The organism is Bradyrhizobium sp. KZN70725 (assembly GCF_055264925.1).
Genome location: NZ_JBUYWT010000037.1, coordinates 1 through 56,516 on the forward strand (window position 1 = coordinate 1; position 56,516 = coordinate 56,516).

A 56,516-nucleotide genomic window follows, 5' to 3' on the forward strand; every position below is an offset into this window, starting at 1 on the left:
CTGGTTCCTCTCCCTCGGCGATCCATCTCGGCCTCCTCGACCACGTTGAATCTCCCTTAATATGCGATTCTCAACCCTCCAGATCGCGGCTTTCTGACTCAGTAAGACTAGCGTCCCGTGAACTGAGCCTTGCGTTTCTCGACGAAGGCCTGGCGGCCTTCCTTCGCGTCGGCGCTCTCGCGGATCACCTGCTGGAGCTCGATCTCGCGGCGAAACTGATCGGCGTAGCTGGCGTGCTCGCTCTCCTCGAGCAGCTGTCGCGTCGCGACCAGCGCGCGCGTCGGTCCGTCCGCGAGACGACCGGCGAGCGCCTTCGCCTCGTCGAGCAGTTTGGCATCGTCGACCACGTCGCGCACCAATCCCCACTCCTTGGCCCGCTCGGCCGGCAGCGGCTCGTTCAGCAGCATCAGGTCGAGCGCGCGTTGGCGGCCGATCAGGCGCGGCAACAGCCAGGTCGAGCCGAGATCGGGCACCAGGCCGATCCGGCTGAACACCTGGATGAAGCTCGCCGAGCGCGCCGCCAGGATGATGTCGCCGGACATCGCGAGGCTGAAGCCGCCGCCGGCCGCGACGCCGTTGACCGCGACCACCACCGGCACGCGGCATTCGCGCAAGGCCTGCATCGCCGGCCAATAATGCCTCATCACGCCGGTGTAGATATTGTCGCCGAGCGACTGGAACGCCTTGAGGTTCTGCCCGGAGCAGAAGCCGCGTCCCTCCCCGGTCAGGACCAGCGCGCGGATGTCCGGATCGAGGCTCATCTCGCCGACGGCGCGCGCGAGATCGCCGAGCAGTTCCGGCGTCATGGCGTTCAGGCTCGCGGGATCGTTGAGCGTCAGGATGCCGACCTTGCCGTCCCGTTCACGCTTCACACCAGTCATTTTCCGCTCCCTGAAATTGGTTCTTGTTGTTGCACTGACAGTGCCATGCTTGGCATGCTACGCCAACGTGTCCCACCCGCAACAAGAACAGCGAAAGCAACGCCATGTCCGACCAGTTCTCCAACTCGCAAGTGATCCGCAAGCCGGCCGTCAGCGCCAAGGGTGGCATCGTCGCCGCACAGTCGCGCCGGGCGGCCGAGGTCGGCGCGGAGGTATTGGCTGATGGCGGCGATTGCGTCGACGCCGTGATCGCAACCACCTTCGCGCTTGGCGTCGTGGAGCCCTGGATGAGCGGCGCCGGCGGCGGCGGCGCGATGGTGCTCTATCGCGCCAAGGAGAACCGCGTCGAGGTGATCGACTACGGCATGCGCGCACCCGACGGCCTGCGCATCGAGGATTATCCGCTGACTGGCGGTGCGGCCTCCGACCTGTTCCCCTGGGCGCGGGTCAAGGACGACCGCAACCTGCACGGCCCCGGCTCGATCGCTGTGCCCGGCGTCGTTGCCGGCATGGAGGAAGCGCATCGCCGCCACGCCAAAATGGCGTGGAAGGATCTGCTGGCGCCGAGCGTCAAGCTCGCCGGCGACGGCCTTTTGGTCGATTGGTGGACCACCGCGATGATCGCAAGCTCCGCGGCCGATCTGCGGCGCTATCCCGCCAGCGCGGCGGCGTATCTGCAAGATGGCCTGCCGCCGAATGCGCAATGGGGCATCAGGTCGGTGGTCCGCATGCCGCAGGACAGGCTGAAGGCCACGATGGCGCAGCTCGCCGCGGCCGGCCCGCGCGATTTCTACGAGGGCGATCTGGCGCGCAGCATCGCCGACGACATCCAGGCCGCCGGCGGCGCGCTGTCGGTGCGCGACCTCGCCGCCTTCCGCGCCCATCTGCGCGAGCCGTTGAAAATTCCGTATCGCGGCGGCACGGTCTATGCGACGCCGGAGCTGACCGCGGGTCCGACCATGGCGCGCACGCTCGGCCTTTTGCAAAAGGCGCTGGCGCCCGCGCAGGGCGGTCCGGATGCGGCGGCCTACGCAGCCTATGCCGAGGCGCTGCAAGCCGCCTATCGCGAGCGCCTGAAGGACATGGGCGACGTCGATGGCCGGCGCGCGCTCGGCGCCGAAGCAATCGCGCCAAGCTGCACCACGCATTTCTCCGCGGTCGACCGCGACGGCAACATGGCCGCGGTGACGCAGACGCTGCTGTCGACCTTCGGCTCCAAATTCGTGACGCCGAACACCGGGCTGACCATGAACAACGGCATCATGTGGTTCGATCCGACGCAAGGCAATCCGAACTCGCTCGCGCCCGGCAAGCGCTGCCTGACCAACTACACGCCGGTCGTGGCGCAGGCCGCCGACGGCCGCACGCTTGCCGCCGGCGCATCGGGCGGCCGCCGCATCCTGCCGGCCGTGTCGCAACTGCTCTCCTTCGTGATGGATTTCGGCATGGATCTCGACGCCGCGATCCACCAGCCCCGGATCGACGCCAGCGAAGGCGCCGTGGTGATCGGCGACAAGCGCCTGCCCGCGAGCGTGCGCGAGGCGCTGCGCGGCCGCTTCGACTTCGAGGAAGCCCGCATCCAGACCCTGCCGATGAAGTTCGCCTGCCCGAGCGTCGTGCTGCGCGACGGCGCCACCAACAGCGGCGTCACCGAGCCGTTCCAGCCCTGGGGCGATGCGGTCGCGGAGGGGTGACGGCAAGTCGCGCGGTTCATTGAGGTCGTCGTCCCTGCTCCCGTGCGCAATTGCGCACTAGGCAGGGACGACACCGAGTTTATTGCATGAGCCAGACGGGCTGATACTTTTGGACCGACAACAATTGCGGTGACCGGCTTGAGTGAAGCAAGCGCAGACGTGCCGCCCGGCGCGCAACTTCTTGGGCGCGAGTGGCTTGGCTTCGACGGTGAAATCGCCACAGTCCGTTTCGAGGCGCAACCCTTGTTCACCAACCGCCATGGAACGATCCAGGGCGGTTTCCTTGCCGCGATGCTGGATTCAGCCACCGGTCTCGGCGCCCTCGCAGCGCTGCCCGCAACGCGGACCGTCGTGACGAGGACCCTCACCACGCGGTTTCTCAAACCGGCGCGCGTCGGCCCGATCACGGCCAAGGCGAAGGTCATCTCGCAGACCGACCGCGACATGATCGTCGAAGCCGATCTGATCGACGCCAGCGATGTGACGGTCGCCAGCGCCACGGCCGAGTTGCGGATTCTGGACAAGCGATAGTCCGCAGCCCGATCAGCAATCCCTACATCGCGCCAGCAGGGTGACTTCGTTCAGTCCGTAGCCGTCGACGGTCTCGACGGTGCAGCCAAGCTCGCGTTCGCAATAATCGATCCACGCCTCGGGGCTGGTGCAATAGAGCTGCACCGGCGACGCATCGGCGGCCGCCGTGCCTTCCGTCCCGCCGGTAACGAAGTTGACGCTGAAGCCGCGCAGGCTGGCGCGGCGCAGGTCGGCCAGCATCCCGGCGACAAATGCCTCCCAGGATCGGCGGCAGCCGCCGACATCGACATTCATGACGCCGCTCGCGACCGAATAGGTCGCGCGACGCAGGCCGCCCTTGCCGACCTTGAAGCGGCGCCCCGGCGCCGAGAAACGGCGGCGCGCGCGGCTGACCATGGCGAGCGACAGGTCGATCCCGAGATAGTCGATCTCCGCTTGCGGATGGCGCCTTGCGACATAGGCGCACAGCGCGCCGTATCCGCAGCCGATGTCGTTCAGGCTGAACGGTGCGGAGAAGTCGCAGAGCTTCAGCAACTGGACGAAGCGCAGGTCCTGGGTGGCCTGGCAGGACCAGTCCACTCCGCGCGGGGTGGCGCCGTATTTGGCGACCCGCGCGCTGTAGTAGGATTCGACATCGGCATAGAGGTCGGAGAACCGCGCCCGGTCGCCTTCGGCGCCGACACCTGCGGTCTCCGCTGCGATGCTCACGTCTTGCTCATTTCTTGGCTTTGGCCCGCCGCTGCTTCGCCATCGCAGCAAGCTCCTTGCGGGCGACCTGGCTTGGCTTGGTCGGGATCGACAGAACCCGATACGACTGGGTCGAGTAGATCAGCGGCGTATGGCCATCGGCTGCAAACGTCACCTTCGGATTTTCCTTCATGGCGTGAACGCTAACCAGCACCGGCAGATACGGACCCTGCGTGAGCGCCTGTCGGAACGCCTGGACCACCCGCTTGTATCCACTCACATTGGGCTGATCGGAAGGATAGTCCTTCAGCGTGCCGAGGAAAGTATACCAGCGCTTCCGCTCGACCCGGTCGGCCGGCTCGATCCCGATCAGCCGGAACGACTGTTCGAGGGGATGATTGGGAGAGAAGATGTCGAACTCCTTTTGCAGCTCCACCATCTCCATGATCCCGCTGGGACCAAACCGCTTGTTCAGCAGATCAAGGACATCGCGCGTCGTATCGTCTTGAATCATCCGTCCCATTAAAACCCCCTCAGTACCTTGTTTCCAGAAATGAAAAATCGTCGCGTCTAGCGTCGCTCAAGATGCAATCGAAGCTGATCGAGTTGTGGTGTGAAATAGACTGCCCCCGAGACATCGAGCAGATTCTGAGCGCCGCCGACAATCTCGTCAAGCTCCTCATGTGACGTGCTGCCCAAGGCGCAAATGATCAGGCCGCGCAGCACGGTCGCGTGCAACTCGGCGACGCGATCGGTCCTTCGCCGCGCGACCATTAGCGCCTCGTCCACCGCTTGCAGGGCCGCATGGTGGTCGGCGGCGCGATAGAGCGCCTCGGCCAGATCCGCCAGCATGCGCGCCTCGAATTCGAGGCCGGCTCGCGCAGAGCGCGCAAAGTCGATCGCTTCCTGAAGCTGGGCGGCGGCAACCTTGAAATCGCCCGCGGCGCCGCTGGCGAGGCCGGCGCTGGCGAGCGCCGCGACCCGCAGATAGGGCGTGCCGGACTGCTCGGCCAGTTCGGCGATCCTCGCCGCATGCGGCTTGGCCAGTTCCGGCCGGCCGCGGCTCCAGCCCATCTCCACCATCGCAAAATGCGGAATGAACTGCACGACGGCGGCGAAGCGCTCCGGCTCGGCCCGCAGCACCTCGGCGATCCGCCGTTCGGCTTCGTCGAACCGGCCGAGCCGCACCAGAATTCTGGTGCCGAGACACCTGATCCAGTGCTCGACGTCGAAGCCGAGAATCTGGTTCGGGTTGAGGCCGAGTGTGACGTTGTTGTGAAAACCGCCCTGCTCGGCAATCGCGGCAACCGCCACCTGCCCGGCGTCGAGCGCCTCGGCAAGACGACCCGACAGGAAGAACGCCTGGCTCAGCATCGCATTGACCGTCGCAAACCGTCCGACGTCCCCGGTGCCGGAAGTGAGCTTCAAGGCGTCCTGCACGAGATTGACATAATCGTCGGCGGCCGCGGTCGCGGCCAGGATCCTGCCGTAGGCGCCGAGCAGGATCGGCTCGTGCACCGGGTCCGCCGCGCGTGCGTATTTGATAGCCTCTTCGGCGTAGGGCTTGACCTCTTCGGCGGACATCCCCTCACGCCAGCCGAAGTTGAGGATCTGGCCGCTCGACATCGCTCGCAACCGATCGACATATTCGGACGGGGGCTGGTCCTGCAGCAGGGCGCGAACCTTTTTCCAGCTTTTCATTGCCTCGGCGGAGTTGGTCTTGCCGATCCAGCGCGCCGCACGCTGCAAATGGGTGACCGCCTCCAGCGGCTGGCCCGCGGCCTCGTAGTGATAGGCGAGCAGCCCGGCAAACTCGTCGAGCTTGCCCCAGTCGAAGCCCTCGATGGCCTTGGCGACAGTCGCATGCAGCGTGGTCAGCCGCGACCGCAACTGGGTTGCGTAGGCGACCTCCTGGATCAATGGATGGCGAAACGCCAGCAGTCCCTTGTCGTAGGGCGGCAGGTCGTACAGCAGTTCAGCCTGGCGCAGCTGCGCGATGGCGTTCTGCAAATCGTCGTTCGGCAACGCCGCGACCGGACGCAGCACCGACATCGCGACCAGCCGGCCGATCACGGCCGCCGTCTCCAGCACCTGCTTGGCGATATCCTCGAGGTGATCGATGCGGGCGGCCACGACGGCCTGCACCGTCGCGGGCAGCGGCACCGCATCGACGCCATGCTTGAGCCGGTAGTTGCCGCGTTCGCCCTCGACATTGCCGCGCTCCACGACGGTGTTGGCAAGCTCCTCGATGAAGAACGGATTGCCCTGCGCGCGTTCGATGACGTTGCTGCTCAGCGAGGCGAGCGAGGGATGCCTGCCGAAATGCTCGCGGAGCAGCTCGTTCGAATCGGACCACGGCAGCGGCGGGATTGCGATCTGACGGTAGTGCGACCGCTGCATGAAAGGTGCCGTGAAGCCCGGCCTGAAATTGACCACCAGCAACGTCGCGGTGCCGACGATGGCATCGACCAGCGTCTCGACGAACTCTTCGCTCGCGGCGTCGATCCAGTGCAGGTCCTCGATCATGACGACCGCCGGCGTGTCGCCGGGGCGCGCATGCACCAAGGTTCGAACGAGATCGAGCAGTTGCAGCCGCAGCGCGCGCGGATCGAGCTTCGGTGCCGGATACGCCGGATCGGCAAGCCCGAGGAATTCGAGCAGCACCAGCAATTCCTGCTCCGACGCGGCCATCTCGGCAAAACGGTCGATGACGCGACGCCGGGATGTCTCGATCGGCTCCTTGGCGCGGATGCCGAAGATGTCGCGCAACAGCTCGAGCACGGGCTGGAACGGTGTTGCGCGGCCATGCGCCAGCACGCGGGCCTCGTAGACGCGAATGCCCTTGCGGCGGCAGTTTTCGGCGAACTCGAAGCAGAGCCGGCTCTTGCCGATGCCGGCGTCGCCGACCATGCCGACGACCCGGCCGTCGCCGCCAACTGCACGCGACAGCTCATGCTCCAACGCCGCCATCTGCTCGGTCCGGTTGACCATCGAGGTCAGGCGGCGGCCGCTGCGAAAAACGTCGCTGGCGGGCGCGCTGAGCAGCCCGGTCAGCCGAAAGACCTCCACCGGCATGGAGATGCCGCGAATGGTCTGCATGCCGAGCGGCATGACCTCGACGAATTGCCTGGCGCCGAGATAGGTGTCCCGCGTGATGAGGATCGCCCCCTCATCGGCCATCTGCTCCATCCGGTTGGCGATATGGACGTTGGCGCCGGCGGCGTCGTAGGTCTGATAGATTGTGTTTTCCACCGTTTGAACGACGACTTCGCCGGTGTGCAGCCCGACCCGGATCTGCATGCCGGGATCGGCGAGCCTGGCCACCGAATCCTGCATGGCGAGCGCGGCGAGACAGCCGCGGACCGCATGATCTTCATGCGGGCGCGGCGGCGCGCCGAACAGCGCCATGACGCCGTCACCCTGGATCTTGTTGACGATGCCGTCGTAGCGGTGGACGGCTTCCTTCATCAGGTCGAGCACCGGCTCCAGCCGCCGCATTCCGAGTTCGGGATCGCCGAGGCTGTCGATCAGATTGGTCGAGTTGCGGATATCGGCAAACAGCAGAGTGAGGTTCTTGCGTTCGCCGCCCTTGGTGCTCAGCGAACGCAGCAGCCGCTGCGAGGGCGCGTCGGGACGGACGCTGCCCGCGGCGAGCGCGGTGCCGCAGCGGCCGCAGAAGCGGCTGGAGGGCCCGTTCACATGCTGACAGGAGTCACATTTGAGGCCTAATGGCGCACCGCAATCTTCACAATAATCGTTGCCAGCCCGGTTTGCGCGGCCGCATCGCTCGCACTGCATGAACAGCCTTTCAGTAAAGACTGCGAATATATCCGACGCGCGAGATTAGCCCAGCACATTCTGTAATTGTGTTAAATGCCTCACACACCAAGGCGGTCCCGCACCCGGCCGGTCAGCACGGCCGTGATGACGCCGACCCGCCAGAAGGCGTGCATCGGGATCGGCTTGATGCCGGTCACGGGCATGTCGATCTCGGCCTTGGGGCCGCCGATCAGCCGGCGCGCCAGCTGTGCGCCCATCGCGGTCGAGAGCGCGACGCCGCGGCCGTTGCAGCCGAGCGAGATCAGCAAATTCTCCGCGGGCTCATGGACATGCGGGTAGTGATCGGCAGTGATGGCAAGACGGCTGTTCCAGCCGTGGGTCCAGCTGACGCCCTTGAGCTGCGGCCATAGCCGCTCGGCGTAACGGATCAGATAGGCGACGTCGGTCGGCTTGCTGATCCAGCGCATCGGGCCGCGGCCGCCCATCAAGAGCCGATTGTGCTGGTCGATGCGGTAATAGACCGTGATGTGACCGCTTTCGTAGAGCACCGGCCGGGTCGGCATGATCGCGCGCGCGATCGCCTCGGACAGCGGCGCGGTCGCCGCGATCGACGAGAACACCGGCACGATGCTGCGGCGAAGCGCCGGCCAGAGATCATCGGTAAAGCCGTTGGTCGCGAGCAGCACCTTGTCGGCGAGCACGACCGCGCGCGGCGTCTCGATCCGCCAGCGGCCGCCGTCGCGGCGCAGCCGCAGCGCCGGGGTCTCGCCATGGACGGCGACGCCGGCCCCGATCGCGGCGCGCGCAAGCCCGCGGGCATAGCTCAGCGGATGCAGGTCGCCGCCGCGCGCATCCAGCATGGCGCAGAGGTAACGGTCGCTGCCGGTCATCTGGCGCATCTCGGCGGCGTCGAGCAGCTTCACCGGCATGCCACGCCGGATGCACTGCTTCGCCGTGGTCGCGATCGCCGCTGCGCTGGCCTCGTTGTAGGCGGCGCGCAGCGTGCCGTTCTGCCTGGCCTCGCAGGGGATCTGGTAGCGGCGGATCAAGTCATGCGTGAAGTTGGTGGTGCCGTAGGAGAATTCGATCATGCGGCGGCCGAGATCGGCGCCGAAATCCCGTTCGATCTGATCCGGGTCGTGCTTCAGTCCCGGATTGGTCTGCCCGCCATTGTTGCCGGAGGCGCCCCAGCCCGGCTCCTGCGCTTCGAGCACGGTCGCCAGCACGCCCTGCTCGGCGAGGTGCAGCGCGGTCGACAGGCCGGTGAAGCCGCCGCCGATGATCGCGACCGACACGCTCTTGTCCGACGTCAGCGGAGGCGTCGGCGTCGCCTGCACCGCGGCGTCGGCATAGAGGCTCGGTGGCAGCGGCAGGCGGATTGGCGCGTTCATTTCAAGTGACCTGATCACAGCGGATGCAGCACGCGGCGCAGGAAATCCTGGGTGCGCGGGTGCTGGGGTTGGTTGAGGACGGATTTGGCGGCGCCCTGCTCGACGATGACGCCGCCGTCGATGAACAGCACGCGGTCGGCGACGTCGCGGGCAAAACCCATCTCGTGGGTGACGACGACCATGGTCATGCCGTCGTCGGCGAGCTTGCGCATCACCGACAGCACCTCGCCGACCAGCTCCGGATCGAGCGCGGAGGTCGGCTCGTCGAACAGGATCGCCTTCGGCTGCATCGCCAGCGCCCGCGCAATCGCGACGCGCTGCTGCTGTCCGCCGGAGAGTTTTGGCGGGTGCACCTCGGCCTTGTCGGCGAGCCCGACCTGCGCGAGCAGCGCGCGGCCGCGGGCAATCGCCTGCTCGTGCGGCTCCTTCTTCACATAAAGCGGTCCCTCGATGACGTTCTCGAGGGCGGTGCGATGCGGGAACAGGTTGAAGCGCTGGAACACCATCGAAACCTGGGTGCGGATCGCCACGATCGAGCGGTCATTGCTGTCGACGCGCGCACCCTCGACGCTGATCTCGCCGCGATCGTAGCTCTCGAGCCCGTTGATGCAGCGCAGGATGGTCGACTTGCCGGAGCCGGACGGGCCGATGATGCAGACCACCTCGCTCCTGGCGACGGAGGCGGTGATGCCCTTCAGCACCTCGACCTTGCCAAAGCTCTTGTGGACGTCGCGGAGCTCGATCATTTGCGGTTCGCCTTGTTCTCGAAGTGCCGAACCAGCAGGATGAGCGGGATGCTCATGGTGAGGTACATCAGCGCCACCAGCGTGAACACGCTGGTGTTCTTGAAGGTCGAGGAGGCGATCAGCTTGCCCTGCAGCGCCAGCTCGGCCACCGTGATGGTGGACGCCTGCGAGGAATCCTTCAGCATCATGATCATGATATTGCCGTAGGGCGGCAGGATGATCCTGACCGCCTGCGGCAGCACCACGCGGCGCATGGTGAGCCACCAGCCCATCCCGATGGTCTGCGCCGCCTCGATCTGCCCCTTGTCGATCGCCTCGATGCCGGCGCGGAAATTTTCCGCCTGATAGGCCGAATAGGCGATACCGAGCCCGATGATCGCGGCCTGCAACGCCGACAGCGCGATGCCGAAATCTGGCATCACGAAGTAGATGTAGAACAGCAGCACGATGATCGGGATGCCGCGGATCACGTTGATCAACGAGGCGCTGAGCCCGACCAGGACGCCGATGCCGGACACCCGCATCAAGGCCCACACCAGCCCGAGCACGGTCGAAAGGACGAGCGAGCCGACGGTGACGACGATGGTCAGCCAGACACCCTGCAGCAGGATCGGCACGAACTCGACGGCGTCATGAAAGAATTTTTGCATCGGCTAAATTTATCCCGTCCCGACACACGCTCGAATATTGTTCCCGAGGAGCGCGTCTCGAAGGGTCGACGGCCACCAGCCGGGCCGTGCATCCTTCGAGACGCGGCGAAGACGCCGCTCCTCAGGATGACGGGTCACCTAAAGGCCCCTCGACGCAATGGCTTTCACGACCCGCCGGCCTTCTGGCCCCACTTTTCCAGGGTCTTTGCGATCGTGCCGTTCGCCTTCAGCTTGGCGAGCGAGGCATTGATCTTCGCGAGCAGCTCCGTGTCGCTCTTGCGGACACCGATCGCGACGGTGCCGACGGTGACCGGCTTGTAGCCGTCGACCAAACGGACGTCGGCGAAATTGCCCTGCTGCAGATTGTAGGCGAGGATCGGATAGTCGGCGAAGCCGGCCTTGAGGCGGCCGGCATTTACGTCGCGCAGGATGTCGGGAATGGTATCGTAGACCTTGACCTCGCTGAACAGCCCGGTCTTCTTCAGCGCGTCGACAAAGGCAGTACCGACCTGGGCGCCGACCACGGTGCCCTTCAGATCCTCCTGCGAGGCATAGGCCTTGGTGTCGGCCTTCGGCACCACCAAACCTTCACCGTAGGTGTAGACCGGCTCGGAGAAGTCGATCACCTCCTTGCGCGCGGCGGTGGCGAACATCGCGGCCGCAATGATGTCGATCTTGTTCGCGGTCAGCGAGGGAATCAGCGCCGAGAACTGCATCGGCTCGATCTGCACGGTAAAGCCGGCGTCCTTGCCGATCTCGGTGGCGAGATCGACCATGATGCCCTGGATCGAGTTGGACTTGGTGTCGAGGAAGGTGAAGGGAATGCCGGTCGGGGTCGAGCCGACCTTCAGCACCTGCTGCGCCCCTGACGGCGCGATCAAGGCAAGGGCAAGCGCCGCCACCGCGGCCTGGACGAGACGCTGAAACGACATCGCAACACCTCCCGAAGCTGGCCTTGGCGCCGCATCGCCCGCGCGGTTTCGGGCTTTTGGTTGCGGTCGACGCCGTTCCGGCCTATTTTCACCAATATGAAATTGTGGTCACGAAACCGCGGCCAATGCAAGCGGTTTTCATGCACATGAAGGAAGCGAACTGACGTGAGCGGCGGCAACAGAATGCGTAAAGGCGCGGCAGCAGGGCCCGCGACGGCACGCCGCGCGGCCAAGAAACCGGCCAGGAAACCGGTGAAGAAACCGGCCGGCAAGCCGGCGGAGCCGGCGATGGATCTCGCGGTCGGACGCCGCATCCGCGACGTGCGCCGCAGCAAGGAAATGTCGCTGGAGGTGGTCGCCGCGCGCACCGATTTGTCGATCGGCTTCATCAGCCAGATCGAGCGCGGCCTGTCGTCGCCCTCGCTGCGCGTGCTGGCGACATTGGCCGACGTACTCGGCGTCGGCATCGCCGCGCTGTTCGGCGCGACGCCGAAGGATGACAGCGCCGGCGGCGTCGTGACCCGCGAGGTCCAGCGCGCCGAGCTGAAGCTGTGGCGCACCGGAATTTCAAAGCAGCTGCTGAGCCCGGCCGGCAGCGAGAGCCGGCTCAACTTGTTCCTGGTGCATCTCGAGCCCGGCGGCAACACCGGCGACGAGTTCTATACCCATGACGGCGAAGAGGCCGGCCTCGTGCTCCAGGGCGAGATGACGCTGACGGTGGACACGGAGACCTGGACGCTAAAGCAGGGCGACAGCTTCAGATTCGCGAGCCGAAGGCCGCACCGGTTCTCCAATCCCGCGCGCGATGCGAAGGCCGTGGTGCTGTGGGTGAATTGCGTGACGGCGGCGGGGTGACGGCCCATCTCCCTCCGCCGTCGTCCCGGCGAAAACCATCCAGCGTCGTCGCGGCCTAGTGCGCAATTGCGCACGGGGGCCGGGACCCATTACCACCAATCTTGATTGTCGAAGGGGAAGCGGCCCCAGCGTCCTGCCATAACTCACATTCGTGGTAATGGGTCCCGGCTTTCGCCGGGACGACACCTGTTATTATGGAGCCCTCACGTCGAGCCGCATCACCTCAACCCCATCGCCACTTCCTCGATCTTGATCGGGAAATTCCGCACGCGGATGCCGGTGGCGTGGAAGACGGCGTTGGCAACGGCGCCGGCGCTGCCGGTGATGCCGATCTCGCCGACGCCCTTGATGCCGAGCGGGTTCACATGGGGATCGTGCTCGTCGACCGTGATCACCTCCATCGGCGGCACGTCGGCATTCACGGGCACATGATACTCGGCAAGGTTCGCATTCAGGATGCGGCCGGACCTCTTGTCCATCACCGCCTCCTCGTGCAGCGCGAACGAGAGGCCCCAGATCATGCCGCCGCGCAGCTGGCTCTGCACCATCAACGGATTGATGATGCGCCCTGCGGCGAACGCGCCGACCAGCCGCGTGGCGCGGATCTGGCCGAGCTCCGGATCGACCTTCACCTCAGCAAAGACAGCGCCATGCGCGTGCATCGCATATTGCGATTGCGCCGCCGGATCGGCCGCACCCGTGCCGGAGGCCTCGACCTCGGCAACGCCAGCGCGCGCCAAGATCTCGGCGTAGCTTTCGCTGCGCGCGTCATCGTCGCGGCGATGGAGCCGCCCGGCCCGCGCCACCACGCCGGCATTGCCGGCGCCGAACAGCGGCGAGCGCTCATCGGAGGTCGCAAGCTCGGCGAGTTTTGCGATCACCGCCGCACCGGCATTGTGGATCGCGGCACCGACCGTTGCGGTGTGCGCGGAGCCGCCGGCGATGCCGGCATCCGGCAGGTCCGACGTGCCCGACAGGAACGAGATCTGCCCGAGATCGAGCGCGAGCGCATCGGCCGAGATTTGCGTGAGCGCGGTCCAGGCGCCCTGCCCCATGTCATGCGCGCCGCTCTCCATCACGCCGCGTCCGTCGGCGCGGATCACGGCCCGGGCATTGCCCTGGAACATCAGCGCCGGGAAGGTCGCGGTGCCCATGCCCCAGCCGACCAGAAAGCCGTTCTCGTCGCGCATCTGCCGCGGCTGCAGCGGACGCCGCGCCCAGCCGAAACGGTCGGCGGCCTTGGCGTAGCACTGCCGCAGCGCCTTGGAGGAAAACGGCTTGCCGGTGGTCGGCTCGACCTCGGCATAATTCTTCAGCCGGAATTCCAGGGGATCGATGCCGCAGGCGAACGCCGCCTCGTCGATCGCGCTTTCCAGCGCGATCGATCCGGTAGCCTCGCCCGGCGCGCGCATGAACAGCGGCGTGCCGGTGTCGACGCGCACCGCCTCATGCGCGGTGCGGATCGCCGGGCTGGCATAGAGCGTGTGCGAGGCGTCCGCCGCCGGCTCGTAGAAATCGTCGAAGCTCGACGTCGTGACGCGCGCCTCGTGATCGAGCGCGGTCAGCAGGCCGTCGTCACCGGTGCCGATCCGGATGCGCTGGCGGGTCTGCGGACGATGGCCGACCGGGCCGTACATCTGGCTCCGCCGCAGCACCAGCTTAACCGGACGCCCGACAAGCTTCGCCGCCATGATGCCAAGCACCTGCGGCCCGGAGACCAGGCCCTTGGAGCCGAAGCCGCCGCCCAGGAACGGGCTGTTGATGTGGATGTTGCCGGGCGGAACGCCGAACAGGCCGCCGATCCGCATCTGCGCCATCGCCATGCCCTGGCTCGGCGTGTCGAGGAACAGGCGGTCGCCGTCCCACACCGCGACGATCGCGTGCGGCTCCATCGCGTTGTGGTACTGCGCGGGCGTCTCGTAAGTTGCGTCGATCCGCTTCGACGCAGCGGCAAGGCCAGCATCGATATCGCCGTGCCGGACTTCGGCGGGATTACCGATGCCGACCACCGGCGGCGCGTAGGCTTCGCCGGCGTCGAGACCGACACGCGCGATCTCGACCTGATAGCGCGGCGACAGCAGCGCGGCGCCTTCGGTGGCGGCCTCCAGCGTCTCGGCGATCACGACCGCGATCGCCTGGTTGGCGTAGCGCACCTCGTCGCTCTGCAAGAGCTCCATGCGGAAGGCGAACGGATTGCCCTTGGCGTCGGGGTCTTCGGCGAGCTCCGGCTTGTGCGCCGGCGTCATCACGTCGATGACGCCGGGGTGGCGCTTGGCGGCGGCGACGTCGAGCGCGGTGACGCGGCCGCGCGCGATGCAGCTGGTCGCGATCACGGCATAGACCATGCCGGGCGGATGATTGTCGGCGGCATAGCGGGCCTTGCCGGTCACCTTCAGCGTGCCGTCGGTGCGGGTCAGCGGCTGGCCGATATTCGAGCCGTGCCTGAGATGGGCGGGGTCGCGGGTCAGATTGAGTTCAGCCGTCATGCGTTACGCTCCTGCAACGGATGAGAAGGGAGAGCCCGGCAGCGCGGGAATGCGATCCGGCGTGCCTGCAGCAGCAAGGGTGAGCGCGCGCACGACGATGCGCTGCGCGAGCTCGATCTTGAAGGCGTTGTCGCCGGACGGTTTTGCGCCCGCGAGCGCGGCGCGCGCCGCCTCGCGATAGGTCGCCGCATCCGGCGCGGCGCCCGCGAGCACCTGCTCGGCCTCGCGCGCTCGCCACGGCTTTGCCGCGACGCCGCCGAGCGCCAGCCGCGCCTCGCGGATCTTTCCATCCTCGATGCGCAAGCCGGCCGCGGCCGAGACCACCGCGAACGCGTAGGACGTGCGCTCGCGCACCTTGATGTAGCGGGCATGCCCGGAGAAGCCTTGCGCTTCGGCCGGTAGCCGCAGCGCGACGATCAGGTCGCCGCGCTCCAGCGCGGTCTCGCGCTCCGGCGTCTCGCCCGGCAGACGGTGCAGCGCCTCGAGCGGCAGCTCGCGCCGGCCGGTCTTGCCCTCGATCTCGACGACGGCGTCGAACGCGACCAGCGGCACGCAGAAATCCGACGGATGGGTTGCGATGCAGCCCTCGCTCCAGCCGAGCACCGCGTGCAGGCGGTTCTCGCCCTTCAGCGCGTCGCAGCCGGCGCCCGGCCAGCGCCGGTTGCAGGCGCTGCCGGCGTCGTAGAAATAGGCGCAGCGCGTTCGCTGCATCAGGTTGCCGCCGACGGTCGCGGCATTGCGCAGCTGGGCCGACGCGCCCGACAGCAACGCCTCGGCGACCGCCGGATGGTCGCGCGCAAACTCCGCGTCATGCGCGAGATCGGCATTGCGCACTAGCGCGCCGATCCGCAAGCCGCCGTCGGCCAGATGCTCGATGCGGTCGAGCCCCGGCAGACGCGTGACGTCGACGAGAAGGCTCGGCCGGCTGACGCCGCCCTTCATCAGGTCGAGCAGATTGGTGCCGGAGGCGAAATAGCTCGCGCCCTTCTCGGATGCCGCCGCGATCGCGTCCGCGACGCTGGCCGGCCTGACATAATCGAAGTTCATCATGCGGAGCGCCTCTGCTTGGTCGCGTTGATGTCGGCCTGCGCCTCGAGCACGGCCTCGGTGATTCCTTGATAGGCCCCGCAGCGGCACAGATTGCCGCTCATGCATTCGCGCACGCGCTCCGGATCGTCGCCAGCCTGGCCTTCCTGGATCAGGCCGATGCCGCTCATGATCTGGCCCGGCGTGCAGAAGCCGCACTGGAAGCCGTCATGGGCGATGAAGGCGGCCTGCACCGGATGCAGCTGGTCGCCGCGCGCGACGCCTTCGATGGTTGTGATCTCGGCGCCGTCATGGCTGACGGCAAGCGCGAGGCAGGAATTGATGCGGCGGCCGTCGACCAGGACGGTGCACGCGCCGCACTGGCCGCGGTCGCATCCCTTCTTGGTACCGGTGAGGTCGAGCCGCTCGCGCAACAGGTCGAGCAGGGTTACGCGGGGGTCGTCGAGGGCAATTTCCCGGCGGACACCGTTGATAGTGAGGCTGAGTGGGAGATTCATGCAGGGCTCCGATCCGTGTATGGTCGGTTTGAATCGAGGCAACGGAAGCCCGTGGCCGCCGATGCAGGATCGGCGCGCCTTGTCAGGCCCGTTGCTGGTCGCCATATACGGAGGCATCCTCCGTTTACAAGGGAGGGTGAAAAGAAAAAGCGATGGCCGCTCGATCACCAGAAATTGCACGCAAGCCCCGCGCCGACGCCGTGCGCAATCGCGAGCGCGTGCTGGAAGCGGCCAAGGCCGTGTTCTCGGCCGGCGGCAGCGAGGCGAGTCTCGAGGCGGTGGCGCGCCATGCCGGCGTCGGCATCGGCACGCTCTATCGCCACTTCCCGACGCGCGAAGCGCTCTATGAGGCGGTCTACCGCCGCGAGGTCGAGCAGCTCGGCGATCTGGCCGAGCAACTGCAATGCGCGCCCGAGCCGGTCGAGGCGCTGCGGCGCTGGCTGCGCGCTAACGTGGAATTCGTCGCCACCAAGAAGGGCATGGTCGCAGCACTGGCGCTGGTCGCTCACGGCTCGACCGAGCTGCACGCCTATTCGTTCGACCGCCTGACCAAGGCGATCGGCACCCTGCTCGCGCGCGCGGTCGCGGCCGGTGCGATCCGTGGCGACATCAGCGCCGAGGACGTGCTGCGGGCGCTGATCGGCATGTGCTACATGCACGACCAGCCCGGCTGGCAGACCACTGCGCTCCGGCTGTTGGACGTATTCGTGGACGGCTTGCGGGTGCAGCCGGTCGGCACAACGGCAAAGCCTGCGAAGAAAGCCAACCCAAAGCCGTCGCGCTGACCTTACCCATCGTAGCCCGCATGCGCGCAGCGACATGCGGGACCGACTGCCCCGGATGTCGCGGAGCCTGTCATCGGCGGGCCATCACGCGACCCGTTGGCTCAACGGGCTATGCTTGTTCAGGCCTCCATGTTGAAGAGGATGCCGAGCGGCAGCCGGGGTCCTGCCGGATTGACATGAAGCACCGCATCGATGGTGCGCGCGGCGGGGGATGACGGCTTCATCCAGTCAAGATGACCGGCGAGCCAGGATCGCGGTTCCGCAGCCAGCACGATCGCCGCCCCCCAGTCATCCAGCGGATTGTCGCGGGCCAGCGCCTGCTCGCGGCCGGGAATGGTTGTGCCGGCGGCGCCCATCAGATGATGCAGCACCGCCTTGGCAAGCAGGTCGTCGAAACGTCCGTCATCGACCCGTTCGCTCCCGACCGCATCGATTGCGAACAGCGCGTCGGCTTCGGCGCGACTGACCGAATGTCCGGCGCGACCGGCGGCACAGAGGATGCGCGCACATAGCGCGGCGTCGGCGGCGTCGATCGTTCGCGAGAAATGCGCCCGGCCGGCCACCGTGGGTCCCTCGCCCGCGATGATGTCGCAATACACCAGCGCGAGCGCCGCGGCGCTGCGGGCCGCAGCGTCGGACGTTGACCTCGCGATTTCGGCAACAAGATCCTCCGCGCCGCGAGGCGCATGCGGGGGCAGCTCAAACTCATGGGCACGCATCGATCGCTCTGCTGTTGATTGCCGCCCGCCCCACGATGGCGGCGGCCACCGCTCAAGGACGTCCGGTGCGTGGCCGCAGCCACCGCATGATGATTTCATGCGGTGTTCGACGGCTGCTGCGCGGCAGGTCGTGCCGCTGCAGCGACGCCGTTGCAAAGGCGGCCGCCTGCTCGCTGGATTGCCGTTTCTCGCGCGCCAGCAACATCCATTCGCGGATCACGGCGCGTCGCACCTTGGACATGGTGATTTCCCCTCGCGATAAGCCGCGTTCAGCGCGTCAGGCCGCAAGCTGCAGCGGATGGGCTTGCGACCTCCGTGCCGACAGCGCGCAGCCGTACTGATGCACGATGCCCTGCTCGACGACGAAGCCGCGCCGCTCCAGCGACGCCCGCAGGCTTTGGTTGGCCGAGGGCTTCTGGGCATCGACCCACACCACCAGCACCGCACGGGCGCTAAGGACATTCGTCAACCAGTCCAGCGCCGGCTCGAGCGAGAGAAGCGTGCGCCGCCGCCAATCGACCAGCGCAACGTCGTACTGACCGGCGGGGCGGCCGCAATTGCCCGACGCCGCCGCGCGCGCGTAGCCGCGCCGCTGCAGCTCGAACATCAATTCCATGCTCCTCGTGCCGGCCACGACGATGCGCTGTTGCGTCGTGCAGCCGGCAAGCGCGATCATCGGCTCGATGATCCGGTCGCCGATAGCAATCTGAAGCGAAGACATGACATCACCTTTCGGTTCGCTGCCGCGCTCGCGGCCGAACCTCAACGGTCTGGCCTGCACGCGAGAGCGTCTGCGTCGGGCTCAATATCTTCAGGGCGGGATATGAATTCGAGAGCGCCGCGGGCTCTACGGCATATGAGCCGCATAAGCCCGCGCCGGATGCGATGGCTGCGGTCGCTGAGCACGGTGGCCGCGCAAGTGTGCTAAAGTGCACAGACGATCAGGTTGGCATTCGGTTAGATCGTCGCATTGCCAAGCCTGGTACATACATATCTGTTCATATTCGCGATCCAGCCCGGCCATCGCGCCGGGCTCTTTCGTCGCCGAACGCGACCGTAATGAAAAACCCCGCGCTGAGGCGAGGCTTTCGCGATCATCGCGGATTGGTCCGCGTTCCGCTGTTGTTGCCGGGAAGGTTTGAGGTCCCGGTCCCGGTCGCGGAATTGTTGTTTGGGTCGGTCCAGTAGTTCGGCGTCGAGGTGCCTGGGTTGTTCATGTTCCCGGTCGTGCTGCCGGGCGGATTGCTCATTCCCGAGCCGGTTCCCATCCCGGTGGTGCCGCCGGTGCCGGTTCCTGTGCCGGAGCTTCCGGTCCCCGCGCCTGCACTCGCACCGCCGGCCGATCCGCCACCGGCGCCGCCCCCACCGCCGCCGCCACCCTGCGCGAAGGCGAGCGATGTCGACAGCATCACGGCCGCAGCCAATCCGATCGTTGCCAGTTTCTTCATGTGAGGTCCTTTCCTGGTTCGACCGGAAGCAACGTGGACCGCAAGGCGCACGTTCCTGCACGGCGGGACACACATCCGGCGCGGGCTCGCGAGGAACATGATGCTGGCTGTCCTGTTGAGCGGAATAGCGTTCCCGGAGGTGCGCGATGAAGACGCTTCAAATGCAGCACGAGATCACGGCCGAGCTGGAAAGACGATCCGGTGTCACTGGCCTGAAGCTGATCCGGCTCAAGGGCTATACGCCGAGCTGGGATCTCGGCGGCACCCGCGAGACCGCCCTGGACGAGGCGAAGGAAAAGGAACTTCGCGACATCGTGACCAGGATGCAGGACGAGTTCGACATCGCCTAGGACCGCTGCACGAGCAAGTTGCATTGGACAAGCCGCGGCTGAACAATCATAACGCCCCCTCGTGGCGTCGAGCCAACCGCGCGCGCAATAATATGTCGTCCCACGACATATTCTGCGCCAGCGACATTTTTGACGCTTCCCAAACGGCGATAACGGCACGCGAATTCCGGCCATTGAACGAACGTCGAATGTGCGATCCGACGTTTCCATTCGCGCGGCATGCCCCGGAATGATTATGCTGGCAAAAAACAGGTAGACGCGGAGGCAGCTCCGCGATCTGCCGATTGGCCATGGCGAGGAAAACGCGCGTTCGCGCTCGAGCTTTCGAGGACGACTCCCGACCTTCGGGAAAAGATGCGCCTGCCGTTCATTTGGATCGCAGAAATGAACGAGAGCATCTCATCTCGGTTTATCCGCTACCCGATCGGCACCTCGCTGCTGATGGCCGGCATTCTGTTCGTCGGAATGGTCGCCTATCCCCTGTTGCCGGTCGCGCCGCTGCCGCAAGTCGACTTTCCGACGATCCAGATCTCCGCAAGTCTGCCCGGCGCCAGCCCGGAGACCATGGCCTCCTCGGTTGCGCAGCCGCTGGAGCGGCAATTCGCGCAGATTCCGGGCATTGCCCAGATGACCTCGACGAGTTCGCTCGGGTCGACCGCAGTCACCATTCAGTTCGATCTGAACCGCAGCATCGACGGCGCCGCCAATGACATCCAGGCGGCGATGAATGCCGCAGGTGGCCAGTTGCCCAAGAACCTGCCGACGCCGCCGACCTATCGCAAGGTCAACCCGGCGGACTCGCCGATCCTGCTGCTGTCGGCGACCTCGGACACCCTGCCCCTCATCACCGTGAGCGACGCGGTCGACGCCCAGCTCGGGCAGCAGATCAGTCAGATCTCGGGCGTCGCCCAGGTGTTCATCGGCGGGCAGCAGAAGCCTTCGATCCGCGTGCAGATCGATCCCGCCAAGCTGGTCGCCAAGGGGCGCTCGCTGGAAGATATCCGCGGCCAGGTCGCGATCACGACGGTCGACAGTCCGAAGGGCAACATCGACGGCACGAGCCGTGCCTACACGATCTACGCCAACGATCAGTTGCTGGATGCCAAGGACTGGAATGGCGTGATCATCGCCTACCGCAACGGCGGCCCGTTGCGGATTCGCGACATCGGCCAGGCCGTCGCCGGGTCGGAGGACATGAAGCGGGTCGCCTGGGCGGACGGCAAACGCGGCGTGTTCCTCGTCATCTTCAAGCAACCCGGCGCCAACGTCATCGGAACGGTCGACAGGATCAAGGAGCAGCTTCCAAGGCTCGTCGCCGCGATTCCGCCCGCCATCAAGATCAAGATCATCAGCGACCGGACATTGACGATCCGCGCCGCGGTCGAGGACGTGCAGATCACGCTGCTCATCACCATCGTTCTGGTCGTCATGGTAATCTTCCTGTTCCTGCGCAGCTTCTGGGCGACGGTGATTCCCGCCGTGACCGTGCCGCTCGCGCTGCTCGGCGCCTGCGCGCTGATGTGGGTGTTCGGCTACACGCTCGACAACCTTTCGCTGATGGCACTGACGATCGCCGTCGGCTTCGTGGTCGACGATGCCATCGTGATGCTGGAAAACATCACGCGATACGTCGAGCAGGGCGCGCTGCCGCTCGCCGCGGCATTGCAGGGCGCCGGCGAGATCGGGTTTACCATCCTGTCCATCAGTATCTCGTTGATCGCGGTGCTGATCCCGCTGCTGCTGATGGGTGGCGTGATCGGCCGACTGTTCCGCGAATTCGCGGTGACCCTGGCGATGGCGATCTTCGTCTCCCTGGTGGTGTCGCTGACGCTGACGCCGATGATGGCATCGCGCTTCCTGCGCGCGCATGGCGAAACCAGGCACGGCCGGCTCTACCAATGGAGCGAGGCGGCATTCGACAGGATGCTGCATGCCTATGAGCGAGGGCTTGATCGGGCGCTGAGCTGGAGCCGGACCACGCTCTGCATCTTCTTCGCGACGGTCGCACTGTCGGTCTATCTGTTCCTGATCATTCCGAAGGGATTCTTCCCGCAACAGGACAATGGCTTCCTGAACGCGGTGTCGGAGATGGCCCAGGATATCTCTTTCGCCGACATGGAGCAGCACCAGGAAGAACTCAGCAGGATCGTTCGGGCCGATCCCGCGGTGGAGAGCATGGCCGAGTTCATCGGCGGCGGCGGCACCGCGCTGAATTCGGGTCGCATGTACATCACGCTGAAGCCGCGCGAGGAGCGCGACGCGAATGCGCAGCAGATCATCGCGCGGCTGCGGCCGAAGCTCGAGGCGGTCGAGGGAGCACGTCTCTACATGCAGGCGTCCCAGGACGTCCGGCTGGGCGGCCGCGCCACGCGGACGCAGTTCGAATACACGCTGCAGGATGCAAAGCTCGACGAGCTGAACGAATGGGCGCCGAAGATTCTGGCCAGGATGAAGACGCTACCGGAACTGCGCGACGTCGCCACCGACCAGCAGACCGAGGGAACGACGCTGACGCTGACCATCGATCGCGACACCGCGTCGCGCTTCGGTATCCAGCCGCAATTGATCGACGACACGCTGTACGACGCGTTCGGCCAGCGCCAGGTGACCCAATACTTCACCCAGCTCAACAGCTATCACGTCATCCTGGAGATCCTCCCCGAATTGCAGGGCAAGCTCGACACGCTCAACAAGCTCTACATCAAGTCGCCGACCACGGGGGACGAGGTGCCGCTCTCCGTGTTCTGCAAGTGGACCACTATTCCGGTGCGCCCGCTCGCGATCGCGCACCAGGGACAGTTTCCTGCGACCACGATCAGGTTCAACCTCGCGCAAGGGGTGGCGCTCGGCCAGGCCACCGATGCGATCCAGAACGCCGTCGCCGATCTCGGTGCTCCAGCCACGCTCAGCTCGAGTTTCCAGGGCACCGCGCAGGCCTTCCAGCAGTCACTGAGCTCGGTGCCGCTGCTGATCCTGGCCGCGCTGGTCGTGGTCTACCTGATCCTCGGCGTGCTCTATGAGAGCTACATCCATCCGCTCACGATCCTGTCCACGCTGCCATCGGCCGGGGGTCGGCGCGCTGGCGATCCTGATGGCGTTCGGGTTCGATTTCAGCCTGATCGCGCTGATCGGCATCATCCTCCTGATCGGGATCGTGAAGAAGAACGGCATCATGATGGTCGACTTCGCGATCGCCGCCGAACGCGAGGAGCATCGGTCGCCGCGTGAATCGATCCGGAAAGCGGCCCTGCTGCGCTTCCGCCCGATCGTGATGACGACGATGGCGGCGCTGCTCGGCGGCGTCCCGCTGATGCTGGGCACCGGAACGGGATCGCAAATCCGTCAGCCGCTCGGCTATGCGATGGTCGGCGGCCTGATCGTGAGCCAGGCGCTCACGCTGTTCACGACGCCGGTCGTGTATCTCTATCTCGACCGATTCTCGAATGCGCTGTCGAGCTGGACGGCAACGAAGCGCGACGACGATGTCGAACCGTCCGTGACCAGGAACGCCGCCGAATAGTGACTCGCGTGCGGCAATGGGGCTTACCCGAACCTGACATCGTAGCGCTTGATCGACAGCTCCTTGGTGTCGATCTCGGGCTTCTTCCCCGAGAGCATGTCCGCCAGCACCCGGCCCGAGCCGCAGGCCATGGTCCAGCCGAGCGTGCCATGACCGGTGTTGAGGTGCAGATTGGCAAAGCGCGTGGCGCCGATCACCGGCGGGCCGTCCGGCGTCATCGGGCGCAGCCCGCACCAGAAGGTGGCCCTGGGAAGGTCGCCGCCGCGCGGAAACAGGTCGGTCAGCGAATGATCCAGCGTCGCGCGCCGCGCGGCGTAGAGCTTGGTCGAATAGCCCGAGATCTCGGCGGTGCCGCCGACCCGGATGCGATCGCCGAGCCGGGTGATCGCGACCTTGTAGCTCTCGTCCATCACGGTCGATTCAGGCGCGCCGGACGCGTCCCTGATCGGCACGGTGATCGAGTAGCCCTTGACCGGATAGACCGGCAGCGAGATGCCGAGCGGCCGCAGCAGGATCGGCGAATAGCTGCCGAGCGCCAGCACATAGGCGTCCGCCGTCATCATCCCGGCGCTGGTCGCGACGCCGGTGATCCGGGTCGCGTCCGCATTCAGTCCGTCGATGCCGACATTGAAGTTGAAGCGAACGCCGAGCTTCTCGGCTTCCAGCACCAGGGCCTGCGTGAACATGTGGCAGTCGCCGGTCTCATCACGCGGCAGCCGCAGCCCGCCGGCGAACTTTTCCTTCACGCCGGCCAGCGCGGGCTCGGCGGCGATGCAGCCCTCGCGGCCGAGCACCTCGAACGGCACGCCGTACTGCTTCAGCACCGCGATGTCGTCGCCGGTGTGATCGAGCTGGGCCTGCTCGCGAAACAGCTGCAGCGTGCCGCGCGCACGCTCGTCATAGCGGATGCCGATCTCGGTGCGCAGCGCCTGCAGGCAGTCGCGGCTGTATTCCGCGATCGGGATCATCCGGCTCTTGTTCACCGCGTAGCGCGCAGTCGTGCAGTTGCGCAGCATCTTCAAGAGCCAGAGCCACATCACAGGATCGAGCTTGGGGCGGATCACCAGCGGGCCGTGCTTCATCAACAGCCACTTCACCGCCTTGACCGGCACGCCGGGGCCGGCCCACGGCGATGAGTATCCGGGCGACACTTCGCCGGCATTGGCAAAGGAGGTTTCCAGCGCGGGCTTCGGCTGACGGTCGATCACCGTCACCTCGTGGCCTGCGCGTGCAAGGTAATAGGCAGAGGTGACGCCGATCACGCCACTGCCGAGAACAAGGACCTTCACTTTTCCTCACATCCTGCAGCGAAAACGCAATCGCCGCTGCGAAACCAGTCTGCTTCGCAACGGCGACAGCAATTTGTGGAGCTAGCTAATATCTAGCTAGCAATTATCAGGCCACGCGCTTGATGGAGTCGCCGAGGATCGAGACGATGTCGTCGATGTGCGACTTCTCAACGATCAAAGGCGGCGACAACGCCAGCGAGTCGCCGCTCATGCGGAAGTAGAGGCCGCGGTTGAAGCAATCGACCATGATGTCGTAGCCGCGCGCGCCGACGACACCATCGCGCGGCGCGACTTCGACCGCACCCATCAGGCCCTGGTTGCGGATGTCGACCACGTTCGGCAGGCCCTTCAGCGAATGCAGGGCATCGCGCCAGTAGTCGGCGAGCGAGGCGCCGCGGGTCAGCAGAGCTTCGTCCTTGTAGATGTCGAGCGTGGCAAGACCCGCCGCGCAGGCCACCGGATGCGCCGAATAGGTGTAGCCGTGGAACAGCTCCATGGCGTTGTCCGGGCCGACCATCAGCCCGTCGTGGATCTGACGGCTGGTGAACACCGCGCCGCACGGCACGGTGCCGTTGGTGATACCCTTCGCGGTCGTCATCATGTCGGGCGTCACGCCGTAGAAGTTGGCGGCGAACGGGGTGCCGAGGCGGCCGAAGCCGGTGATGACCTCGTCGAAGATCAGCAGGATGCCGTGCTTGGTGCAGAGCTCGCGCAGGCGCTGCAGATAGCCCTTCGGCGCCGGCAGCACCGCGGTCGAACCCGGCACCGGCTCGACGATCACCGCCGCGATGGTGTCGGCGCCATGCAGCGCCACCATCCGCTCGACATCGTCGGCGAGTTCGGCGCCGTGCTCCGGCTGATCCTTGGCGAAGGCGTTGCGGGCGAGATCGTGGGTATGACGGATGTGGTCGACGCCGGGCAGATGGGTCGCGAACTGGCGGCGGTTGGCGACCATGCCGCCGACCGACATGCCGCCGAAGCCGACGCCGTGATAGCCGCGCTCGCGGCCGATCAAGCGGGTGCGGCTCGGCTGGCCGGCGGCACGATGATAGGCCAGCGCGATCTTCAGCGCGGTATCGACCGATTCAGAGCCCGAATTGGTGAAGAAGACGCGATCCAGCCCCTTCGGGGCGATCTCGGCGAGCCGCTCGGCGAAATCGAACGCCAGCGGGTGGCCCATGTTGAACGAGGGCGCGAAGTCCAGGGTCGACAGCTGCCGCTCGACCGCGGCCGCGATCTGCGGGCGGCCGTGACCGGCGTTGACGCACCACAGACCGGCGGAGCCGTCGATCACCTGCCGGCCGTCGACCGAGGTGTAGTACATGCCCTTGGCGGAGGAGAACAGCCGCGGCGCCTTCTTGAACTGCCGGTTGGCCGTGAACGGCATCCAAAACGAGTCGGTCTTGATGGTGTTCGGAATCTGATGAACGGTCACGGCGGCGCTCCATTGCTGACTGATGCTAGTCGGACCACTCTTCCAGGCACTCAACAAGTCCTTTTCTGCCGCACCGCAAGCCATTGATCTTGTTGAGGCGGTCTGCCAAGATTTGTTCGATCCGCAACACCTGCAACAGGGATTTGCCAAGGGGACTGCCATGAGCGTCGACATCGGCGGTCGGCTTCGATTCATCCGCGCGCGCCACAAGCTGTCGCAGCGCGAGCTCGCCAAACGCTCCGGCGTGACCAATTCGACGATTTCGCTGATCGAATCCAACCAGATGAACCCGTCGGTCGGCGCCCTCAAGCGCATCCTCGACGGGATCCCGATGGGGCTCGCCGAATTCTTCGCGATCGAGCCGGAGCGGCCGCGCAAGGCGTTCTATCGCGCCGACGAACTGACCGAGATCGGCAAGAAGCCGATCTCCTATCTGCAAATCGGCGACAGTCTGTTCGGCCGGGCGTTGCAGATCCTGAAGGAGCGCTACGAGCCCGGCAGCGACACCGGCCGCGTGCCGCTGGTGCATGAGGGCGAGGAAGGCGGCATCGTGGTCTCGGGCCGGCTCGAGGTCACGGTCGACGACGAGCGGCGGGTGCTCAACGCCGGCGACGCCTATTACTTCGAAAGCCGCCGCCCGCACCGCTTCCGCTGCATCGGCGCCAAGCCGTGCGAAGTGATCTCGGCCTGCACGCCGCCGACATTTTGAACCCGGCGCGCGCGGCGGGCGACCCAAGCCGCAGGGGCCGCATGGCGCGGCCGTGCGGGTGACGTCGATGCCTTGCTCTCCACGGTTTGCGGCCGCCGTCGCGGCATCGCGGTCCTTGCATCCGGCCCGTCCGTTGCGTTGGACGATGATCTGCGGGCATCAAGCAGCGGGCCGACCGCGATCAGGCTGTGCGGCGATAGCGGCGACAGCACGATCAAGACCGCGGACTGCAGGAAGGCCGGCACCGACAGGCTGGTGACGCAGATCGACAGGGCGTTCGACGTGGCGCTCGGCAAGATCCCGGCGAACGTCAAGCCGCTCTTGAAGCGCGACCAGGCCTGGTTCAACGAGATGATCATCGACGCCGCCGAGGTGCTGGCCGATAGCGACGCGGACGAATTGAAGGAGAGCTTTGCGGAAGCCCTGCGGCGCCGCGCCGCCGCACTTGAGCGAATGGCATCCGGCCGTTCCGGCATCGCCGGCAACTGGGTCAATGCTTTCGGCAACATCACGCTGACGCCTGCCGACGGCGGCGCCTATCGCCTCGCCGCCGATCTGCGCGGCGACTATGGCGGCGACCGCAGGCGAAGCTGCAAGCTCACCGCCGACCTGAAGCCTGCGGGGAGTGGCTGGCTCGCCGGCACCGTGGTGATCAATACGGACACGGCGGCCGACAAGCCGAAAGCCGACGCTGCGGCCGCTCCCGCCAGGCCGCCGTCACTCAAACTCCGCCGCCAGGGCGAGACCTTGCGGATCGTCGGCAGCATCGACGACGAGGAGTGGGACGGCTTCGCCGACTGCTCGTCGATGTGGCAGGTCACCGGCAGCTATTTTGCCGCCGGCAAGGATACGGCATCCGACCGGGCGGACACCGCCTTCGTCGTCCCGACCTTCGACTGCACCAGGCCGGAGACGGCGACCGACGAGGAAATCTGCGCCGACCCTGATCTGGCCGACAACGACCGGCGGCTGAACCGCGCCTGGAAGGCATTGCAGCCGCACCTCGACGAGGCGACGCGGCGCGCGCTGATCGACGATCAGCGCAGCTGGGTGAAGAGCCAGACGCAGCAATATCCCGAATTCCTGCACCCGGCCTGGAACAAGCAGAGCTCCCAGGTTCACTTCACCGTCGATGGGCGCGACCACGTCGACGAATTGCAGCGCGAACGCCTTGCGCTGCTCGAAGGCTTTGACGACAAGCGCAGCGGGCTTGCCGGCATCTGGCTCGCTCATAACGCCATCATCAAGATCACCACCGAGAGCAACGGTACCTTGAAGGCGACCGGATGGAAGTGGGACCAGGGCGACTGGAAGGCCGGCTGCGACTACGAGATGACGGGCAAGATCGTCGGCGGCACGTTCCGCTCCGACGAGCAGCGCAAGAACCCCGACACGCTCGAGCGCGACCACGCCATGCTGATCGTCAACCGGCAGGACGATCTGTTCGCGAAGAAGCGCTACTCGAACAAGGACGGCACCGAGAGCAAGGACGCCGACGAAGCGAAATGCAAGCGCCGGCTCGACAACTCCTCGACCGCGCGGCTGTTTCCCGCCCGCCCCTCGCCGGACATCGATAATTTCAAGGGCTCGATCAGATAGAGCGTCTTCAGGCGAAGTGGATACCGGTTCGCGTGACGAAAACGCGTCAAGACAACGATCCAGAGAGCCATTCCGATTCAATCGGACCGGAATGGCTCTGATCACACGACAGTATCACAGATCGCGCGTCTGCCGGTCGCCCCACGCAATGACGGCGGCAATGGTGGCGAACATCGCTGTGACCGCGATCATGACGAGGATGGTGTCGAGAGGCATGGGTCGTCTCCTGCATGTGATGGAGAGACCTAGCGCGCCTGCGCGCGCATCGCCTTGTGCTGGATCAAAAAGCCGACGCCGAAGCGTCAACTCGCGCCGCTCAGCTTAAGCCGTTCGAGGTCGAGCAGCCGCACGCCATCGGGCACGATCAACACCACCTTCTCGCGCGCAAGGCGGGTCAGCGTGCGGCTCACCGTCTCGATGGTGAGACCGAGATAGTCGGCGATGTCCTGCCGGCTCATCGGCAGCGGCACGGTAACGGACACGCTTCCGATCCGGGCGTATCGCGTCTGCATGTGGAGCAAGAATGCAGCGATCTTTTCCTCGGCACTGCGCCGTCCGAGCAGCAACATCTGGTCCTGCGCCAGGCTCAACTCGTGCCCCGCGAACTCATGCAGGCGGCGCAACAGATGCGGCTTGCCGTCGACATAGGCGAGGAACGCCGATCGCACGAAACGGCAAACCGCGACGTCGTTGACCGCCTCCGCGGTGACGCCGTAGCGGTCCTGAAGCGCAAGTCCGAGGAAGTCGCCCGGCAGCGCGAAACCCACGATCTGGCGGCGGCCGTCGGGCAATGATTTGTAGAGCCGCACGACCCCGTCGGTGACATTGAACACGCTGCCCGCCAGCGCACTCTGCTCGAACAGCGTCGTTCGTGCCGGAACCTGCTTTGCCTGGCTGATCCGGTCGAGCTCCTCGAGTTCGGACGGCTCCAGCGCAGCGCAGACGCTGAACAGCCTGACCTTGCAGTCCTCGCAACCATTCGTGGCGCGGCCGTGCCTGCAGTCGGAACGCGTCGCGCCTGCACAGGAATCCTGCAGTGGCTCGGCAATGCTCATGGCTTCGGGTGTCCGCTTGGTTGGGTGCGTGGCACTATCAACCCCGATTTGATCTGGATCAACCGCCGGCGGCATTGATGCAGATCAATGCTGCGCCGCGCTTTCCCCAGCAGTTTCGCCATCATCGGGGAATCCGGCGATGAACGAGCAATTCCAGGCACTTCCGATCGACCATCAGCATGCGATCGTGGCCTATCCGCTGGTGTTCATGCATGATGCCAGTATTACCACGGATCAGTGGCTGCGGTTCGTGCGCCGGCGCTGCCGCGGCAGCTCGCCCGAGACCGGGCTGATCGCGATTCGCGATCGCCGCGGCGTGATCCATGCCCTGTTCAGTTACCGCATCGACAACGACCTGCGCGTCCGCAAGCGGCTCAGCATCGGCGACCTGATCGTCGCGCATCTGCCCGGCTCGCGCATCGACGACGCGGTGTCGAACGTCATCGCCGAGGTTTCGGCGCAATACGGTTGCCAGATCGTCACCATCGAGCAGCCATTCGCAACGCGTCATGCGCGGCACGCCGGATGCCCGACTGCCGAGGCGCTGCGGCACCATCGGCGCGTCAACTGACATCGCGCTGCGTGGCCGTTCGGAGCCAGCCGCCGAATGCGCCTGCTCCGTTGCCGCCGTGGTCGTGCGGGAGTAGCCTTGCGGCGGCTGGAAGGTCGACTGTCGACGGTGCCACCGCATGCGCATCATCCTGATGTTCGTCGCTATTCTGCTCGGCTCGCTCGCTCCCGCAGCGGCCGACGACGTCGGCGCCGCGCAGGCCGTGATCCGCGCGCAGGAGCAGGCGTTCGGCCGCGACGACGCCGCGGCGGCCTATTCGCATGCCGCGCCGGCGATCCGGCAGATCTTTCCGCAAGCCGACATCTTCATGTCGATGGTGCAGAACCAATACGCGCCGGTCTATCGGCACAGGAGCTTCGAGTTCGGCGAGGCGCGCAGCGACGGCGACCGGATCGCGCAGCGCGTCCATATCGTCGACGCCAATGGCGAGGCGTGGGAGGCGCTCTACACGCTGGAGCGGCAGGCCGACGGCAGCCTGAAGATCACCGGCTGCTCATTGCTCAGGGCCGGCCAGTCGGTGTGATCGAGAATTACGCAGCGCCACCCGCTGCCGCGAGCGCATCATGAGCAGCAGGATGATGCTGACATTGAGCAGGTTCCAGGCGAGGCCGTTGGCGAAGGCGGCGGCATAAGAGCCGGTGGCGTCGAAGATCACGCCCGAAATCCAGCCGCCAAAGGACATACCGAACACCGAGGCGAAGATCACGATGCCGATCCGCGTCGCGGCCTCCGACGCCGGCATCGCCTCGCGCACGATGATCGCGTAGCTCGGCACGATGCCGCCCTGGAACAGGCCGAACATCGCCGAGATGATGTAGAGCGAGGTCAGGCTGTCGAAGAACAGATAGAACAACAGCGCCGCGCCTTGCGCGATCGAGCCGATCAGCAGGGTGCGGATGCCGCCGATCCGGTCGGCGAGGAAGCCGGAGCCGATCCGGCTGATGATGCCGAAGCCGAGCATCAGCGACAGCATCTCGGCGCCGCGCGCCACGCCGTAGCCGAGATCGCCGCAATAGGCGACGATATGGACCTGCGGCATCGACATCGCCACGCAGCAGGAAATCGACGCGAGCGACAGTATCGCGGTCAGCGCGTTGGTGGAAAGCTTGAGGTCGACCCGGGGTGGCGCCGCGTTGCCATGGCTGCGCCTGGTCGCCGCGCCCATCAACACGCGCAGCACCATGAGTGCCAGCAACATCGCGATCGCGGTGAAGATGCCGATTGCAATATGGGTGGTGCGCCAGCCCACACTCTGCATGCCGAAATTGACCAGCGGCGGCCACACCGTACCGCCGACGTAATTGCCGCTCGCGGCGATCGCGACCGCGAGGCCGCGGTAGCGCTCGAACCAGTGCGACGCCTCCGCCATCAACGGGCCGAAGGTCGCCGCCGACGACAGGCCGATGGCAAAATGCAGCAGGATGAAGGCCCAGATCGACGGCGCGTAGCCGGCGCCGACATAGCCGAGGCCGAGGATGCCGATCCCGGCGCCGATCGCCGCGACGATGCCGTAGCGGTCGCTGATCTTGCCGGTCACGACCTGGCCGAGGCCGAAGCCGAGCATCACCATGGTGAAGGCGAGCGAGGCCGTTCCGCGGGTCGCGCCGAAGTCGGTCTGCACCACCGGCAACGCCACCACGACCGACCACATGCCGACGCTGCCGAGCGAGCCGATCACCACGGCCACGACAAGGCGCAGCCATGCCCGGCGCGAGTCGGGAATGAACGTAGCGACTTCAGGGGAAAATTCAGAAGAAATTACCACGGCAGGCGGAACTTCGTCGGCATTTGCCTCCGGGTCAAGCCACATTGCCGAGAGATTAGGCATGCGCCAGCAAGGGGACGCCGCCCCTTGAAACGGCACGCTCCGCGGCGGATTCGCGCGCGGCTAGCGTCGCATCAATTCCCGAAGTTCGGGTCCTGCGACTGGAACGGGCCGCATTTGGCGCGTTTCGCAAACCGCTGATCGAAATCGACCGTGCCTCCGCCCACCGGAATCTGTGTCGGCGGCAGTCCCCTTGTGTACTGGTCGACGGTCACCGTCTTCTTGTCCGCGCTCATCGTGACGCGAACCGGCTCAAGCGGCTTGCCCTTGTTGGCCTCGGTCAGGTCGAGCGCGTAGTAGCCGATCACCGTCTGGCCGGCGCGCAGGCCTTGGCCTGCCAATGCAACCGATAGCGGTAGATAGACCTCCATCCTGACGCCTTCGCCGTCGCACGCCAGCATGCGCATCATGGCGGCGTCCTGGCCCGGAGGCTTTGCGGCAGCGCCCGTCGCGACGGAAAGGGTGACAGCCGCGACAGCCCCGAAACCACCAATCCAGGGTTTGCCGGTCGTTGCCGCCGCACGGTCTCCTTGGCTTGTCATGGATCCCCCGACACGAAGCGACTTGCTCGGTATTTCGTCTGACGTCGAGGCTTGGACGTTCAAATCCCGGTCCGTCCTCCCTCCCCGATCGGCGCCTCCGTGCGCCGCCGCGGCGATGTTTGGGCGATCGGGCGTCAGCGCTTCCTGTACCGCCGGACCGGTTGCTGCTATGATCCCGGCCTACTTGAACTGATCCGGTTTTTTTGAAGCGGAAAGCATTCTGAAGCGCCTGCATTGATCACCGACAGTCATATGGAGGTTTGCCATGGCTTCTGACTGGCGTCTCGAAGGCGAATGGATCAAGAACTGCAATTGTGCATTTGGCTGCCCCTGCGATTTCAATGCGCTGCCGACGCATGGTTCCTGCAAAGGCATGGTCGGCATGCGGATCACCAAGGGGCATTTCGGCAGCACCAAGCTCGACGGCCTGGTGTTCGCGGCAACCGTCGACTTTCCCGGCGCGCTTCACGAGGGCAACGGGCAGATGCAGCCGATCGTCGACGAGCGCGCCACGGCGGAACAGCGCGAAGCGCTGTTCAACATCCTGTCCGGCAAGAATTCGGCCGAAGGCACGCTGTTCCAGATCTTCAGCCTGATCGTGACCAAGATCCATGATCCGGTGTTCGTGCCGATCGAGTTCTCCTTCGACAAGAACGGGCGCGTCGCCAAGCTCGTCGCCAAGGGCGTGCTGGAGACCGAGGTCGAGCCGATCAAGAATCCTGTCACCGGCACGCCGCATCGCATCCAGGTCGTGATGCCGGAGGGGTTCGAGCATAGGGGGGCCGAGGTGGCCTCCTCCAACATCCGCTCGACGGGGGCGATCAAGTACGAGACCAAGGGCTCGCACAGTTCGCTCGCCAACGTCGTGCAGACGCCGGACGGCGTCGCGGCCTGACACAGCCGGGCGCGGATCGGCCGTTTGGCTGCTGGGATCCCAACATGAGCGAGACATCGGCGCTCGAAAACGTCCTGCGGCATGACCGCCTGATCTTTGCAGGCGGCATCGCCGCGGTGATGGCGCTGGCCTGGGCCTATCTCCTGGCCGGCGCCGGCATCGACATGAGCATGGCTGATATGCCGATGGATCCGACGCCATGGACGCCTTCCTATGCCGTGCTGGTGTTCGTCATGTGGTTGACGATGATGGTCGCCATGATGATCTCGAGCGTCGCGCCGATGGTGCTGCTGTTCGCCGCCCTGAAGCGCAAGCAATCGGCAACGCCCTCTCCCTTCGCTGAGGCCTGGATCTTCCTGTGCGGCTATCTCGTGATCTGGGCCGGCTTTAGCCTCGCCGCGACGCTGGCGCAATGGCAACTCGACCTCGCCGGCCTCTTGTCGATGGCGATGGCTGCTACCAGCGCGACGCTCGCCAGCGGCGTCTTGCTGCTGGCCGGGCTCTACCAGTTCACGCCGCTCAAGCGCGCCTGCCTGCGCTACTGCCAGAGCCCGGTGCTGTTCCTGAGCCGGCACTGGCGACCGGGCACGGCCGGTGCGCTGCGCATGGGGCTGCGGCACGGCCTTTATTGCCTCGGCTGCTGCTGGTTCCTGATGGCATTGCTGTTCGTCGGCGGCGTGATGAACCTGCTCTGGATCGTCGGCATCACCGTCTACGTCGCCTGCGAGAAGCTGCTCCCGGTCGGCCACCGCCTCAGCTATGCCGCCGGCGCCGCGTTGATTGTGGCGGGACTGATCGTGCTCGTGCATACGACTTGAGAAAGTGTCCGGACGTGTAGGAATATCGATCGCGCGACGGCGATCATCCTGTCGAAGAAGATCGAAAGCAGTGCGAGCTGGTTCACACTTGCCAATCGTCATCCGTGCCAAGATCGTTCGGACGGTGGATTGTGCGTCGCAGGCCGGCAGCGCTGCTTGTGACGGAACTGACGAGCGACAGACGCTCGCGTGCTGGCGTCAAGCCAGATGCCCCACGCCCCCGGCCGTCGCACCGAGAGAACCGCATGCATTTCATCGGAGGTACATCATGCATACCTTGCCCGCAGAATGGCTACCCGTTTCAACTGCGCCAGCAGACCGGGATCTCGAAGTCTGTGTCCTGGACTATGATGGAATGGTCCATGCGCTCGTGTTCCCCTGCCACAAGGACGGCGCCGACTGGGTCGTTGGTTCAAATGACCACGTCCATGTTCAACCGACGCATTGGCGCAGTTGGACTGAGCCCGCCTAAAGCGGGCCTCTGCACCGCCGGGCGGACCCGGCGCAGGGCCGCCGGGGACGCTCCATGGCGCCCGGACGAGTTACCGCCATCGCGCCGCACGGGCACGAGCCCCGGTGCGGCGTCAATCTCGCGCCAGCCCATGAAATCGGCTAGACTTGTCGCGTGAGGTTCAAGGGTGGGCCAGGAGGCTCGTCATGGAATCACACGTGATCCCCTTTGAAAATCGCTGGACCAACGGCAAGCATGCCTGGGAGTGGCACTGCGAGCTCGAGCGGCTGGGCGTGCCGACGGTCCGGACGATGTACTGCGAGCATGAAACGCACCGTCGCAACAAGTCGGCGGTGGTGTTCGACATCCCCGCGGGCTTTGTCCACGACTGGCTGGCCTTTCATGACCGGCGCGCCGCCCGGCAGCAGTTCTTGTGGCGCGCCAGTGTCATCACGCTCGGCATCATCGCCGCATCGGGCGTCGTGCTCGGTGCGCTCAGATAGAGGCCGCAAGGCCTGCGGCCTCATCCGTGGCCATCCTTCGAGACGCCCGCCTTTGGCGGGCTCCTCATCAGGATGACGCGTTGTTGCGGGGCAAAATCCTGGTCTGGACCGGTGAGGGCGGCGCATCTTGACCACGAGGCCCTCTCACCCCTACTTCCGGCCGCGAATCCCCCTGCCGGCGCCTGCGACGACCCGTGCGGTCGCGCGAAAGCCCTTATTAACCCTTTGCTAACCATACACCCGGCAAGAATTGCCGAGTGAAGTCGAGTGTCGTCGAACGCGTCTAACGGGCGGAGATCCCCGTGAACGCCAGCGCGGTGCCTCACTTTCGGAACGGCGGCCCTGCGGCCGTCGCGCAGACGCTTGGCGGCCGCAGCCGCCAGTCGCGGGGGAGAGCGGCTACCATGGTCGACGTCACGGCGGGTCAGGGCACGGCAGGCAAGAGCGGATTGCCGAGCCTCGGCGAGATCGGCGACATCCTGAAGCGCGGCGATATCGCGCTGGCGATCGGCGTCCTCACCATCCTGGTGGTGCTGATCCTGCCGCTGCCCTCGATCGTGCTCGACCTTTTCCTGGCGGTCTCGATCACGGTCTCGATCCTGATCCTGATGACCTCGCTGTTCATCCAGGCGCCGCTGGAATTCTCGTCGTTTCCGACCATCCTGCTGATCTCGACCATGCTGCGGCTGTCGCTGAACATGGCCTCGACCCGGCTGATCCTGAGCCACGGCCATGAGGGCACGGCGGCCGCCGGCCACGTCATCGAGGCGTTCGGCAACTTCGTGATGGGCGGCAACTTCGTGATCGGCATCATCGTGTTCGCGATCCTGGTGATCGTGAACTTCGTGGTCATCACCAAAGGTTCGGGCCGCATCGCCGAAGTCGCCGCACGCTTCCAGCTGGACTCGATGCCCGGCAAGCAGATGGCGATCGACGCCGACCTCTCCGCCGGCCTGATCGACGAGAAGGCCGCCAAGGAGCGCCGCAAGGCGCTGGAAGACGAGAGCGGTTTCTTCGGCGCCATGGACGGTGCCTCGAAATTCGTCCGCGGCGATGCCATCGCCGGTCTTTTGATCGTCGGCATCAACATCGTCGGCGGCATCATCATCGGCGTCGCCCAGCAGGGCCTCTCCTTCAGCGAAGCCGCCCGCACCTACACCGTGCTGACGGTCGGCGACGGCCTCGTCACCCAGGTGCCCGCGCTGATCGTGTCGACCGCCGCCGGCCTCCTGGTCTCCAAGGCCGGCATCACCGGCGCCGCCGACAAGGCGCTGATGCGCCAGCTCTCCGGCTATCCGCAGGCGCTCGGCATGTCGGCCGGCGTGATGCTGGTGCTGGCGCTGCTGCCGGGCATTCCGACGCTGCCGTTCCTGGCGCTGGGCTCCGGCGCCGCGGTGCTAGCCTGGAACGCACGCAAGCAGAAGCGGGCTGCGAAGGCGGCCGAAACGGCAGCCGCCGCCGCCCCTGCTGCAGCCGCGGCCGCCGCCGCTGCGGCCGCGGAGGAGCCGATCGCCGCCGCGCTCAAGATCGACGACCTCAAGATCGAGCTCGGCTACGCGCTGCTGCCGCTGGTCAACGGCCCCGACGGCACCGACCGCCTGACCGAGCAGATCAAGGCGCTGCGCCGCTCACTGGCCATCGAGATGGGTTTCGTGATGCCGGCGGTGCGCATCCTCGACAACGTCCAGCTCGAAGCCAACAGCTACGTCATCAAGATCAAGGAAGTCGACGCCGGCACCGGCAAGATCTGGCCGAGCCAGTTCATGGTCATGGACCCGGCCGGCAACCAGGTGCAACTGCCCGGCATCCACACCATCGAGCCGACCTTCGGCCTGCCGGCGACCTGGGTCGACGCCGGCCTGAAGGAAGAGGCCGCGCTGAAGGGCTACACCGTGGTCGACGCCGCCACGGTGCTGTCGACGCATCTGACCGAGCTGCTCAAGACCAACATGGCGGACCTGTTGTCCTACGGCGAGGTGCAGAAGCTCTTGAAGGACCTGCCGAAGGAGCAAGGCGAGCTGATCAAGGACATCGTGCCGGGCCAGGTCACGGTGTCGGGCATCCAGCGCGTACTGCAATTGCTGCTCGCCGAGCGCATCTCGATCCGCGATCTCTCGACCATCCTCGAAGGCATCGCCGATGCGCTGGCGTTCTCGCGCAATCCGGCCACCATGGTCGAGCACGTCCGTGCCCGGCTGGCCCGCCAGATCTGCGCGCAAAACACCTCGCCGAACGGCTATTTGCCGCTGATCGCGCTGTCGGCGCGCTGGGAGCAGGCGTTTGCGGAGTCGATCGTAGGCACCGGCGACGACCGCAACCTGGCGATGCAGCCCTCGAAACTGTCGGAGTTCATGACCGCCGTGCGCAACGCCTTCGAGCAGGCGGCGCGCGAGGGCGAGGCGCCGGTCCTGGTGACGTCGGCCGCGATCCGGCCGTTCGTTCGCTCACTGGTGGAACGGTTCCGCTCGCAGACCACCGTCCTGTCGCAAGCCGAGATCCATCCCAGGGCCCGGCTGAAGACGGTCGGCAGCGTCTAGAGCCTGTTGTTCCGGAGCGTTTTCTGCACGCGGGACGGGCGTCCAGCTCGCGCGAAAACGCGCTAGCGGCCGCAAATCACTTGGGTTTTCGTCTGTGCTTTCTCGCCACAGGCAACTGATTTATGCAGACAGGTCCGGAACGGCCCTATCTGGGATGCAGCATCCCAGCACAATCCCAAGACACTGATATTAAATCGCTTTAATGCGCTTTGGATTACCAAAGGGTCATTTTTGATCGCGCACGATCACGTCTCATCACGGCCTTGTGATGGCCTCTAGGGAACGGAATCGGCAAATCCTACGTTAGCGGGGCACGAGACGTTGAACCGGACAACAGACCGAACCGACAGATTTACTGAGAGCAGGAAGGCGGCAGGAGACTTCCATGAACCACTCGATCTACAGCGCCGATCGTATGACGCACCTGAAGATTGTGGTCGTGGCGTTGTTCGCCGGTATCTTGGTCGCGGGTTTCGGCATCGCGGCACATAATTCGTCGGATGAGGGATACACGCAGACGGCGCGGGTCATGAAGGCCGGCAAGCCCGTCGCGATCACCAGCTCCAGCAACTCGCTGGTCCGCTAACAGGAGAGTTTCACGAATTCACGTAGTGTTCTTTACAGCCCCCCAAAGTCGCTGCGTGGATATTTAAGACCCCCAACTACCCCCAAGTTGACTATCGAAAACGCCCGCTCCCCACGGGCGTTTTCTTTTTTGTGCGGGTGGCCGACGCGACGTCTTATCCACGTCATTGCGAGCGAAGCGAAGCAATCCACTGTCACCGCTCGCTCGGAAGCATGGATTGCTTCGCTGCGCTCGCAATGACGGACGGCCACCATCGGCAACCTCTGACGATGGGCGGCTGGCCTATCGCGGCGGCGAAGCCGACGCGCCCGGCACGGTCTCGATCAGCTTGCCGGTGAAGATCGGCGCCGAGGTCGGCTGGCCGTTCGGTGAACCGCCGGCCTGCTCGACGGTCACCGCATAGGTGGCGCCGTTGATCACGTCGGAATCGTAGCCCGACAGCACCGGCCGCGCGGTGAAATCATCGGCGCCGATCACGCCGAGCGAGCGCGGCTGCGGCAGCTTGTCGGAGATCAGCCAGAGCTCGAAACTCTTGCCGGGCTCCGACGGGGCGCCGACCTTGCGGACGGTAAAATTCTTGGTGGCGCCGTCGATGGTCATGATGAAGGCCGGCCCGCCATTCTGCCCCTGCAGCAGCGCGACATACTGCGCGGACGGCGTCAATGCCGGCGCCGGCGTCTTCACTTCGACGGTCTGGATGCGCGGCTTCGGCCGGATCGCATTCGGCAGAGCGTCGGGCTTGTAGATCTGCAGGCCGAGCGTCACCAGCAGCGCGGCCGCGATCGCGGTCGCGGCCGACGCGATACCGCGCCAGCGCTTCACGCGGCCCGTCAGCGCGGTCACGTTGCGCTCGTCGAAGATGACCCGCGGCGGTCGGGCCTCGGGCAGCCTCCGGGGCTCGGGCGACTGCGCAGGCTCCGGATCGAACGCCGAGCCGAATTCGGGATCGTCCGTGATTGGCGAAGGCGGCGGCGTCTCCGTCGTGGCCGGCGTCTCGGGCAGCACCAGCGGCGCCTGCGGCGCGCTCGTGGGGCCGATCGCCGCCTTGATGTTGTCCCAGACCACCGGACGCGGCTCGACCAGGCCGACCATCTGATTCAGCGGCCCGAGCCTGAACTGCCAGCCCTGCACCAGCGCTGCGAACTCGCTGTCGACGGCCATCATGGTCTCGACCTGCGCGCGCTCCTCGGCATCGAGCGTACCGAGCGCATATTCCGCGGCGAGCGCGATATGGTCTTCGCTATAGGCCATCAATCAGAGTCCAAGACACTCCCGGATATCCATCAGGCTGCGGCGCAGCCAGGTCTTCACCGTGTTCACCGGCGTCTCGAACTTTGCGGCGAGTTGCTCGCGGCTCCAGCCGTTGTAATAGGCGAGCAGCACGAGCTTCTGACGATCCGGCTCCAGACGACCGACGCACTCCAGCAATCGCTTCAACTCTTCCGTCATCTCCCGTCGCGCCAGCGGATCGGGCTGGTCGGCTGCGACCTCCATCGCCGCCGGCTCTTCCTCCAGCGAGGCCTCGCCGCGCTTGCGCACCACGTCGATGGCGCGGTTGCGCGCGATCGACGTCATCCACGTGATCGGGGACGACAGGGCTGGGTTGAACTGCCCGGCGCTGTTCCAGATCTTGACGTAAGCCTCCTGAATGACCTCCTCGGCGAGGTCCTGTCGCCGCAAGATACGGAGCACGACGCCGAAGAGTTTCGCGCGGGTCGCGGCGTACAGCCGCTCGAAGGCTGCCTCATCCCCCTTGGCGACGGCGGCGATCAGCCAGACCAGCTCAGCCGGCGTCAGCATCTTGCGCCCTCCAAGCCCCGATCCCCCATCGCGTCATTGCCACCGTGCTGCCGATCATCCGTCCTGACCGGTGGTAGCATATTTTGGGACACCACGATCCGCCAAGGGGCTAACAAGTGGCCGGCAAGTCGGCGGCTTGTGGACAGCGCCCAGCAAAAAGCCCGGGCGATCGGCCCGGGCTCTCAATCTGGTCAGCGGAGGGAGCGAGGGTTCAGGCGATGACGCCGAGACGGGCCCGCATCAGGCCGATCGAATCCATGTCGGCTTGTTCGCGAGCGCTCTCCTCCGCGCGTTCGCGCGCCTGGTCGCGCTCGTCGAGCAGTTCGACCTTCTTCAATTCCTCGAATGCCTCCGACAGCAGCGCCTTGGCGTCGTCGAGCTGGGCGCGCAGTTCGTCGGCCGAACGGGTCAGGTTCTCGCGGCGCTGGATCGCGGCCTTGGCATAGGTCGGATAGGCGAAGTGCGTGGGGTCGTTGATCCCGGCGCGCTCCTGCTCGGTCTGGATCTCGCGCTCGAGCTCGACCGACATGCGCTGGAAGTCGGCGATCATGCCTTCGATCTGGGTAACCCGACGGCGCTTTTCGTCGACCTGAAATTTCTTCAGGCGGATCAGCGTTTCACGTGACTTCATCGACTCATACTCCCCAGAAGTCCCAAATCTGAACGCGGGACAGAGCCGGCTCCCCGCTGGGCCCCGCCGGCATAGCTATGGTGTGCCGGCGATGATGGCCTGACAAAGTTAGCGTTCCGTTTCCAAACCCGACAGGATTTGAGCCAGTTGCCGGTAGCCGTCGGGAAGGCTGGTGGACTCGTCCTTGGCCTGGCGCAGGTAGGCCTCGAGCGGCTCATGCAGCCGGATCGCCTCGTCGACCTCCGCGCTGGAACCCGGCCGGTAGGCCCCGAGCCGGATCAATTCCTCCATGTCGGCATAGGTCGCCATCACCTGCCGCGCCTTGTTGATGTAAGGCAGGAAGTTGGGGTCGGCCGACCGCGGCATGGTGCGCGACACCGACTTGAGGATGTTGACCGCGGGATAGCGGCCGCGCTCGGCGATCGCCCGCTGCATCACGATATGACCGTCGAGAATGCCGCGCACCGCATCCGCGATCGGCTCGTTGTGATCGTCGCCGTCGACCAGCACCGTGAAAATCGCGGTGATGGTGCCGTCGCCGGTGCCCGGCCCTGCCCGCTCGAGCAGCTTCGGCAATTCGGTGAACACGGTCGGCGTGTAGCCCTTGGCGGTCGGCGGCTCGCCCGCCGAGAGGCCGATCTCGCGCTGCGCCATCGCAAAGCGCGTCACCGAATCCATCAGGCACAGCACATCCTGGTCCTCGTCGCGGAAATATTCCGCGATGGCGAGCGTCAGATACGCCGCCTGGCGCCGCATCAGCGCCGGCTCGTCCGAGGTCGCGACCACCACGACCGAGCGCGCCAGCCCCTCCTCGCCGAGATCCTCCTGGAGGAATTCCTGCACCTCGCGGCCGCGTTCGCCGATCAGCCCGATCACCGAGATCGCGGCATCGACGTTGCGCGCCAGCATCGACAGCAGCACCGACTTGCCGACGCCGGAGCCGGCGAAGATGCCGAGCCGCTGGCCGCGGCAGCAGGTCAGGAACGTATTGAGACCGCGCACGCCGAGATCGAGCGGCGGGCCGACCCGCTTGCGCGAATGCGCCAGCGGCGGCGAGTTGCGGTAGGACATCGGCGAGGCGCCCTGCACCAGCGGGCCCTTGCCGTCGATCGGCTCGCCCATCGCGTTGACGACGCGGCCGAGCCAGGCCGGCGACGGCCGCACCTGGCTCGCCGCATTGGCGATCACCGCGCGGCAACCGCGCCTCACGCCATCGAGCCCGCCGAACGGCATCACCACCGCGTTCTCGCCGGAGAAGCCGATCACCTCGGCGGGGATGAAGCGGCCCGCGCCGACGTCGATCACGATGCGGGCGCCGACCGACATCGCGTGAATGGGGCCCGCGATCTCGACCATCAGCCCGCGGACGCCGACCACGCGGCCATAAATATTGACGCCGTCGATGTCGCCGATCTGCTCCGCGAGCGCCTTCATTGCGAAAACCTTAAGTTTCCGCTTTTTTGCTCCGGCCGCTTAACTTCGTGTTTACCCGCATCATTAATCATTGCGTCACTGTCTTTGGTGACTGAGGTCGCTTGCCCATCAGAAGAAGGGCGAGTCGCGAGAGTCGGTTAGGCCCGTCTCTTAATGTGGAAACTGAACGGACGCGGTTAGGAAAAGCTTCTTCTACGCAATATCTTAGGGCGATTCGACAAAAATTGCACGGTTAGAGCTTGCGCGGAGGAATCAGTTTTTGTTAACCATATCTCGTCAGGATCCGAATCAGTTGTTCAAAGGCGTTTTGTGAGTGCCGCAAGTGCGGCCGACCTGACGCCCGGAGCGGCGACTATAGGGGACTGGCATGCGCGTTTTGCTGATTGAAGATGACAGCGCCGTCGCGCAGTCGATCGAATTGATGCTCAAGTCCGAGAGTTTCAACGTCTACACGACGGACCTCGGCGAAGAGGGCGTCGATCTCGGCAAGCTTTACGACTACGACATCATCCTTCTCGACCTCAACCTGCCCGACATGTCCGGCTACGACGTGCTCAAGCAGCTGCGGGTGTCGAAGATCAAAACTCCCATTCTGATCCTCTCCGGCCTCGCCGGCATCGAGGATAAGGTCAAGGGTCTCGGCGTCGGCGCCGACGACTACATGACCAAGCCCTTCCACAAGGACGAGCTGGTCGCCCGCATCCACGCGATCGTGCGCCGCTCCAAGGGTCACGCCCAGTCGGTCATCCAGACCGGCGATCTCGTGGTCAATCTCGACACCAAGACGGTCGAGGTCGGCGGCCAGCGCGTGCACCTGACCGGCAAGGAATACCAGATGCTGGAGCTGCTCTCGCTCCGCAAGGGCACCACGCTCACCAAGGAAATGTTCCTCAACCATCTCTACGGCGGCATGGACGAGCCGGAGCTGAAGATCATCGACGTCTTCATCTGCAAGCTCCGCAAGAAGCTCGCCAACGCCTCCGAAGGCCGCAACTTCATCGAGACCGTGTGGGGCCGCGGCTACGTGCTGCGCGAGCCGCACGAGGCCGACGAGCGCATTCCCGCCTGACCTTCCGGGCCCGCAGAGAACCGCAAGGTTCGCTCCTTTCGACCTGAACCCCGCCGCAAATGGCGGGGTTTTTGTTTGGGATTGAACCGGCTGTCGGCATGCGCCGACCAAGGGAACGTGCAATCCTGCCTCGCGCGAATCCCGACGAACTCCCGGACCGCCCCGACATGATCCTGCAATCCCTCGCCGGCCTGCCGGCGTTCCTGGTCTATTTCTGCACGGCGCTGATCGCCGTGGTCGCCTACCTCTTCGTCTACACGCGCGTCACCCCGCATGACGAATTCCAGCTGATCCGCGACAACGATCCGGCGGCGGCGATTGCGCTGGGCTTAAGCCTGCTCGGCTTCGTGCTGCCGGTGGTCAGCGCGATCGCCCACTCCGCCAATGTGGTGGACTGCCTGATCTGGAGCATCATCGCGCTGATCGTGCAGATCATCGTCTATTACATCGTGAAGATCCCGGTGCCGAACCTGTCGGGGCGGATCGCCTCCGGCGAAATGGCGCCGGCGATCTGGCTCGGGCTGTCCTCGCTGGCCGCAGGCGCGCTGAACGCGGCCTGCATGATCTACTGAGCCGTTGAGCCAAATCATGGCGCGCAAACCGAACGCGGACTTCGGCAAACGGCGACCGGTCGTGCCGGCGGTGCCGACGCCGCCGCGGCCGGATGCGCCATCCAAGCGCTCCAATCACGTCGCGCTGCTCTTGATGGGCACGCTCGCGGTCGGCGGCAGCGCCTACGCGCTGATGCCGCGGCCGAATTGCCAGCCGATGCCGCCGACGCCGCCGGGCGTCACCGCACCGGGCGTCGTCACACCGGTCCCGCCACAACCAGGCGTCGACTGCACAACGCGCAGCTCATCGTCCGGATCGGGCGGCAGCAGCGGCTCGTCGCGCAGCAGCTTCTACAGCGGCAGCTCGTCGTCGAGCGGCACCTCCTCTTCCTCGAGCTCGTCGTCTAGCTTGTCGGTGAGCCGCGGCGGCTTCGGTTCATTCGCGCATGCGTTCGGCTTCAGCGGCAGCTGATGCATGTTGCCGTGTCATCGCCGTGTCATCGCGCTTTCGCTTGCCCGGCGAACGCAGCTGATGGAAACTCGCCATGGCTCCGCAGACGGCAAGGCAGGGATTGCGTTCATGAAACGCTCGCGCCGGGTATGGCTGAAATTGATGGGAAGTATCGCGATCGGCGCGGCGTCGATCGGCCTGACGCCAAGCCATGCCCGCAGCCACCACCATGCAGGACACGGAAGGAAGGGAAAATCGGCGGAACGGTCGCCCTCCGGCGGCTTCGGCGGCGCGCCGCGCACCATCGCCCGCTACGGCGACGACGATCCGTCGCATGGCGGAAGCTGACACCAGGCTGACGAGCGAGCGCGGTTTCCCCTCATGCAACGCATCGCATGTCCCGAACGCGACGATTGGCGGACGACTGCCGAGAACGCCGGCTTCACCTTCCACACCATCGACGGCGAACGGTACTGGGACGAGCGCGCCTATTACGCCTTCACGCTGGACGAGATCGAGCGCGCGATCGAGGCGCCGACCGGCGAAATCGACGCGATGTGTCTCGAGCTGGCCGGACGCGCGGTCAGGGATGAGCGCTATCTGCGCCGGCTGAAGATACCGGAGGCGTTCTGGGATCTGATCGCGGCAAGCTGGCGCCGCAGGAATCCGAGCCTGTACGGCCGGCTCGATCTCACCTTCGACGGCCGCGGCCCGGCCAGGCTGCTCGAATACAATGCCGATACGCCGACCTCGATCTTCGAGGCCGCGGTGTTTCAATGGACCTGGCTCGAACAGGCAATCCAACGCAACATCATCCCGAAGCGCGCCGACCAGTTCAACTCGATCCACGACCGGCTGATCGAGGCCTGGAAAAGGATCGGCGCGACCCACCCGCTGCATCTCACCGGACTGACCGGAAATCCCGAGGACGCCGGCACGCTCGCCTATCTCGAGGACACCGCGGCGCAGGCCGGGCTGAAGACCACGCTGCTCGACATCGAGGAGATCGGGCTGCGCGACGACGGTCAGTTCGTCGACCTCGACGAACGCCCGATCGCGCTCGCGTTCAAGCTCTATCCGTGGGAATGGATGTTCCATGACGCATTCGGCAAGAACCTCGCGACCGCGCCGACGCAGTGGATCGAGCCGCCATGGAAGGCGATCCTCTCCAACAAGGGCATCCTGCCGCTGCTCTGGGAGATGTTCCCGAACCACCCCAATCTGCTGCCGGCCTATTTCGAGGACGACCCGCAGGCCGCCCAGCTCGGCACGTCGTTCGTGCGCAAGCCGATCTATTCGCGCGAGGGCGCCAATGTCGAGCTGGTCAGCGCCGGCGTCACGCTGGTCGCCGAGCAAGGCCCCTACGGCGCCGAAGGCTTCATCCGCCAGGCGCTGGCGCCGCTGCCGAATTTTTCCGGGCAGTATCCGGTGCTCGGCAGCTGGCTGGTTGACGGCACGCCCTGCGGACTCTCGATTCGGGAAGACGAGAATCCGATCACCGGCAACACCTCGCGCTTCCTGCCGCACGCGATTTTGTAGTTCATGAACGTTGAAAGAACGCGGCTCTGTCGCCGTCATCCTGAGGTGCGAGCGCTTGCGAGCCTCGAAGGCTGCACGGCCCCGCTGGTGGCCGTCGACCCTTTGAGACGCCGCTTCGCGGCTCCTCAGCGTGACGGGGTTAAAGCGAGATGTCTCGTCTCACCGCGCAGCGGACGCAACCGCCTTCAGCACATGCAGCGCGGCGCCGGCGCGCGCGACCGGAGCGACGCTCGGCTGATACAGTCCGCGCCGGTCGGGATAGGGCCTGAACAGATTGGTGATGCCGACCACGGATTCCGCCGCGCCAAGCGCCAGCACGCCGTCGGGCTCGAGCATCCGGGCTACCTTGCCGAAGATACCGGCCTTGGTCTGCTGATCGAAATAGATCAGCACGTTGCGGCAGAAGATCACGTCGAAGGTGCCGAGATGCGAGACGTCCTGCAGCAGATTGAGCTGGCGGTGCTGCACCATGCCGCGGATATCGGCGTTGAGCTGCCAGAGCTCGCCCTTCTGCACGAAATACTTGACCAGCAGCTGGATCGGCAGGCCGCGCTGCACCTCGAACTGGCTGAACAGGCCGGCCTTGGCCTTTTCGAGCACCGCCTGCGACAGGTCGGTGGCGATGATCTCGATCCGCCAGCCGGCAAACAGCGCAGTCATCTCCTTCAGCAGCATCGCGATCGAATACGGCTCCTGCCCGGTCGACGACGCCGCGCACCAGATGCGCAAGCTGCGGCGCGCCGCGCGCGCCTGCGCGAGCGCGGGCAGCACCGCTTCCTTCAGATGGTCGAATGGGATCTTGTCGCGAAAGAAGAAGGTCTCGTTGGTGGTCATCGCTTCGACCACCTCGGATGTCAGCAGCTCCGCGCCACCCTTCATCCGCTGCACCAGCTCGGGAATCCCGGCGAGGTTCGACCGGCGCGCCAAGGGCAACAGGCGGCTCTCGACGAGATATTGCTTGTCGGCGGAGAGATCGAGGCCGGAACGCTCTTTCAGCAGCTTACGCAGATACTCGTAGTCCAGCGGCGTCACGAACGGTCTCCCGCAAATACCCGAACAAGCTTCGGTGCGATCTGATTGAGCGGCAGCACCGCGGCGCAGATGCCGGCATTGACCGCAGCACCGGGCATGCCCCACACCACGCTGGTCGCTTCGTCCTGCGCGATCACGCTGCCGCCGGCGGCGACGATGTCCTTGCCGCCGCGCATGCCGTCGGAGCCCATGCCGGTCAGGATCACCGACATGATGCTGCCCTGCCAGACATCGATCGCGGAGGTGAACATCGGATCCACCGCGGGCTTGCAGAAATTGACCGGCGGCCCGTCATCGAGCGCGATCGTGGCATCGACGCCGTGGCGGGCGACGCGCATGTGGCGCCCGCCGGGTGCCAGATAGATCTGGCCCGGCTTGATGCTCTCGCCGTCGATCCCCTCATGCGCCGGCCGCTTGCTGGTGCGCGCCAGATGCTCGGCGAGAATGGTGGTGAAGGTCGGCGGCATGTGCTGGGTGATCAGCACCGGGAAGCGATCGATCACCGGGCCGATCTCGGCGACCAGCGTCATCAGCGCCTGCGGGCCGCCGGTCGACGAGCCGATCAGCAGCACCTTGGGCGGCAGCAGGCCGAACGAACGGCGCGTGGCCTGGGCCGGCGCTGTGTGCGCAGCAGCGGGCGCCAGCGGACGCGGCCTGTCATGACCGGGCGCAAGCGGCGGGCTTGCCATCGAGTGCAGCGGGTTGCGCCGCGCCTTGGCGCCGAGATGACGGATCTTCTGGATCAGGTCGTGGCGGAAGGTTTCCGCGGCGGTGGCCTCGCGCGTGCTTTCCGGTTTCGGAATGTAGTCGGACGCACCGAGCGAGAGAGCCTTCAGGCTGATCTCCGCGTTGCGGCGGGTCAGCGTGGAGGCCATGATGACGACGAGATCGCGCTTCTTCGCCAGCAGCTGCGGCAGCGCCGAGATGCCGTCGAGGTCGGGCATCTCGATATCGAGCACCGCGACATCGGGGTTGATGCGTTCGAGCTGGTTGACGGCGTCGAGGCCGGTGCGCAGCGAGGCGACGACTTCCATGTCGGGCTCGGCGCCGATCCAGCGCGAGATCATCCCGCGGATCACCACGGAATCGTCGACCACCATCACCCGCACCTTGTCGGAACGGGTCGATGTCGGGACCGCAGTACTTGTCAACGCAACACTCATGACTTCACCAGCGACGCAACACGACGCACAACAACCGTTGAGCCGAAGGCTTCTGCCGCCGGATCGAACGAAGAATCTAAGTCAGCATGATCTTCTCGGAAAACCGGTTCCCACTTTTCCGGATCATGCTCTAAATGAGTCCGACTTCCTGGAACTTCGCGGTGACGATGTCCCGGTCGAACGGCTTCATGATGTATTCGTTGGCACCGGCATGCAGCGCGCGTGCGATATGCGCGACGTCATTCTCGGTGGTGCAGAACACGACCTTGGGCTGATCGCCGCCGGGCATGCGGCGGAGATTGCCGAGAAACTCGTAGCCGTCCATGACCGGCATGTTCCAGTCGAGCAGCACGGCTTCCGGCATCGCGCGCTTGCAGGCCTCGAGCGCCTTGGCGCCGTCCTCGGCCTCGACGATCTGGAAGTCGAGCCCTTCCAGGATGCGGCGGGCGACCTTGCGAATGACGCTTGAGTCATCGACAACAAGACAGGTTCTCATCTGCGACCTCTACTTCCTCATCCCCGGTGGGATGTTTCAGTTCTTCAGTTCGGGCGGCCCTGTTCACGCCGCTTTGGCATCGGGCACCAGTTCGAGCACGCGATCGATATCGAGGACGACCATGAGCTGGCCGTCGAGGCGATGGACGCCGCCGGCGAGCTTGGCCATGCGGGGATCGAGGTTGACCGGATTGTCCTCGCGGCTGTTTTCGGAGAGCCGCAGCACCTCGCCGATCTGGTCGATCAGCAGGCCATAGGATTCGCCGCGCTGGTCGACGCCGACCGCCATCGGAGGCTTACCGTCGTCGGCCTTCGGCAGCCCGAGCCGGGCGCGCATGTCGACCACGGTGACGATACGTCCGCGCAGATTGAGCACGCCGGCGATCTCGCTGGAGGCCAGCGGCACCCGCGTCAGCCGCTCCGGCATGAACACGTCCTGCACCCGCGAGATCGGCAGGCCGAACAGCTGCCCGCCGATCACGGCGGTGACGTATTCGGCCATCGCGCCTTCGCTGGTCTCGGTCTTGCTGGTCATCGATCCCTGTCCTTATCCCGTGTCAGGCCGCGCGGCGCAGTTCGGCGGTCTGCTCTTTCAGCGCCGCGATCAGCCCGGGACGATCAAACTTGGCGACATAGTCGTGGAAGCCGGCCTGCCGGCCGCGCTCGATCGCCGCCGGCGACACCATCGCCGACAGCGCGATGATCGGCAGCCCGATCAGATTGTGGTCCGAGCGGATGTTCTCGGCGAACTCAAAGCCGTTCATCTCGGGCATCTCGATGTCGGTCAGCACGACGTCGAAGCTCTGTCCCGAACGCAGCGCGGCGAGCCCCTCCTGCGCGCCGCCCGCGGTCCTGACCTTGTAGCCGGCGGCCTTCAAGACCGGCGCCAGCATGTTGCGGAAGAAGGCTGAGTCATCGACCAGCAGCACCGACTGCGCCGAGGCCGACGGCCGCATCTCCTTGCGCGAGAACCAGTCGGCGAACGCCATCGGCAGGAAGTGGCCGACGTCGATCACCTCGGTGGCCTGGCCCTTGATCACGGCCGAGCCCAAAATGCCGTCCTGCGAACCCGCAACCTCGATGTTGAGCCGCTCCTCGACGATGTCGATGATCTCGTCGACCACGAGCCCCATCGAGCGGCCGTCGTCGGCGAACACCAGGATCGGCTGCGAGCCCTGCGACTGCACCTCGACGCCGGCCATCTGCACCAGCGGCATCAGCTGCTCGCGGTACTGCACCATGTAGCGGCCGTTCGAGAGTTCGATCTTGTCGGTTGCGATCTCCTCCAGCCGGGTGACGAGGCCGAGCGGCACCGCCTTGGGCTGCGAGGAGCCGGCGCGGAACACCAGGAGCGAGGTCAGCTGCTCGCCGCTTGCGGCGTGGGCGTTCGCATTGTCGTCGGCGAGGTCATGGGCCGAGGAGCCGGACGCGCCGAGGGCTTTTGCAATCCCGTTGGGGTCGATGATCATGATGACGGCGCCATCGCCAAGGATGGTGTTGCCGGAGAACATGTCGATGTGCCGCAGCTTGGTCGACATCGGCTTGACCACGATCTCCTCGGTGTGGAACACGCCGTCGACCACGATGCCGAAGGTCTGGCTGCCCACCTGAGTGACCACGATGAAGCCATTCTCGGCATCCGTAGTCGTCGCGCCGTCGTCGATCTTCAAGAGCTTCTTGAGGTGGATCAGCGGCAGCAGCTTGTTGCGCAGGCGCAAGACTGCGGTGTCCTTGATCCGCTCGATGCGGTGCTCGGAGTTGGCGCGGGCCCGCACCAGCTCGACGACAGACAATTGAGGAATCGCAAAGCGGTCGCCGCCGGCTTCCACGATCAAAGCGGAGACGATCGCCAAGGTCAGCGGGATCTTGATGGTGACCGAGGCGCCCTCGCCGGCCACGCTCTTGATGTCGATGGTGCCGCCGATCTGGTCGATATTGGTGCGCACCACGTCCATGCCGACGCCGCGGCCGGACACCGAAGTCACTTGCGCGGCGGTCGAGAAGCCCGGCGCGAAGATGAACTTGTGGATCTGGGCCTCGGTCATCTTCTCGAGCTCGGCCTCGGTGACGAGACCGTTTTGGAGCGCCTTGGCCTTGATCCGCTCGGTGTTGAGCCCGCGGCCATTGTCGGCGATGCAGATGATGATGTGGCCGCCCTCGTGATAGGCGGAGAGGCGAATGGTGCCCTGCTCCGGCTTGCCGGCTGCGAGGCGCTCGGCGGTGGTCTCGAGCCCGTGATCGGCGGAGTTGCGCACCATATGCGTCAGCGGATCCTTGATCAGGTCGAGCACCTGGCGGTCGAGCTCGGTGTCGGCACCGTGCATCTCGAGCTCGATCTGCTTGCCGAGCTCGCCGGAGAGATCGCGGACGATGCGCGGCAGCTTCTGCCAGGCATTGCCGATCGGCTGCATGCGCGTCTTCATGACGCCTTCCTGCAGCTCGGCGGTGACGTTGGAGAGCCGCTGCAAGGGCACCTTGAACTCGGTGTCCTCGTTGCGGCGGGAGATCTCCAGCAGCTGGTTGCGGGTCAGCACCAGCTCGGAGACCATGGTCATGAGGTGTTCGAGGGTGTCGACATTGACCCGGATCGACTGGTTGGCGATCTTGTCGCCTTCCTGGACATCCTCAGCGGCCGCCTTGCGGGCCGGCTTCTTCACAGCCTCGGCCGGCTCGGCGGCGGGAGCCGCAGCGGCAGGCTTCGCGGCCGGCGCCGGTGCGGCGACTTCGGTCTCGGTCTCGCGGAAGGCGCGCTCGAGCTCGTCGAGCGAGACCTCGCCCGGACGCAGCGGACGCTCCAGCGTCTGCACCACCAGCGCGCCTTCGGTCATTGCCGCCTGCACCGACGGAGCTTCGACGACCGGCACCTCTTCTTCAGCAGCAACCGCCATCGACTGCGTCGAATCGGACATCGCCGCCATGCCGTGCTCGACCATCGCTTCCAGCTGATCGATCAGGTCACGGTCGTTGCCCTCGGGCTCGGCCTCGGTCGCCTCGAGCCCTGCAAGGATCTCCTTGATGCGGTCGATCGAGGACAGGATCAGCGTCACGGCTTCCGCCGTCACCGGCATGCCGTCGCGGAATTTGCCCATCAAGGTCTCGCCGGCATGCGCCAGCGCCTCGAGCCGCGGCAGCCCGAGGAAGCCGCAGGTGCCCTTGATGGTGTGCACCAGCCGGAAGATGTTATCCAGGATCTTCGCGTTGTTCGGATCCTGCTCGAACTGCACCAGCTGGTTGTCGACCGTATCCAGGCTCTCGCTGCTCTCCGTCAGGAACTCGCGCAACAGATCGTCCATGGATAGGTCCCCTCAAGGTGCTACGGAACGCTCGCCTTGCATCGATAACTTGGCCGGCTTCACGGCGACGTTAATTTTGCCGTCCGTGCAAATACGGACGATGAAGCCCTTCAGCAGTTCGACGACGCATCACGACATCACGGCCAGTCTCACAAGGACAGGCCCCTTACCACCCGAACGGGAAAGAGGCCGTTCCACCGGTCATCGCAATTTGAACTAATTGGAATTGAGGACCGCTAAGTCTGGCAAAACGTTCGCGACATGACGACCGCCTGCATCCGAACGCGATCGCTCATTGGTTGAACCCGGCGGGATGGCTAAGCGCAGCCAAAGAAAAGGCGGCGGAGTTTCCTCCGCCGCCTCGATAGTCGATGCCTGTCGCGGCTACGCTTAGCGGAGCAGCTGCAGCACGCTCTGCTGCGACTGGTTGGCCAGCGCCAGCGCGGACACCGCGATCGACTGGCGGGTCGACAGCGCCTGGCTGTTGGCCGCTTCCTCGTTGGTGTCTGCCAGCGTCAGGTTGGACGAGCCGGTCTGCAGCACGTTGATCAGGTTCTTCGAGAAGTCCTGGCGGATCTGCACGATCGACAGGTTCGAACCAAGGGTCGAAGCCTGGGTGCGCAGCAGGCCGCTCGCGCTGTTCAGCGTCTTCAGCGTCGCGTTGGCCGAAGCGTTGTCCACGAAGTCCGTGCCGGCGGTCAGCTTGGTGAGGTTGAGGCCGGTGGCGTCGAAGGTCACGCCCTGGATCTTCAGCGTCGAGGAGCCCGTCTCGTTGAAGGTCAGCTTGAGCTGATCGCCATTGAGCAGGTTGATGCCGTTGTACGACGCGTCCTGGGCGGTCGTGGTGATCTGGTCCAGGATGTTGTTGTACTGGTTGACCAGGTTGGCGCGGTTCGCCAGCGCAGTCGGGTCCTGCACCGGAGCGCTGCCCGCAAGGCCGTTGAACAGCTTGCCGGCGCCGGCCGCCGTGCCGCCAATCGTGCCGATGGTCGCCGAAGCGGCATCGTTGGTGGTGCTGATGGTGAGCGCACCGGCCGCACTGAGCGAGGCCTGCAGGTTGTTGGCCGCCAGCGCGGCGTTCAGGTCGTTGAGGGACTTCACCTTGCCGGCACCGGTGCCGAAGGTGATGTTGGTCGCAGTGCCGTTGCCGGTTGCGCCGATGGTCAGCGTGAGGGTGTCCAGCGGGCTCGCGCCAGCCGTGCCGGTTGCGGTTGCCGTAGCACCGGCCGGGAGGCCGAGCTGCGTCGCGTCGCCCGAGCTGAACGTACCGACGGTGAGCGTGTCGCCGGTGCCGGCGGTGTTGGTGCTGGTCAGGACCAGCTTGCCGGTGCCGTCGATCGAGGCGGCGACCTTGGCGCTGGCGCCGACCTGCGTGTTGATCGCATCGCGAACCTGGGTGGCGGAGTAGTTCGTGCCCGAGTTCAAGGTCACAGTCTGGCTGTTGATCTGGAACGTCAGGTTCGCGCCGGCCGCGGTGAGGTCGATGCCGGTATAGGCGGCGGTGCTGGTGAGGGTCGCATTGGTCGGGGTCGCGGTGCCGAGCAGGTTGTCGGCGGTCGCGCCGGGGATCGCGGCGGTCGTCACCGACGACTTCGCGGAATAGCCGACGGCGGCCTGCAGGGCCTGGTTGGCGACCGACTTGGCGCTGTCGACCAGCTTCTGCAGCGAGGTGATGCCGGTGTTGGCGGCCTGCAGCACCTGCACGCCGTTGCCGATACCGTCCAGGAGGTTGTTGATGTCGCTGGCGCGGTTGTCGAGCGACTGCGCCGTGAAGAAGTTGGTCGGATTGTCGAGAGCAGTGTTGACCTTCTTGCCGGTGGACAAGCGGTTCTGCGTGGTGGCGAGCAGGTCAGCGGTCGACTGCAGCGAAAGCAGGTTTTGACGGACCGATGCCGAAAGAACGATGCCGGACATACTGGATACCCTTCTGGATGAACACGATTGACGCGACGCCGTAAATTTCGCACGGCGACCCACGTCACACTGGTCCGTCCGCGCTACCCGTTCGTTAAAGGGCTGGTCCGTACAAATACCCAGGACGGCCTTGCCGGTGATTCGACGGGCGGCCGGCGCGATGGCTGGCCGCGGCAGCGCGCGGTCGGCGCCGGACCGACGTCATGGCCGTGAATTTCCTGCGCATGTGCAGGACTTGCGACATCCCGGCGCGGCAGGCCCGGCGCGTCGATAGCCGGCGTTGCAGGTCACCACGATGCAAAGTCCAGCGAGGAACAGAGTTAATGGAAATCAATAAATGAGAGACAAAGTCGCGCTGGGATCTCGCGCCGCGCGGATCGACGTCGATCACCGGTCCCGGCGGCGGCCACGCCGTCTGCCCTCCAGAGGGTATAGTTTCAACACCACAACCCTTGTGCAATTGGACAGGCAAGCTATGTTCGCAGTCCTTCCACACGCCAAGAGTAGGTGATGCGAGACCGTAGTGCTCCCGCCCTCGGCAGGAGCAGCAATGTCCGCGGTATCGCGTCCGCCCAATCGTCTGTTGCAAGCACTTCCCCCCACGGAGTACGCGCAACAACTTCATCCTCTCCTGGAAACCGTCGACCTGACCAAGGAAACGGCGCTCGCCGATGCCGGCGCGCCGGTGCAGCGGGTTTATTTTCCGCATAGCGGCGTGGTCTCGATGATGATCAATCTGTCCGACGGGCAATCTGTCGAGATTGCAACCGTCGGTCGCGACGGCGTCGTGGGCGCGTCTGCCGCCCTGCACGAGCGGCCGCTGCTTGCCGATGCGATTGTCGTGGTGCCAGGCTCAGCCTCGATGATGCGGGCGGAGGATTTCCGCGAGGCAGCAAATCGCAGCGCGGATTTCCGGACCCTGGTCGCGCTCTATGAGCAGGCGCTGATGGCGCAGACGCAACAATCCGTCGCCTGCAATGTTTCGCATCCGGTGGAGGCACGGCTGTCACGATGGCTGCTGCGCGCACGCGATCTGTGCGGCAGCGAGGCGTTGCCGCTAACCCAGGAGATGCTGGCGCAGATGATCGGCGTCCGGCGCAATGCGGTTTCGATTGTCGCACATGGGTTTCAGCAGGCCGGCATCCTGCGTTACAGCCGCGGTCATATCGAGATCACCGATATCGACGGCCTGCGGAAGGCGGCGTGTGAATGCTATACGACGGTCAAGGCGCACGCCGAACAATTGATCGGGCCGGAAGACTGACTGGCGCGCCGCCAGCCCCAACTGCGATCGAGCAGACAACCCGAATGTGCGGCGATAGGTCTATTCCTATTGGAACCAAGACATGTTTCCATTGGAACCCTGGCGTGCCAGAATAGGTTGCAAGGACGTCCAGCCGCACGTCAGCCCTGGGCCCAGAGACAAGCTTTGCCGGCAGGCTGGAGGTTGCTTTGGAAACGGTTCCTCGATCACCCAACGGATTCCTGGCGTCGCTCTCGGCGAGCGATTTCGAATTGATTCGGCCGCATCTGCGGACGGTCGACCTCGCGGCCGATTCGGTCCTGGTCGAGACCGACGAGATGCTCAAGCGGACATACATGCCGCACAAGGGCGTGATCTCGCTGGTGGTCAAGCTGGCTAGAGGCGAGCGCGTGCAGGTCGCGATGGTCGGCCGCGACAGCATCTATGGCGCATTCGCCCCGCTCGTCGAAGGGCCTGTCCTCAACAACGCCACGGTGCTGGTGCCCGGCGTCGCCTCGACCGTGGAACTGGAGCCGTTGCGCGCAGCTGCCGGCCAGAGCCCGACGCTTCGCGCGAGATTGATCCGGCACGGGCTCGCCGTCTATGCCCAGATCCAGCAGACCGCCGGCTGCAACGCCGCGCACACCGTGGAGTCACGGCTGGCGCGATGCCTGCTGCACACGCGCGATCTCTCCGGCAGCAACAAGATCGTCCTGACGCAGGAGGCGATGGCGCAGATGATCGGCGCGCGCCGCAACAGCGTGTCGCTGGTCGCGCATACCCTGCAACAGGCCAATTTCATCCACTACAGCCGCGGGCACATCGAGATCACCAACGCGGATGGGCTGATCAAGACGGCGTGCGAATGCTACGCCGCGGTCAAGGCGCAATATGCCGGACTGCTGAATTGTCAGGAAGTCGGCCGTTAGAGTTTGTTGTTTTTGCCGCGTCTTCTTCGCGCAAGCCGGCACCCGCTTCGCTCAAAAGCGCTCTGACCGCTGTGCAAGCCGTACTTCTACGGCGTGCGATTTTCATCGTCGGATAACGCTGTTTCCTCACATTCACGTGGACGCACGGGGGAGCCGATGTTCACGTACCAGACGACCGACCGGAAGGAAGCCCGGCGCTTCCGCATGGCCCAGTTCAACGGCCGGACCGCCACCATACGGTCGGCCGGCGCGACCGTCACGGGACGCGTGCGCGCGATCGTCGAAAGCAGGTCTGGCGCGACCGCGGCATGGGTGGTCACGATCGTTCCGGATGAACCGAAGGCATCCGCGACGGCCGCGCGGCTCGCACCGCGCCTGTGCTTCGCCGCGGAAGACGATTTCTGAAAAGACGATTTCTGAGAACCGGGTCCTAACGAACCGAACACCGCTCAGAGCCCCATTCCGATGGAATCGGAACGGGGCTCTGGTTTTCAGTTTTGACGCGTCTTCTTTGCGCGAACCACTTCGCTTGAAAACGCTCTATGCCGAATGCAGCAAGGCCTTGCGGACGAGGTCGGCGGTGTTGCGCGCCCCGAGCTTGCGCATCGCCTCGGCGCGATGGCTCTCGAACGTGCGCGGGCTGATGTTCATCCGCAGCGCACCCTGCTTGTTGGAATAGCCGTCGCTGATCAGGCTTAGCACTTCACGCTCGCGCTTGGTCAATGGCTTGCGGCCGGCTTCCGGTGCGAACACGACATCCGGCGGCCGGGAGCCTGCCGGCTTGTCGTCGCCCGGCGGCCTGAGGTCTGCGGCCGGGACGGCATTGGGATAGAGGTCGGAAATCTGCTTCAGCATCGCGGACACGCGCTCGGTCTGCTCGAGCGCGTTCTCGATCACCTGCCGCAGATAGACGCCGTTGCCGGGCGCGTGCGCGAATTGCTGACTGTGCTGCTTGAGTTCGTTCATATAGAGCAGCAGCGCCGTCACCGGCCCATTGAACTGCCGGACGATCGCGGCACCGGCGTCCGCCTGCGGCCGCGGCCCTGCGGGTCCCTGAGTGTCAAGCGACTGCGGCTCGAGCGTCGCGGTTCCACCCGTCCATGCCGGAAGGCGCGCCTCGGCTCGGTTGTCATGTTGCGTCATAAGTATGGTTTACCA

General features: G+C 65.5%; 53 protein-coding genes and 1 pseudogene. 23 read left to right on the plus strand and 31 right to left on the minus strand.

All coding sequences use genetic code 11. The features are described from left to right. Positions 1-107: 107 nt before the first annotated feature. On the minus strand, positions 108-881 hold the full coding sequence (locus ACZBJS_RS28565; RefSeq protein WP_026193208.1) for an enoyl-CoA hydratase-related protein: 774 nt from the start codon (positions 879-881) through the stop codon (positions 108-110). Positions 882-985: 104 nt separating this feature from the next. On the opposite strand from ACZBJS_RS28565, the gene ACZBJS_RS28570 reads away from it, so the two are divergent. Next, positions 986-2,575: a gamma-glutamyltransferase gene (locus ACZBJS_RS28570; RefSeq protein WP_253638943.1), complete on the plus strand. Its 1,590-nt coding sequence runs from the start codon at positions 986-988 to the stop codon at positions 2,573-2,575. 159 nt (positions 2,576-2,734) lie between these two features. Beyond that, positions 2,735-3,106: a PaaI family thioesterase gene (locus tag ACZBJS_RS28575; RefSeq protein ID WP_076823722.1), complete on the plus strand. Its 372-nt coding sequence runs from the start codon at positions 2,735-2,737 to the stop codon at positions 3,104-3,106. A 12-nt stretch (positions 3,107-3,118) separates the two neighbouring features. On the opposite strand, the gene ACZBJS_RS28580 is transcribed toward ACZBJS_RS28575, so the two are convergent. The 7 genes from ACZBJS_RS28580 to ACZBJS_RS28610 form a co-directional block, all read right to left on the minus strand. Beyond that, entirely contained in the window at positions 3,119-3,814 is a 696-nt protein-coding gene (locus tag ACZBJS_RS28580; protein ID WP_316395341.1) for a class I SAM-dependent methyltransferase, read from the minus strand. Between the two features lie 7 nt (positions 3,815-3,821). Then, entirely contained in the window at positions 3,822-4,316 is a 495-nt protein-coding gene (locus ACZBJS_RS28585; protein WP_253638941.1) for a hypothetical protein, read from the minus strand. Between the two features lie 47 nt (positions 4,317-4,363). Beyond that, positions 4,364-7,591, minus strand: a complete 3,228-nt coding sequence (locus ACZBJS_RS28590) for an adenylate/guanylate cyclase domain-containing protein (RefSeq protein WP_076823719.1) — start codon at positions 7,589-7,591, stop codon at positions 4,364-4,366. Between the two features lie 80 nt (positions 7,592-7,671). Next, a complete protein-coding gene (locus ACZBJS_RS28595) occupies positions 7,672-8,964 on the minus strand; it encodes an NAD(P)/FAD-dependent oxidoreductase (RefSeq protein ID WP_463439597.1) in 1,293 nt (430 codons plus the stop codon). Between the two features lie 14 nt (positions 8,965-8,978). Then, entirely contained in the window at positions 8,979-9,710 is a 732-nt protein-coding gene (locus ACZBJS_RS28600; protein WP_168856247.1) for an amino acid ABC transporter ATP-binding protein, read from the minus strand. Beyond that, complete coding sequence (locus ACZBJS_RS28605; RefSeq protein ID WP_057015170.1) at positions 9,707-10,360, minus strand: amino acid ABC transporter permease; 654 nt, start codon at positions 10,358-10,360, stop codon at positions 9,707-9,709. Before ACZBJS_RS28605 ends, ACZBJS_RS28600 begins: the two co-directional genes overlap by 4 nt. 164 nt (positions 10,361-10,524) lie before the next feature. Continuing rightward, complete coding sequence (locus ACZBJS_RS28610) at positions 10,525-11,292, minus strand: ABC transporter substrate-binding protein (protein WP_316395339.1); 768 nt, start codon at positions 11,290-11,292, stop codon at positions 10,525-10,527. Positions 11,293-11,475: 183 nt separating this feature from the next. Between ACZBJS_RS28610 and ACZBJS_RS28615 the strand changes: the two genes are divergently transcribed. Beyond that, the gene (locus tag ACZBJS_RS28615; RefSeq protein ID WP_316395338.1) at positions 11,476-12,147 is read left to right on the plus strand and encodes a cupin domain-containing protein; all 672 of its coding nucleotides are present in this window, start codon (positions 11,476-11,478) and stop codon (positions 12,145-12,147) included. Between the two features lie 218 nt (positions 12,148-12,365). Here the strand turns inward: ACZBJS_RS28615 and ACZBJS_RS28620 are convergent, their stop codons facing one another. Genes ACZBJS_RS28620 through ACZBJS_RS28630 form a run of 3 tightly spaced genes read right to left on the minus strand, consistent with a single transcriptional unit; the run spans position 12,366 to position 16,177 of the window. After that, positions 12,366-14,633: a xanthine dehydrogenase family protein molybdopterin-binding subunit gene (locus ACZBJS_RS28620; protein WP_463439598.1), complete on the minus strand. Its 2,268-nt coding sequence runs from the start codon at positions 14,631-14,633 to the stop codon at positions 12,366-12,368. A 3-nt stretch (positions 14,634-14,636) separates the two neighbouring features. Further along, positions 14,637-15,683 carry an FAD binding domain-containing protein gene (locus tag ACZBJS_RS28625; RefSeq protein ID WP_316395336.1) on the minus strand — a complete coding sequence of 349 codons (1,047 nt, stop codon included), beginning with the start codon at positions 15,681-15,683 and terminating at the stop codon, positions 14,637-14,639. Then, the gene (locus ACZBJS_RS28630) at positions 15,680-16,177 is read right to left on the minus strand and encodes a (2Fe-2S)-binding protein (RefSeq protein ID WP_057015174.1); all 498 of its coding nucleotides are present in this window, start codon (positions 16,175-16,177) and stop codon (positions 15,680-15,682) included. The genes ACZBJS_RS28625 and ACZBJS_RS28630 overlap by 4 nt, the downstream gene beginning before the upstream one ends. A gap of 152 nt (positions 16,178-16,329) precedes the next feature. Between ACZBJS_RS28630 and ACZBJS_RS28635 the strand changes: the two genes are divergently transcribed. Continuing rightward, positions 16,330-16,962: a TetR/AcrR family transcriptional regulator gene (locus ACZBJS_RS28635; RefSeq protein ID WP_076824361.1), complete on the plus strand. Its 633-nt coding sequence runs from the start codon at positions 16,330-16,332 to the stop codon at positions 16,960-16,962. Positions 16,963-17,081: 119 nt separating this feature from the next. On the opposite strand, the gene ACZBJS_RS28640 is transcribed toward ACZBJS_RS28635, so the two are convergent. The 4 genes from ACZBJS_RS28640 to ACZBJS_RS28655 all read right to left on the minus strand — a co-directional run bounded on the left by ACZBJS_RS28640 (position 17,082) and on the right by ACZBJS_RS28655 (position 19,129). Next, on the minus strand, positions 17,082-17,681 hold the full coding sequence (locus tag ACZBJS_RS28640; RefSeq protein WP_253625707.1) for a hypothetical protein: 600 nt from the start codon (positions 17,679-17,681) through the stop codon (positions 17,082-17,084). A gap of 52 nt (positions 17,682-17,733) precedes the next feature. After that, positions 17,734-17,922, minus strand: a complete 189-nt coding sequence (locus tag ACZBJS_RS28645; protein WP_057015177.1) for a hypothetical protein — start codon at positions 17,920-17,922, stop codon at positions 17,734-17,736. A 36-nt stretch (positions 17,923-17,958) separates the two neighbouring features. Next, entirely contained in the window at positions 17,959-18,402 is a 444-nt protein-coding gene (locus ACZBJS_RS28650; RefSeq protein WP_253607315.1) for a hypothetical protein, read from the minus strand. A 373-nt stretch (positions 18,403-18,775) separates the two neighbouring features. Next, complete coding sequence (locus ACZBJS_RS28655; protein WP_057015179.1) at positions 18,776-19,129, minus strand: hypothetical protein; 354 nt, start codon at positions 19,127-19,129, stop codon at positions 18,776-18,778. Positions 19,130-19,275: 146 nt separating this feature from the next. Here ACZBJS_RS28655 and ACZBJS_RS28660 point away from each other — a divergent pair, with 146 nt between their 5' ends. Both ACZBJS_RS28660 and ACZBJS_RS28665 read left to right on the plus strand, forming a co-directional pair. Beyond that, positions 19,276-19,479, plus strand: coding sequence for a hypothetical protein (locus ACZBJS_RS28660; RefSeq protein ID WP_016844551.1), 204 nt, complete (start codon positions 19,276-19,278; stop codon positions 19,477-19,479). A 384-nt stretch (positions 19,480-19,863) separates the two neighbouring features. Then, positions 19,864-22,999, plus strand: a pseudogene (locus ACZBJS_RS28665) (efflux RND transporter permease subunit). A 23-nt stretch (positions 23,000-23,022) separates the two neighbouring features. On the opposite strand, the gene ACZBJS_RS28670 reads toward ACZBJS_RS28665, so the two are convergent. Together ACZBJS_RS28670 and aptA are read right to left on the minus strand one after the other, a co-directional pair. Then, entirely contained in the window at positions 23,023-24,288 is a 1,266-nt protein-coding gene (locus ACZBJS_RS28670; RefSeq protein ID WP_316395335.1) for a D-amino acid dehydrogenase, read from the minus strand. A gap of 106 nt (positions 24,289-24,394) precedes the next feature. Further along, on the minus strand, positions 24,395-25,723 hold the full coding sequence (aptA, locus tag ACZBJS_RS28675) for an omega-aminotransferase AptA (RefSeq protein ID WP_035631725.1): 1,329 nt from the start codon (positions 25,721-25,723) through the stop codon (positions 24,395-24,397). Positions 25,724-25,883: 160 nt separating this feature from the next. Between aptA and ACZBJS_RS28680 the strand changes: the two genes are divergently transcribed. Continuing rightward, positions 25,884-26,432, plus strand: coding sequence for a cupin domain-containing protein (locus ACZBJS_RS28680; protein WP_018273259.1), 549 nt, complete (start codon positions 25,884-25,886; stop codon positions 26,430-26,432). A gap of 72 nt (positions 26,433-26,504) precedes the next feature. Beyond that, a complete protein-coding gene (locus ACZBJS_RS28685) occupies positions 26,505-28,031 on the plus strand; it encodes a lysozyme inhibitor LprI family protein (protein ID WP_463439599.1) in 1,527 nt (508 codons plus the stop codon). 302 nt (positions 28,032-28,333) lie between these two features. On the opposite strand, the gene ACZBJS_RS28690 is transcribed toward ACZBJS_RS28685, so the two are convergent. Beyond that, entirely contained in the window at positions 28,334-29,086 is a 753-nt protein-coding gene (locus tag ACZBJS_RS28690; protein ID WP_057015183.1) for a Crp/Fnr family transcriptional regulator, read from the minus strand. A gap of 187 nt (positions 29,087-29,273) precedes the next feature. Here ACZBJS_RS28690 and ACZBJS_RS28695 point away from each other — a divergent pair, with 187 nt between their 5' ends. Next, positions 29,274-29,657, plus strand: coding sequence for a hypothetical protein (locus ACZBJS_RS28695; protein WP_141342804.1), 384 nt, complete (start codon positions 29,274-29,276; stop codon positions 29,655-29,657). 118 nt (positions 29,658-29,775) lie between these two features. After that, the gene (locus tag ACZBJS_RS28700; RefSeq protein ID WP_316395333.1) at positions 29,776-30,180 is read left to right on the plus strand and encodes a DUF4864 domain-containing protein; all 405 of its coding nucleotides are present in this window, start codon (positions 29,776-29,778) and stop codon (positions 30,178-30,180) included. Here the strand turns inward: ACZBJS_RS28700 and ACZBJS_RS28705 are convergent. Then, the gene (locus tag ACZBJS_RS28705) at positions 30,151-31,344 is read right to left on the minus strand and encodes an MFS transporter (protein ID WP_410469704.1); all 1,194 of its coding nucleotides are present in this window, start codon (positions 31,342-31,344) and stop codon (positions 30,151-30,153) included. The genes ACZBJS_RS28700 and ACZBJS_RS28705 overlap by 30 nt on opposite strands. Positions 31,345-31,556: 212 nt before the next feature. Next, the gene (locus ACZBJS_RS28710; protein ID WP_233475444.1) at positions 31,557-32,024 is read right to left on the minus strand and encodes a hypothetical protein; all 468 of its coding nucleotides are present in this window, start codon (positions 32,022-32,024) and stop codon (positions 31,557-31,559) included. A gap of 265 nt (positions 32,025-32,289) precedes the next feature. Between ACZBJS_RS28710 and ACZBJS_RS28715 the strand changes: the two genes are divergently transcribed. The 5 genes from ACZBJS_RS28715 to ACZBJS_RS28735 all read left to right on the plus strand — a co-directional run bounded on the left by ACZBJS_RS28715 (position 32,290) and on the right by ACZBJS_RS28735 (position 37,814). Beyond that, positions 32,290-32,919, plus strand: coding sequence for a DUF1326 domain-containing protein (locus tag ACZBJS_RS28715; protein WP_316395331.1), 630 nt, complete (start codon positions 32,290-32,292; stop codon positions 32,917-32,919). 44 nt (positions 32,920-32,963) lie between these two features. Next, positions 32,964-33,737 carry a DUF2182 domain-containing protein gene (locus ACZBJS_RS28720; RefSeq protein WP_168856235.1) on the plus strand — a complete coding sequence of 258 codons (774 nt, stop codon included), beginning with the start codon at positions 32,964-32,966 and terminating at the stop codon, positions 33,735-33,737. A 657-nt stretch (positions 33,738-34,394) separates the two neighbouring features. Next, positions 34,395-34,691, plus strand: a complete 297-nt coding sequence (locus ACZBJS_RS28725) for a hypothetical protein (RefSeq protein ID WP_028341258.1) — start codon at positions 34,395-34,397, stop codon at positions 34,689-34,691. 404 nt (positions 34,692-35,095) lie between these two features. Further along, the gene (gene flhA, locus ACZBJS_RS28730; protein ID WP_253638932.1) at positions 35,096-37,228 is read left to right on the plus strand and encodes a flagellar biosynthesis protein FlhA; all 2,133 of its coding nucleotides are present in this window, start codon (positions 35,096-35,098) and stop codon (positions 37,226-37,228) included. Positions 37,229-37,613: 385 nt separating this feature from the next. Next, positions 37,614-37,814, plus strand: coding sequence for a hypothetical protein (locus ACZBJS_RS28735; protein ID WP_016848568.1), 201 nt, complete (start codon positions 37,614-37,616; stop codon positions 37,812-37,814). A gap of 282 nt (positions 37,815-38,096) precedes the next feature. Here ACZBJS_RS28735 and ACZBJS_RS28740 read toward each other — a convergent pair whose 3' ends face one another. From ACZBJS_RS28740 to fliI, 4 genes are all read right to left on the minus strand, one after another. Beyond that, positions 38,097-39,065 (minus strand): anti-sigma factor, encoded by a 969-nt coding sequence (locus ACZBJS_RS28740; protein ID WP_253638931.1) that lies wholly within the window; start codon positions 39,063-39,065, stop codon positions 38,097-38,099. A gap of 3 nt (positions 39,066-39,068) precedes the next feature. Then, on the minus strand, positions 39,069-39,614 hold the full coding sequence (locus ACZBJS_RS28745; protein ID WP_028335734.1) for a sigma-70 family RNA polymerase sigma factor: 546 nt from the start codon (positions 39,612-39,614) through the stop codon (positions 39,069-39,071). Positions 39,615-39,825: 211 nt separating this feature from the next. After that, positions 39,826-40,245: a flagellar export protein FliJ gene (gene fliJ / locus ACZBJS_RS28750; protein ID WP_016848565.1), complete on the minus strand. Its 420-nt coding sequence runs from the start codon at positions 40,243-40,245 to the stop codon at positions 39,826-39,828. Between the two features lie 108 nt (positions 40,246-40,353). Continuing rightward, on the minus strand, positions 40,354-41,679 hold the full coding sequence (fliI, locus tag ACZBJS_RS28755; RefSeq protein ID WP_463439600.1) for a flagellar protein export ATPase FliI: 1,326 nt from the start codon (positions 41,677-41,679) through the stop codon (positions 40,354-40,356). Positions 41,680-42,046: 367 nt separating this feature from the next. Here fliI and ctrA point away from each other — a divergent pair, with 367 nt between their 5' ends. The 5 genes from ctrA to ACZBJS_RS28780 all read left to right on the plus strand — a co-directional run bounded on the left by ctrA (position 42,047) and on the right by ACZBJS_RS28780 (position 45,289). Continuing rightward, positions 42,047-42,748, plus strand: a complete 702-nt coding sequence (gene ctrA / locus ACZBJS_RS28760; protein ID WP_016848562.1) for a response regulator transcription factor CtrA — start codon at positions 42,047-42,049, stop codon at positions 42,746-42,748. A 167-nt stretch (positions 42,749-42,915) separates the two neighbouring features. Beyond that, positions 42,916-43,320 (plus strand): DUF350 domain-containing protein, encoded by a 405-nt coding sequence (locus ACZBJS_RS28765; protein WP_057015189.1) that lies wholly within the window; start codon positions 42,916-42,918, stop codon positions 43,318-43,320. Positions 43,321-43,336: 16 nt separating this feature from the next. Next, entirely contained in the window at positions 43,337-43,771 is a 435-nt protein-coding gene (locus ACZBJS_RS28770) for a hypothetical protein (RefSeq protein ID WP_316395330.1), read from the plus strand. 108 nt (positions 43,772-43,879) lie between these two features. After that, positions 43,880-44,098, plus strand: a complete 219-nt coding sequence (locus ACZBJS_RS28775; protein WP_168856231.1) for a hypothetical protein — start codon at positions 43,880-43,882, stop codon at positions 44,096-44,098. A gap of 33 nt (positions 44,099-44,131) precedes the next feature. Next, positions 44,132-45,289: a glutathionylspermidine synthase family protein gene (locus ACZBJS_RS28780; protein WP_316395329.1), complete on the plus strand. Its 1,158-nt coding sequence runs from the start codon at positions 44,132-44,134 to the stop codon at positions 45,287-45,289. Between the two features lie 159 nt (positions 45,290-45,448). Here the strand turns inward: ACZBJS_RS28780 and ACZBJS_RS28785 are convergent, their stop codons facing one another. The 6 genes from ACZBJS_RS28785 to ACZBJS_RS28810 form a co-directional block, all read right to left on the minus strand. Beyond that, positions 45,449-46,321, minus strand: a complete 873-nt coding sequence (locus tag ACZBJS_RS28785; RefSeq protein WP_229192928.1) for a CheR family methyltransferase — start codon at positions 46,319-46,321, stop codon at positions 45,449-45,451. After that, positions 46,318-47,484: a protein-glutamate methylesterase/protein-glutamine glutaminase gene (locus ACZBJS_RS28790; RefSeq protein ID WP_057015193.1), complete on the minus strand. Its 1,167-nt coding sequence runs from the start codon at positions 47,482-47,484 to the stop codon at positions 46,318-46,320. The genes ACZBJS_RS28785 and ACZBJS_RS28790 overlap by 4 nt, the downstream gene beginning before the upstream one ends. Positions 47,485-47,614: 130 nt before the next feature. Continuing rightward, positions 47,615-47,980 (minus strand): response regulator, encoded by a 366-nt coding sequence (locus ACZBJS_RS28795; RefSeq protein ID WP_018273268.1) that lies wholly within the window; start codon positions 47,978-47,980, stop codon positions 47,615-47,617. Between the two features lie 63 nt (positions 47,981-48,043). Further along, positions 48,044-48,514 carry a chemotaxis protein CheW gene (locus tag ACZBJS_RS28800; RefSeq protein WP_076824388.1) on the minus strand — a complete coding sequence of 157 codons (471 nt, stop codon included), beginning with the start codon at positions 48,512-48,514 and terminating at the stop codon, positions 48,044-48,046. Positions 48,515-48,536: 22 nt separating this feature from the next. Beyond that, positions 48,537-51,272 carry a hybrid sensor histidine kinase/response regulator gene (locus tag ACZBJS_RS28805; RefSeq protein ID WP_463439602.1) on the minus strand — a complete coding sequence of 912 codons (2,736 nt, stop codon included), beginning with the start codon at positions 51,270-51,272 and terminating at the stop codon, positions 48,537-48,539. A gap of 390 nt (positions 51,273-51,662) precedes the next feature. After that, positions 51,663-53,186: a flagellin N-terminal helical domain-containing protein gene (locus ACZBJS_RS28810; RefSeq protein ID WP_076834571.1), complete on the minus strand. Its 1,524-nt coding sequence runs from the start codon at positions 53,184-53,186 to the stop codon at positions 51,663-51,665. Between the two features lie 550 nt (positions 53,187-53,736). Between ACZBJS_RS28810 and ACZBJS_RS28815 the strand changes: the two genes are divergently transcribed. The 3 genes from ACZBJS_RS28815 (at position 53,737) to ACZBJS_RS28825 (ending at position 55,763) form a co-directional block, all read left to right on the plus strand. Then, positions 53,737-54,450 carry a Crp/Fnr family transcriptional regulator gene (locus ACZBJS_RS28815; protein ID WP_316395440.1) on the plus strand — a complete coding sequence of 238 codons (714 nt, stop codon included), beginning with the start codon at positions 53,737-53,739 and terminating at the stop codon, positions 54,448-54,450. 188 nt (positions 54,451-54,638) lie between these two features. Further along, entirely contained in the window at positions 54,639-55,358 is a 720-nt protein-coding gene (locus tag ACZBJS_RS28820; protein WP_057020884.1) for a Crp/Fnr family transcriptional regulator, read from the plus strand. A gap of 156 nt (positions 55,359-55,514) precedes the next feature. Continuing rightward, positions 55,515-55,763, plus strand: a complete 249-nt coding sequence (locus ACZBJS_RS28825) for a hypothetical protein (RefSeq protein ID WP_253588544.1) — start codon at positions 55,515-55,517, stop codon at positions 55,761-55,763. Between the two features lie 135 nt (positions 55,764-55,898). On the opposite strand, the gene ACZBJS_RS28830 is transcribed toward ACZBJS_RS28825, so the two are convergent. After that, positions 55,899-56,501 carry a response regulator transcription factor gene (locus ACZBJS_RS28830; protein WP_316395439.1) on the minus strand — a complete coding sequence of 201 codons (603 nt, stop codon included), beginning with the start codon at positions 56,499-56,501 and terminating at the stop codon, positions 55,899-55,901. Between the last annotated feature and the right edge of the window lie 15 nt (positions 56,502-56,516).

Excerpts from the sequence above, each read along its gene's own strand:
- ACZBJS_RS28615 (WP_316395338.1), top strand. The coding sequence starts at position 11,476 with ATGCGTAAAGGCGCGGCAGCAGGGCCCGCGACGGCACGCCGCGCGGCC.
- ACZBJS_RS28780 (WP_316395329.1), top strand. The coding sequence starts at position 44,132 with ATGCAACGCATCGCATGTCCCGAACGCGACGATTGGCGGACGACTGCC.
- ACZBJS_RS28640 (WP_253625707.1), bottom strand. The coding sequence starts at position 17,681 with ATGCGTGCCCATGAGTTTGAGCTGCCCCCGCATGCGCCTCGCGGCGCG.
- ACZBJS_RS28810 (WP_076834571.1), bottom strand. The coding sequence starts at position 53,186 with ATGTCCGGCATCGTTCTTTCGGCATCGGTCCGTCAAAACCTGCTTTCG.
- ACZBJS_RS28725 (WP_028341258.1), top strand. The coding sequence starts at position 34,395 with ATGGAATCACACGTGATCCCCTTTGAAAATCGCTGGACCAACGGCAAG.
- ACZBJS_RS28765 (WP_057015189.1), top strand. The coding sequence starts at position 42,916 with ATGATCCTGCAATCCCTCGCCGGCCTGCCGGCGTTCCTGGTCTATTTC.
- ACZBJS_RS28710 (WP_233475444.1), bottom strand. The coding sequence starts at position 32,024 with ATGACAAGCCAAGGAGACCGTGCGGCGGCAACGACCGGCAAACCCTGG.
- ACZBJS_RS28815 (WP_316395440.1), top strand. The coding sequence starts at position 53,737 with ATGTCCGCGGTATCGCGTCCGCCCAATCGTCTGTTGCAAGCACTTCCC.
- ACZBJS_RS28775 (WP_168856231.1), top strand. The coding sequence starts at position 43,880 with ATGAAACGCTCGCGCCGGGTATGGCTGAAATTGATGGGAAGTATCGCG.
- ACZBJS_RS28590 (WP_076823719.1), bottom strand. The coding sequence starts at position 7,591 with ATGCAGTGCGAGCGATGCGGCCGCGCAAACCGGGCTGGCAACGATTAT.
- ACZBJS_RS28825 (WP_253588544.1), top strand. The coding sequence starts at position 55,515 with ATGTTCACGTACCAGACGACCGACCGGAAGGAAGCCCGGCGCTTCCGC.
- fliJ (WP_016848565.1), bottom strand. The coding sequence starts at position 40,245 with ATGAAGTCACGTGAAACGCTGATCCGCCTGAAGAAATTTCAGGTCGAC.
- ACZBJS_RS28800 (WP_076824388.1), bottom strand. The coding sequence starts at position 48,514 with ATGACCAGCAAGACCGAGACCAGCGAAGGCGCGATGGCCGAATACGTC.
- ACZBJS_RS28645 (WP_057015177.1), bottom strand. The coding sequence starts at position 17,922 with ATGTCCAAGGTGCGACGCGCCGTGATCCGCGAATGGATGTTGCTGGCG.
- ctrA (WP_016848562.1), top strand. The coding sequence starts at position 42,047 with ATGCGCGTTTTGCTGATTGAAGATGACAGCGCCGTCGCGCAGTCGATC.
- ACZBJS_RS28700 (WP_316395333.1), top strand. The coding sequence starts at position 29,776 with ATGCGCATCATCCTGATGTTCGTCGCTATTCTGCTCGGCTCGCTCGCT.
- ACZBJS_RS28805 (WP_463439602.1), bottom strand. The coding sequence starts at position 51,272 with ATGGACGATCTGTTGCGCGAGTTCCTGACGGAGAGCAGCGAGAGCCTG.
- flhA (WP_253638932.1), top strand. The coding sequence starts at position 35,096 with ATGGTCGACGTCACGGCGGGTCAGGGCACGGCAGGCAAGAGCGGATTG.
- ACZBJS_RS28680 (WP_018273259.1), top strand. The coding sequence starts at position 25,884 with ATGAGCGTCGACATCGGCGGTCGGCTTCGATTCATCCGCGCGCGCCAC.
- ACZBJS_RS28605 (WP_057015170.1), bottom strand. The coding sequence starts at position 10,360 with ATGCAAAAATTCTTTCATGACGCCGTCGAGTTCGTGCCGATCCTGCTG.
- ACZBJS_RS28565 (WP_026193208.1), bottom strand. The coding sequence starts at position 881 with ATGACTGGTGTGAAGCGTGAACGGGACGGCAAGGTCGGCATCCTGACG.
- ACZBJS_RS28690 (WP_057015183.1), bottom strand. The coding sequence starts at position 29,086 with ATGAGCATTGCCGAGCCACTGCAGGATTCCTGTGCAGGCGCGACGCGT.
- ACZBJS_RS28740 (WP_253638931.1), bottom strand. The coding sequence starts at position 39,065 with ATGGCCTATAGCGAAGACCATATCGCGCTCGCCGCGGAATATGCGCTC.
- ACZBJS_RS28770 (WP_316395330.1), top strand. The coding sequence starts at position 43,337 with ATGGCGCGCAAACCGAACGCGGACTTCGGCAAACGGCGACCGGTCGTG.
- ACZBJS_RS28650 (WP_253607315.1), bottom strand. The coding sequence starts at position 18,402 with ATGTCTTCGCTTCAGATTGCTATCGGCGACCGGATCATCGAGCCGATG.
- ACZBJS_RS28585 (WP_253638941.1), bottom strand. The coding sequence starts at position 4,316 with ATGGGACGGATGATTCAAGACGATACGACGCGCGATGTCCTTGATCTG.
- ACZBJS_RS28790 (WP_057015193.1), bottom strand. The coding sequence starts at position 47,484 with ATGAGTGTTGCGTTGACAAGTACTGCGGTCCCGACATCGACCCGTTCC.
- ACZBJS_RS28745 (WP_028335734.1), bottom strand. The coding sequence starts at position 39,614 with ATGCTGACGCCGGCTGAGCTGGTCTGGCTGATCGCCGCCGTCGCCAAG.
- ACZBJS_RS28720 (WP_168856235.1), top strand. The coding sequence starts at position 32,964 with ATGAGCGAGACATCGGCGCTCGAAAACGTCCTGCGGCATGACCGCCTG.
- ACZBJS_RS28660 (WP_016844551.1), top strand. The coding sequence starts at position 19,276 with ATGAAGACGCTTCAAATGCAGCACGAGATCACGGCCGAGCTGGAAAGA.
- ACZBJS_RS28600 (WP_168856247.1), bottom strand. The coding sequence starts at position 9,710 with ATGATCGAGCTCCGCGACGTCCACAAGAGCTTTGGCAAGGTCGAGGTG.
- ACZBJS_RS28635 (WP_076824361.1), top strand. The coding sequence starts at position 16,330 with ATGGCCGCTCGATCACCAGAAATTGCACGCAAGCCCCGCGCCGACGCC.
- ACZBJS_RS28630 (WP_057015174.1), bottom strand. The coding sequence starts at position 16,177 with ATGAATCTCCCACTCAGCCTCACTATCAACGGTGTCCGCCGGGAAATT.
- ACZBJS_RS28625 (WP_316395336.1), bottom strand. The coding sequence starts at position 15,683 with ATGATGAACTTCGATTATGTCAGGCCGGCCAGCGTCGCGGACGCGATC.
- ACZBJS_RS28830 (WP_316395439.1), bottom strand. The coding sequence starts at position 56,501 with ATGACGCAACATGACAACCGAGCCGAGGCGCGCCTTCCGGCATGGACG.
- ACZBJS_RS28715 (WP_316395331.1), top strand. The coding sequence starts at position 32,290 with ATGGCTTCTGACTGGCGTCTCGAAGGCGAATGGATCAAGAACTGCAAT.
- ACZBJS_RS28570 (WP_253638943.1), top strand. The coding sequence starts at position 986 with ATGTCCGACCAGTTCTCCAACTCGCAAGTGATCCGCAAGCCGGCCGTC.
- ACZBJS_RS28655 (WP_057015179.1), bottom strand. The coding sequence starts at position 19,129 with ATGAAGAAACTGGCAACGATCGGATTGGCTGCGGCCGTGATGCTGTCG.
- ACZBJS_RS28595 (WP_463439597.1), bottom strand. The coding sequence starts at position 8,964 with ATGAACGCGCCAATCCGCCTGCCGCTGCCACCGAGCCTCTATGCCGAC.
- ACZBJS_RS28620 (WP_463439598.1), bottom strand. The coding sequence starts at position 14,633 with ATGACGGCTGAACTCAATCTGACCCGCGACCCCGCCCATCTCAGGCAC.
- ACZBJS_RS28610 (WP_316395339.1), bottom strand. The coding sequence starts at position 11,292 with ATGTCGTTTCAGCGTCTCGTCCAGGCCGCGGTGGCGGCGCTTGCCCTT.
- ACZBJS_RS28735 (WP_016848568.1), top strand. The coding sequence starts at position 37,614 with ATGAACCACTCGATCTACAGCGCCGATCGTATGACGCACCTGAAGATT.
- ACZBJS_RS28795 (WP_018273268.1), bottom strand. The coding sequence starts at position 47,980 with ATGAGAACCTGTCTTGTTGTCGATGACTCAAGCGTCATTCGCAAGGTC.
- fliI (WP_463439600.1), bottom strand. The coding sequence starts at position 41,679 with ATGAAGGCGCTCGCGGAGCAGATCGGCGACATCGACGGCGTCAATATT.